The organism is Kocuria rosea subsp. polaris, from assembly GCF_001483755.1.
GTDB lineage: Bacteria > Actinomycetota > Actinomycetes > Actinomycetales > Micrococcaceae > Kocuria > Kocuria cellulosilytica.
Genome location: NZ_LQBK01000033.1, coordinates 1 through 56,953, shown reverse-complemented (window position 1 = coordinate 56,953; position 56,953 = coordinate 1). Strand labels below are relative to the sequence as shown.

Genomic DNA, 56,953 nt, shown 5'->3' with positions numbered 1-56,953 from the left:
TGTTCATGGAGTTCGGCGCCGACTGGCGCTTCGCGGGCTGCTCGATGTGCCTGGGCATGAACCCGGACCAGCTCGCCCCCGGCGAGCGGTGCGCCTCGACGTCGAACCGCAACTTCGAGGGCCGGCAGGGCAAGGGCGGGCGCACCCACCTCGTCTCGCCCGTGGTGGCCGCGGCCACCGCGGTGCGCGGCACGCTGTCCTCCCCGTCCGACCTCGACGCCCCCGGCGACGTCGCCGCCGCGGCCTGACCGCCGCCCGAACCCAGGAAGGCCCTGCCATGGAGAAGTTCACCACCCACCGGGGAGTCGGCGTCCCGCTGCGCCAGTCCAACGTGGACACCGACCAGATCATCCCGGCCGTCTACCTCAAGCGGATCACCAAGACCGGGTTCGAGGACGCCCTGTTCGCCGCCTGGCGGAAGAACGAGGACTTCGTGCTCAACCGGGAGCCCTACCGCCACGGCTCCGTGCTGGTGGCCGGGCCCGACTTCGGCACCGGCTCCTCGCGCGAGCACGCGGTGTGGGCCCTGCGCGACTACGGCTTCCAGGCCGTGATCTCCTCCCGGTTCGCGGACATCTTCCGCGGCAACTCGGGCAAGCAGGGCCTGCTGGCCGCGCAGGTGGACCAGGCCGACGTCGAGCTGCTGTGGAAGCTGATCGAGGAGCACCCCGGCACCGAGATCGAGGTCGACCTCGAGTCCCGGACCGTGACCTGCGACACGGTCACCGTCCCGTTCTCCATCGACGACTACACGCGCTGGCGCCTCATGGAGGGCCTGGACGACATCGGCCTGACCCTCCAGCGCGAGGACGACATCGTCGCGTTCGAGGCCGGGCGCCCCGCGTTCAAGCCGACCACGCTGCCCGCCCGCACCTGAGCGCGCCACGCCCGGCACGGCCCGGCGGAGCCCACCGGGCCCCGCCGGGCCGTCGTGCTGTCCCGGACACGCACGACGGCGGCCCTGGTGCGAGGGCCCGCGCCGGGGAACCTACACTGTACGGGTGCCGCTCCCGCTCGGGGGTGGCCCGGCAACAGCAGATCGGAAGGTCATGAGCAGCGCACTGCACATCACGGGCGGCGTCCCCCTGTCCGGGCAGGTCACCGTGCGAGGTGCCAAGAACCTCGTCCCCAAGGCCATGGTGGCCGCCCTCCTGGGCTCCACGCCGTCCGTCCTGGCGAACGTGCCCGAGATCAAGGACGTCCAGGTCGTCACCAACCTGCTGGCGCTGCACGGGGTCGACGTGGCGCGCGAGGACGGCCGGCTGTCCCTGGACCCGTGCAACGTCACCACGGCGCGGCACGCGGACATCGACGCCCACGCCGGGGACTCCCGGATCCCGATCCTGCTGTGCGGGCCCCTGCTGCACGCCATCGGTGAGGCGTTCATCCCCGACCTCGGCGGGTGCAAGATCGGCGACCGGCCCATCAACTACCACCTCGACGTGCTGCGCCACTTCGGCGCCCGGGTCGAGAAGCTGGAGTCCGGGATCCGGATGAGCGCGCCGCACGGGCTGCACGGCGCCAAGGTCGAGCTGCCCTATCCCTCGGTCGGCGCGACCGAGCAGGTCCTGCTCACCGCCACCCGGGCCGACGGCCACACCGAGCTCCGCGGCGCGGCCACCGAGCCCGAGATCATGGACCTCATCGCGATCCTGCAGAAGATGGGCGCGATCATCACGGTCCAGACCGACCGGGTGATCCGCATCGAGGGCGTCCCCGAGCTCACCGGCTACCGGCACCGGGCCATGCCCGACCGGATCGAGGCGGCGTCCTGGGGCTCCGCGGCGCTCGCCACCGGCGGCGACATCTTCGTGGCCGGCGCCCGGCAGTCCGACATGATGACCTTCCTCAACACCTTCCGCAAGATCGGCGGCGGCCTCGACATCACGGAGGACGGCATCCGCTTCTACCACCCCGGCGGGGACCTCAACCCGCTCATCGTGGAGACCGACGTGCACCCCGGGTTCATGACCGACTGGCAGCAGCCGCTGGTGGTCGCCCTGACCCAGGCCTCGGGCGTGTCCATCGTGCACGAGACCGTGTACGAGAACCGCTTCGGCTTCACCGCCGCCCTCAACCGGATGGGGGCCACGATCCAGCTGCACCGCGAGTGCCTGGGCTCCGTGCCCTGCCGCTTCGGGCAGCGCAACTTCGTGCACTCGGCCGTGATCTCCGGGGCCACCCCGCTGCAGGCCTCGGAGATCAACATCCCCGACCTGCGCGGCGGCTTCTCGCACCTCATCGCCGCGATGGCCGCCGAGGGCACCTCCCACGTCACGGGCGTGGAGCTCATCGAGCGCGGCTACGAGCACTTCACGCACAAGCTGGCGGGGCTCGGGGCGTCCTTCGAGCTCGACGGCGAGTGAGCCGGGCCCGCCGATGAGCCGCACCTCGAAGCGCAGCCTGTTCCGCGTGCTCGCGGGCGTCGTGAAACCGGCCTACGGGCTGGTGGCCCGGCTGAGCTGGACGGGGGAGGAGCACCTGCCCGCCGAGGGCGGGTTTATCGTGGTGCCCAACCACCTCACCGAGCTCGACCCCCTGACGGTCGCCATCACGCTCTACGACAACGGGATCATGCCCCGCTTCCTGGCGAAGGAGTCGCTGTTCCGCGCCCCCGTGGTCGGGGCGGTGCTCCGGGCCACGGGCCAGGTCCCCGTGCTGCGGGGCACGGCCGACGCCGCCGCGGCGCTCACGGCCGCCCGCGCCGAGCTGGCCTCCGGCGGCGCCGTGGTGATCTACCCCGAGGGGACCCTCACCCGCGACCCCGGCCGCTGGCCGATGACCGGGCACACGGGCGCAGCACGGCTCGCCCTCGCCACCGGGGCCCCCGTGGTCCCGGTGGCGCACTGGGGGGACCAGGAGGTCCTCGACCTCGACCGCTCCACCGGCCGGCGCAGGATCAGCATCTTCCCCCGGAAGGACGTGCGCGTGCGGATCGGGCCGCCCGTGGACCTCACGCCGTGGCGGGACGACGTCCCCGAGCTGACCCAGCCGGTGGGCCGCCACGCGGCACGGCTCGAGGAGGCCACCGACGCCGTCATGCGCGCCGTCACCCGGGAGCTCGCCCAGCTGCGGGGGACGGACGCACCGGCCGCGCTCTGGGACCGCCGCCGGGGAGGCCGCCTGTGACGCAGCCCGACCCTGCCACGCCGCGCCCCCGCGGACTGCCCGCCGCCGGGCCGCGGCGGATCGCCGTCCTCGGCGCCGGGTCGTGGGGCACGACCTTCGCCAAGATCCTCGCCGACAGCGCCCGGGAGGCCGCGCACGACCGCCACGAGCCGCCCGGGCGGACCGTGGTGCTGTGGGGGCGCAGCGCCGCCGCGATGGGCCACGCCGCGCGCACCCGCGTCAACGACCGCTACGTCCCCGGCATCCGGCTGCCCGGGCGCCTGGAGATCACCGCCGACCTCCCCGCGGCCGTGCGCGGGGCGGACCTCGTGGTGCTCGCGGTGCCCGCCCAGTCCCTGCGGGCCCAGCTGGCCGCCGCGGCCGGGCACCTCGAGCCGGACGCCGTGGTGCTGTCCCTGGCCAAGGGGCTCGAGCGGGACACGGGCCTGCGGATGAGCGAGGTGGTCGCCGAGGAGCTGGGCCGGGCCACCGGCCTGGGCGCCGAGCACTGGCGGGCGCGCACGTGCGTGCTCTCCGGGCCCAACCTGGCCATGGAGATCGCGGAGGAGCAGCCCACGGCCTCCGTCGTGGCGGCCCCCACCACGGAGCTGGCCAGCTGGGTGGCGCACGCCTGCCGGACCCGCTACTTCCGCCCCTACACGAACACGGACGTGGTGGGCACCGAGATCGGCGGCGTCGTGAAGAACGTCATCGCCCTCGGCGTGGGCATCGCCGACGGCCGCCACTTCGGGGAGAACTCCAAGGCCTCCATCATCACCCGCGGGCTGGCCGAGACCACCCGGCTCGCGCTGGCCCTGGGCGGACGGCTGGAGACCCTCTCCGGGCTCGCCGGCCTGGGGGACCTCGTGGCCACCTGCTCCTCGCCGCTGTCCCGCAACCGCACCGCGGGGCGGCTCCTCGGCCTGGGCCTGACGCCCGAGGAGGTGCAGGAGGAGATGACCCAGACCGCCGAGGGCATCAAGTCCGCCCCCGCCGTGCTCGCCCTCGCCCGCCGCCACGGCGTCGACATGCCCATCACCGACGCCGTCGTGGCCATCCTCCGCGAGGAGATCACCATCGACGACGTAGCTCAGCTGCTGCTGGGCCGAGAGATCAAATCCGAAGGGACCGCCCCATGACCCCCCGCCCCTGCGTCGCCGTGCTGTTCGGCGGGCGCTCCAGCGAGCACTCCATCTCCCTCATCACGGCCCGCGGCGTCCTGCGCGCCATCGACCGCGAGAAGTGGGACGTGGTGACCGTCGGCATCGCCACCTCCGGGGAGTGGTTCCTCTGCCCGCAGGAGCAGCTCGAGGCCCTGCTCGATGCGGACCCGATCGCCGAGCTGCCCGTGGGCGACGAGCTCGTGAGCCTGCCGCTGAAGGTCGGGGAGAGCGAGCTCATCGTCCGTCAGGACGGTCCCGGCGGGCAGACCGTGAGCCGGGACCGGCACATCGACGTGGTCCTGCCCCTGCTGCACGGGCCCTTCGGCGAGGACGGCACCCTGCAGGGCCTGCTCGAGCTCGCCGACCTGCGCTACGTGGGCTGCGGGGTCACGGCCTCCGCGGTGGGGATGGACAAGCACTTCATGAAGCTCGCCTTCGAGGCGGCGGGCCTGGAGGTGGGCCCCTACACGGTGGTGACCGACCGGCAGTGGGCCGTGGACCCCGACGGCGTGCGCGAGCGCATCGCGCAGCTGGGCTTCCCCGTGTTCGTCAAGCCGGCCCGCGCCGGGTCCTCCTTCGGCATCACCAAGGTGGACCGTGCCGAGGAGCTCGACGCGGCGATCGCCGCCGCCCGCGAGCACGACCGCAAGCTGGTGGTCGAGGCGGGGATCGTGGGGCGGGAGATCGAGTGCGCCGTGCTCGAGGGCCGCGGCAACGCGGCCGCCCGGACCTCCATGCCGGGCGAGATCGAGATCGTCGACGAGCACGCGTTCTACGACTTCGAGGCCAAGTACGTCTCGCAGGCCTCCGCGCGGCTCAGCTGCCCGGCGGATCTGCCGGAGGAGGCGATCGAGACGATCCGCCGCCGCGCCGTCACCGCCTTCGAGGCGCTGGACGGGGAGGGCCTGTGCCGCGCCGACTTCTTCTACACCCCGGACGGCCGTGTGGTCATCAACGAGATCAACACGATGCCCGGGTTCACGCCGATCTCGATGTACCCGCGGATGTGGGCCGCCTCGGGGCTCGACTACGCCGAGCTCATCGACGAGCTCCTGGGCCTCGCCCTGGAGCGGCCGGTGGGGCTGCGCTGAGCCCCGCCGCCGCACGGCGCGGGCAGCGGCGTCCACGCCTCACGGTGCCGGCGACGCGGTGACGACGACGTTCTTGCCGACCGCGTCCTGGGTGTAGCAGCTGATCAGGACGATGCGGTTGGGGACGACCCGCCAGATCTCGCTGTCCTTCAGCGTGTCCTTCTCGTAGGTGGTCACCGAGTCCACGACGTAGTCGAGGGTCCCGTCCACGGTCTCGACCTCGAGCTCCTTCCCGACGAGCGCCGGGTCGCTCAGCTTGTTGAAGGGCAGCTCGACCTTCTCGAAGCTGTGCCCGGCGATGTACGTGGTGTTCGCCGACCCCTCGCCGGGCATTCCGTACGGGGTGAGCCGGTAGCCGTTGTAGGTCTGCGGCGGCACGAGCGAGCCGTCCGAGAGGTCCTCGTCCGTCGGGTCGTAGGGGAGCACGTCCGCGTCGAAGCCGACGGCGTCGATGCTCAGGCGCAGCGGGGACGCCGCGGCCGGCACGTGCCCCAGGAAGGTCTGGGCGAGGAACCACTGGTTCATCAGCGCCACCCACAGCACGGCGGCGCACAGCGTCACCACTGCCGCCCGGCGGGCCCGCGGGTCCTTCTCCCGCACCGGGACCGGAGGCGGCGGCGCCGCCGCGGTGCTGGTGGCCATCCTGTTCTGTCCTGTCGTCTCGTGTGCTGTCGCTGTCGCTGTCGGTGTCGCGGGCCGGGCCGGGCCGGGGGTGCCGGCGGCCGGGCGGGGTGCGTGCCGTGCCGGCGCCGCCCCGCGGGCGCCGCCGGCACGGCACGCGCTCAGGCGCCGCTGCGCCCGAGCCGCCGTGCCCGGTACGCGAGCGCACCGGGAAGGGCCACCGCGGCCGCGAGCAGCGCGGTGAGCAGGCCGGCACCGGCCGACTGCTCCAGCGGTGCCGCGGTGAGGCGGGTGTCCACGTTGAGGCCCGGGTTCGCGGCCACGGCCTCCTGGGGCGCGAGCTCCGGGAGGGCGGCCGGCTCGACCGCCGCTGCTGCCGGTGCGGCGGGCGCCGCGTCGGGCAGCGCCGGTGCCGCCGGTGGCGCGTCGGCGAGGACCGGTCCCGGCGCGGGCGCCGCGGGCGCCGCCGGCTCGGCGGCGGCCGGTGCCGGGGCCTCCACCGCTGCGGGCGGGCCCGCCTCGGCGACGGCCGGGACGTCCGCGACCGCGGGGGCCGGGGCGTCCACCGGTGCGGCCGGCGCCGCGGGCTCGGCGGCGGCCGGTGCCGGGGCCTCCGCCGCTGCGGGCGGGCCCGCCTCGGCGACGGCCGGGACGTCCGCGACCGCGGGGGCCGGGACGTCGACCGGTGCGACAGGCGCCGCGGGCGGCAGCTCCACCACGGCCGCGGCGACCTCGGAGGATGTGGCCGCGCCCGGCGGGGCACCGCCGGGCGGGGCGTCGCCCGGTGCGGCGACGGCTGCGGGTGCGCCCAGGAACAGGCCCCCCGCCAGCACGGTCGCCGAGGCACCGGCGACAGCCAGTCTTCTCGTCGTAGTCATGTCGATGTGTCTCCTGTATCCCGTCGTCGGCCCGGGCCCACCCCAGGACCGCCAGCGCACGGCACGATCCCAGCGGCCTCGTTCCCGCGCCCCCGCGCGGACGGCCCCCGTCACGTCGTGCCGCTCGTCGTTCGGCCCGGACGGACCGTTCGCCCGTCCCGCGGAGCCGGAACCCCTGCCGAAGAACTGCTGTGCTGTTAACTATCGTCCAGATCTCCGCATTAGCAAGGGCGAACGGATTCGTGACGGGAGGAGTCCGGGCCGCCGCACGGGAGCGCCGGCCCCGGGCGACCCGCCGCGCCCGGGGCACCGGGGCGTCCTCGCCGGCGGCCCGGAGCCGCACCGGCACCGGACTGCACTAGTGGGGACACGGCTCGGCTCGCCCCCGCCATTAACCTGTGCACATGATGGGGGGCGGGACGTGGTCCCACGGCGGCCGTCCGGGGGGACGGACGCTCCGACAGGGGGGGATCCGATGACGTCCGCGGTGCTCGAGGCCGAGAGCCTGGTCAAGATCTACGGCCGGGGGGACACCCGGTTCGCCGCGCTGCGCGGCGTGGACCTGCGGATCCGGCACGGGGAGTCCGTGGCCGTCGTCGGGAAGTCCGGCTCGGGCAAGTCGACCCTGATGCATCTGCTCGCGCTGCTCGACGCCCCGACCCACGGCACGGTGTCCTTCGACGGCAGGCCGGCGGCGTCGATGACGGCCCGCGAGCTCAACGCGACGCGCAACGCCGCGTTCGGCTTCGTGTTCCAGCAGTTCTACCTCACGGCGGACCAGACGGTCCTGGAGAACGTGGTGCTGCCGCTGCGGATCGCGGGGGTCCGCCCGGGCCTGCGCCGGCGCCGCGCCCTGGAGGTTCTGGAGCGCCTGGACGTGGCGGAGAAGGCCGCCTGCCGCGCCGCCGACCTGTCCGGCGGGCAGAAGCAGCGCGTGGCGCTCGCCCGCGCCCTGGTCAACGAGCCCTCCGTGATCTTCGCCGACGAGCCCACCGGCAACCTCGACTCGGCCACCGGCGCGGTGGTCCAGGACCTCCTGTTCGACCTCCACCGGGAGCAGGGCATCACCCTCGTCGTCGTCACCCACGACGACGACCTCGCGCGGCGCTGCGGCCGTCAGGTGCACCTGCACGACGGTCTCGTCGTGGCCGCCGCCCCGGCAGCCCCGGCCGCCGCGGCGGGCGCCGAGGTCGTCCTCGGAGCGGCGGGGGGCGCCCGGTGAGGTGGCCCGACCTGCTCGGCTCCGCGGTCTCCAACACCCGCCGCGCGCGGATCCGCACGGCCCTGACCGTGCTCGCCGTCTTCATCGGCGCGTTCGCCCTGACCCTCACCTCGGGCATGGGCACCGGGGTGAACCGGTACATCGACGACACCGTGGCCGCGTTCGGCGACGCCGACGCCCTCTACGTGCAGAAGTCGCAGCCGCTGATCGAGCTGTCCTCGACCTCCGGCCCCCGCGAGTACGACCCGGACACCACGCGGATCCGGACGGGGTTCGGCGTCTCCTTCGAGGGACTGACCGCCGAGGACATCGCGGTCATCGAGGGCATCGACGGGGTGCGCTCCGTGAAGCCGATGTACTCCGTGGCGCCCACCTACCTGGAGGCCGCCGACGGGAGCCGGTTCCAGCTCTCCCCGGGGATCCCGGTCGACGCCGTGGGCCTGCAGATGGTGGCCGGCGGGGCCCCCGCCACGGGCCGGGACGAGATCGCGGTCCCGGACAGCTGGGTCGCCGACCTGGGCTTCGCCTCCGCCCGGGACGCCGTGGGCGGGCGCGTCGACGTGGTCATGACGAACATGGCGGAGCAGGACAAGGCGTTCCCGGCCACGATCTCGGGCGTCACCCAGGCCAGCCTCGTCGGGACGTCCCTGAACCCCATCCCGTCGGACTCCTTCAACGAACGGCTCTACGACTACCAGGTCAGCGGCGTCCCGGAGGAGGTGCCGGAGAGCTTCGCGATGGCCACGGTCACGGTCGAGGACATGTCGCGGGCCCCCGGGATCCAGGCGCGGCTGGAGGACCACGACATGCTCGGGCTCACCGTGGAGGACCAGCTCGGGATGTTCCGCGCCGTGATCAACGCCATCGTCTGGATCCTCAACGCCTGCGCCGTCATCGCGCTCGTGGCCGCCGGCCTCGGCATCGTGAACACCCTGCTGATGTCGGTGCAGGAGCGGACCCGCGAGATCGGGCTCATGAAGGCCATGGGGATGAGCGGGGGCCGGGTCTTCGGCCTGTTCTCCCTCGAGGCCGTCGTCATCGGTTTCCTCGGGGCGGTGGTCGGCGCGGTCACGGGGGTCGCCGGCGGCTCCGCGCTGAGCCGCGCGCTGGCCGACGGGTTCCTGTCCGGGCTGCCCGGACTGGCCCTGTTCGCGTTCGAGCCGTGGCGGGTGGCGCTGATCGTGCTCTCCGTCATGGGGATCGCGTTCCTGGCCGGGACGATCCCCGCGGTCCGGGCCGCCCGGAAGGACCCCATCGCCTCCCTGCGCCACGAGTGACCGGTCCGGGCCCGGCCGGGCCCGTCAGCCCTCGCACTCGATGCAGTACCGGGCGCCGTCCTTCTCGCGGGCGAGCTGGCTGCGGTGGCGGACGAGGAAGCAGGACATGCAGGTGAACTCGTCGTCCTGCTCGGGCACCACCTGGATGAGCAGCTCCTCCTGGGACAGGTCCGCCCCCGGCAGGTCGATGCCCTCGGCCGTGTCCGCGTCGTCGACGTCGATCGCCGGGCTCTGCGCGGTGGCGCTGCGCTGCGCCTGGATCACCTCGAGGGACTCGTTGGCGGGCTCGTCCTCGGGCTTGACGCGGGGCTCGTCGTAATCGGTGGCCACGGGTGTGCCTCCTTCTGGGCGTGGTGCGGTCGGGTGCATGTCCACGCCACAACCCGGCGGGGCATGGGCCTATTCCCGGCGGTCCGGCACGCCCGGGGGACGCGGCGGCCGCGGTCGCCGCGTCCGGCCGGTCACAGGCCCTCCACGGTGTCCTGCAGGTCCAGGCACCGGCGCTCCGCGGGGATCTGCTCCACCGCGGAGCCCAGCTCCACGAGCAGGGTGGAGGACGCCACGGCGGTGCTGTCGAAGACGACCTCGACCGCCGGGTCCCGGCCGTAGGTCGTGGCGGTCCACGTGCTCCCGTCCTCGTCCTGGCGGATCAGCCAGTCGACCTCGTTGACGGCGGAGCAGGGGTCCGTGGTGGGCCCGGGCGGGGTCACGCCGCAGCGCACCACCGCGGCCGTGGGCTCGCCGTAGGCCGTGGTGGCCTGGCTCGTGGTCTCGCGCCGGTCGTGCTCGCCGACGGTCTCCGGCATGGCGAGCATCGCCGGGGCGCACCCCGGGTCGGCGGCGTTCTCGGCGGGGTCCACGGTCACGGCGGGGGAGCACCCCGACAGGACCGCCACCAGGGCGCCCGCCCCCAGCACGGCGCGGGCGGATCGGGACAGGGGGAGCGAGGGCATGCCCCCAGCGTAATCCTCGGGGAGCCCCGTTCCCGCGTCCGGGGCCGTCGTTAGGATGAGCGCCATGACCCGACCCCCAGCGGAGCAGCCCCCCGTGCCCCACGCGCCGCCCGGCACCGGGCCGACCGTCGGGGAGCTCTCCGAGGCGGAGCTGCTCGAGCGCGTCCTCCCCCTGCTCCTGCGTCCCGCCGCCCCGCGGCCCGGAGCGGACCGCGTGCTGGTCGGCCCCGGCGACGACTGCGCCGTGGTCGCCGCCCCGGACGGGCGGTACGTGATCACCACGGACACCCAGGTGCAGGACCAGGACTTCCGTCTCGCCTGGGCCGGCGGCGCGGTCACCACCGGCTACGACACCGGGATGAAGTGCGCCGCGCAGAACCTCGCCGACGTCGCCGCGATGGGCGCCGTCCCGTCGGCCGTCGTCGTCTCGCTCACCCTCCCCCCGGAGACGCCCCTGTCCTGGCCCCTGGACTTCGCCCGCGGCCTCGTGGCCGGGCTGGAGACCATGGGCGCGGACCGCTGCGCGGTGGTCGGCGGGGACCTCGGCGCGGGCCGGGAGCTGTCGGTCACGGCCACGGTGACGGGCGACCTCGAGGGCCGGGAGCCGGTGCTCCGGTCCGGGGCGGGGCGGGGCGGCAAAGTGGCGCTCGCCGGGACCACCGGGCGCGCCGCCGCGGGCGTGGCCCTGCTCGAGGACCGCCGCTACCGGCCCGGGCGGGACGAGGCCCTGGACGCGCTCGCCGCGGCGCAGCTGCGCCCGTGCGCCCCCGTGCCCGCCGGCCCCGCCGCCGCCCGCGCCGGGGCCACCGCGATGATCGACCTCTCCGACGGCCTGCTCCGCGACGCCGGCAGGGTCGCGGCCGCCAGCGGCGTCGTCGTGGACCTCGACGCCGCGGCCGTGGAAGGACTGGCCGGGCCCCTGCGCCCGGCCGCCCGGCTGCTCGGGACGGACCCCCGCGACTGGGTGCTGACCGGCGGCGAGGACCACGGGCTGCTCGCGGTCTTCCCGCCGGACGTGCCGCTGCCGGGAATGTTCCGTGCGATAGGCTCGTGTGCGCCCGCGCCCCCCGCGCACGACGACACCCTCCCCCGGGTGCTGCTCGACGGACGAGCGCCGCACCTCGCCCTCGGGCACCCGGTCGGCGAAGGATGGGATCACTTTGAACCATAGGATCGGATCGAACGCGGCCGTCATGCGGCGGTGGCTCGACCTGGCCCACCGTGATCTCGTGCGCCACAGCCCCGTCCTGAACGCCCTCAACGTCTTCCCGGTCGCGGACGCCGACACCGGGACCAACCTCGCGACCACGGTGCGCGCGGCGGCCGAGGCCGCCGCCGTGCTCGAGACCGGCGACGTCGGGGAGCTGCTCTCCCTCGCCGGCCAGGCCGCCCTCGAGGAGGCCCGCGGCAACTCGGGCACCCTGTTCTCCGTGTTCCTCACGGCCGTGGGGCACTCCCTGGAGGGCAGCACGAGGATGACCGCGGAGTCCGTGCGGCTCGCCCTGCACGCCGGCCACGTGCGCGCCTGGAGCGTGCTGACGGACCCCGTGGAGGGGACCATGCTCTCGGTCCTGGAGGCGGCCGCCGCCGTCCCCGTGCCGCAGGAGGTGGAGGACGGGTCCAACCAGCAGCTCAAGGAGCTCCTGGCCGGTGTGAGCACCGCCGCCCGCGCCGCGGTGCTCGTGACCCCGGACCAGCTCCCGGTCCTGCGGGAGACCGGCACGGTCGACGCCGGCGCGCTGGGCATGCTCGTCGTCTTCGACGCCCTCGCCCGCACCGTGGGCGGGGACGACGCCGGTGACGAGAACGCGCTCGACGCCCTGATCGACGCCGCCGCGGCCCGGGCCGCCGGCGCCGGGGGCGCGGGGCACGCCGTGCACGGCGGCGTGGAGGTGATGTGCACCGTGGAGCTGACCCCGCTGGACGCCGCGGAGCTGCGCCACGAGCTCAGCGAGGTGGGCACCAGCGTGATCATGAGCGCGGTGACCGAGACGGGAGACGGCTACCGGTGGCGCGTGCACGTCCACGTGCCGCGGCCGGAGGACGCCCTCACGGTGATCGGCGCCCGCGGCCAGGCCGTGAACCTCACGGTGACCTCCCTGTCGGAGGCGGACGGATGAGGCGTCCCTGAGATGACCCGACCCCACGGCGGCGGGGCGTTCCCCGACCCGGTCCCCGAGCTCGACCAGCCGCTGGCCCGGCTGCTGGGGAAGACCACGGCCGACCAGCTGGCCCGCCAGCTCTCGGTGTCCACGATCGGGCAGCTGCTCGACCACTTCCCCCGCCGGTACATGCCGCGGGGCGAGCTCACGCCGTTCTCGGAGCTGCGCATCGACCAGCAGGTGACCATCGTGGCCGAGGTGGTGCACGCCTCCACCCGCCGGATGCGCTCCCGGCGCGGGTCCATCACGGACGTGGTGATCACGGACCGCGCCTCCACCGACCCGCAGCGGCTGTTCGCGGACGGGGACCCCGGCCCGGGGCGGACGATGCGGCTCAGCTTCTTCAACGCCTGGACCGCGGCCCGGGACCTGCCCCCGGGCACCCACGCCCTGTTCTCCGGGCGGGTCGGGCTGTACAACGGCGCCGTGACCATGACCAACCCGCACTACGCGATCCTCGACCCGGACGCCCCGGAGGCGGGGGAGACCGCCGAGGAGCGCGCGGGCCGGCCCATCCCCATCTACCCGGCCACGGCGAAGCTGACCACGGACAAGATCGCCCGCGCCGTGCACTCGCTGCTGCCGATCGTGGACTTCGGGGCCGTCCCGGAGCCGCTGCCGGACGGGATCCTGGAGCGGGAGGGCCTCATGGGGCTCGAGGAGGCGTACTGGCAGGTCCACCGCCCCCGGGACACCCGGGCCCACGGGGAGGCCCGCCGCCGGTTCCGCTACCAGGAGGCGTTCCTGCTCCAGTGCGCCCTGGCCCGCCGCCGCGCCGAGCTCGCCGCGCACCCCACCACCGCCCGCCCGGGCGTTCCCGGAGGCATCCTCGCCCGGTTCGACGCCGGGCTGCCGTTCGAGCTGACCGCCGGTCAGCGCGCCGTGGGGGAGGACCTCGCGGCGGAGCTCGCCGGCACCCGTCCCATGAACCGGCTGCTCCAGGGGGACGTCGGCTCCGGCAAGACCCTCGTGGCCCTGCGGGCGATGCTGCAGGTCGTCGACTCCGGCGCGCAGGCCGCGCTGCTGGCCCCCACCGAGGTGCTCGCCGCCCAGCACCACGGGTCCGTGGTCCGCTCCCTCGGCCCGCTCGCGCAGGCGGGCCTGCTCGGCGGGGACCCGGACGGCACGCAGGTCGTGCTGCTCACCGGGTCCATGGGCGCCGCGGCGCGCAAGCGGGCCCTGCTGCGGATCGCGTCGGGGGAGGCCGGGATCGTCATCGGCACCCACGCCCTGCTCTCGGAGGTCGTGCAGTTCGCCGACCTCGGGCTGGTCGTGGTGGACGAGCAGCACCGCTTCGGGGTGGAGCAGCGGGACCGGCTGCGGGACAAGGCCGGGCGGCCCCCGCACCTGCTGGTGATGACCGCGACCCCCATCCCCCGCACCGTGGCGATGACCGTCTTCGGGGACCTGGACGTCTCCGTCCTCGACGAGCTCCCGGCCGGCCGGCAGCCGATCGCCACCCACACCGTGGGGCTCGTGGAGCACCCGGGCTGGGAGCGGCGGCTGTGGCGCCGGGCCCGGGAGGAGATCGACGCGGGCCGTCAGGTGTACGTGGTCGCGCCCAAGATCGGCGACGACGAGGAGCCGCCGCCGCACGCCTCCCTCGCGGAGTCGGCGCTCGCGGCGGCCTCGGCGGACGAGGAGTCCGAGGCGGCGCTGGCGTCCGTCACCTGGCTGGCGGAGCTCGTGGCCGCCGAGCCCGTGCTGGCCGGCGTGCGCGCCGAGGTGCTGCACGGCCGGCTCGACCCGGACCGGAAGTCCCGCCTCATGGAGGAGTTCGCGGCGGGGGACGTGCCGCTGCTCGTGTGCACCACCGTGGTCGAGGTCGGCGTGGACGTGCCCAACGCCACGCTGATGATCATCGTGGACGCCGACCGGTTCGGCATCTCCCAGCTGCACCAGCTGCGCGGCCGGATCGGGCGCGGCGGGCACGCCGGGACGTGCCTGCTCGTCACCCGGCGCCCCGCCGAGCACCCGTCGCGGGAGCGGATCGAGGTGGTGGCCGCGTCCACGGACGGCTTCGAGCTCGCGCGCGCGGACCTCGAGCTGCGCCGGGAGGGCGACATCCTGGGCGCCGCCCAGTCCGGGGGCCGCTCGACCCTGCGCCTGCTGCGGGCCCTGGACGACGCCGAGCTCATCGAGCGGGCCCGCCGGGACGCCGTGACCGTCCTGGGCGAGGACCCCCAGCTGCTCGAGCACCCCGAGCTGGCCGAGGCCATCGAGCGCTACCTCGACCCGGACGCCGAGGCGTTCCTGGACCGGGGCTGAGCGCCGTGCCGCAGCACCACGGACCGCAGCGCCACGGACGGCAGCACCAGGGACCGCGCAGGAGAGGAGGGGAGCACGCGTGAGCAGGATCATCGCCGGGGCCGCCGGAGGGCTGCGCCTGCGCTCCGTGCCGGGCCGGGACACCCGGCCCACGACCGACCGGGTCAAGGAGTCGCTCTTCGCCCGGCTCGAGGCCTGGGGCATGCTCCGGGACGCACTGGTCCTGGACCTGTTCGCGGGCTCGGGGGCCCTCGGCTGCGAGGCCGCGAGCCGCGGCGCGGCCGCCGTGACGCTCGTGGAGCGGCACGCGGGGGCGGCGCGGGTCTGCCGCGCCAACGCCGGGACGGTCCACGGGGCCCTCGGGCGCGACGACGTCGTCACGGTCCGGCACGGGGCGGTCGGCGCCTACCTGGCGGATCCCGCCGAGGGGCCGTGGGACCTGGTCCTGGCCGACCCGCCCTACCCCCTCCCGGAGGCCGAGCTCACCGCGGCCCTCGCCCCGCTGGCGGGCCGGCTGCGGGAGGGCGGGGTGGTCGTGGTCGAGCGCTCCTCCCGGTCCCCGGAGCCCGGCTGGCCGCAGGGACTGCGCCGGTTCGAGCAGAAGCGGCACGGGGAGACCACCGTGTGGTTCGCCGAGACGGACGTCACATCGCCGTCCCCGCCCGGCGCGTCGCACTGAGCACCTGCGCCGCTGGGCGCACCCGCTTTGACAAGATTCGACAGGCAGCAACGAGCACGGGCCCCGGCCCGGGAGTAACGGAGGACGTCCATGAGGATCACGGTTCTGGGAACGGGATACCTGGGGGCCACGCACGCCGCGTCGATGGCGGAGATGGGCTTCGAGGTGCTGGGGGTGGACGTCGACCCGGAGAAGGTCGACGCCCTGTCCCGCGGCGAGCTGCCCTTCCACGAGCCGGGCCTGGGCGAGCTGCTGCGCGAGCACGTGGGCACGGGACGGCTGCGCTTCACCACGAGCTACGAGGAGGCCGGCGCCTTCGGCGACGTCCACTTCGTCGGCGTGGGCACCCCGCAGCGGGCGGGCAGCTTCGCGGCGGACATGCGCTACGTCGACGCCGCGGTCGGCTCGATCGCCGCGGCCGCCACGAAGGACTGCGTCATCGCGGGCAAGTCCACGGTCCCGGTCGGCTCCGCCCGCCGCCTGGCCGACCTGGCGAAGGCCTCCGCCCGCGACGGGGTGGACGTGTCCCTGGTGTGGAACCCCGAGTTCCTGCGCGAGGGCTACGCCGTGGAGGACACCCTGACCCCGGACCGGATGGTGCTCGGCGCCGAGGACCCGGCCGCGGAGGCCGTGATGCGCCGGGTCTACGCCCGGCAGCTGGAGGCCGGCGTCCCCCTGATCGTCACCGACTTCGAGACCGCCGAGCTCGTGAAGGTCGCGGCCAACGCCTTCCTGGCCACCAAGATCTCCTTCATCAACGCCCTGTCCGAGCTCACCGAGGTGGTCGGCGGGGACATCCGCACCCTCGCCGACGCGATCGGGCTCGACGAGCGCATCGGGCGGAAGTTCCTCAACGCCGGGGTCGGCTTCGGCGGCGGCTGCCTGCCGAAGGACATCCGGGCGCTGCGGGCCCGTGCCGCGGAGCTCGGGGTGGAGCAGTCGGTGCGCTTCCTCGCCGAGGTGGACGACATCAACGTCCGCCGCCGCGGCCACACGGTGGAGACGGTCACCCAGATGCTGGGCGGCTCCGTGGTGGGCCGGCAGGTCGCCGTGCTCGGGGCGGCCTTCAAGCCGGACTCCGACGACGTGCGCGACTCCCCGGCCCTGGACATCGCGGCCCGGCTGCACTCGATCGGCGCCGAGGTCGCCGTCTACGACCCCGAGGCCAACGCCAACGCCGCCAAGCGCTATCCCCGCCTGGACTACGTGGACTCCCTCGAGGCCGCCGTCACCGGCGCCGAGGTCGTGGTGCTGCTCACCGAGTGGGCCGAGTTCAAGGCGATGACCCCGGAGCAGCTCGACCCGCTGGTCGCCGTCCCGCAGATCCTCGACGGGCGCAACGTGCTCGACCCCGACCGCTGGACCGCGGCCGGCTTCTGCTACCGCTCCCTCGGCCGCCGGGCGGCCGCCGTCTGAGCCCGCCCCGGCGCGCCGGGGCGGGCGCTCAGCCCGCCAGGCGCCGCCCGGCCTGCTCCAGGACGTCCAGGCGCTTGCCGAACGAGAAGCGCATCCACGAGGCGTACAGCCCCCGGTGCTCCGCGGAGGCGAGGGCCGGCACGGGCACGCCCACCACGCCGGCCCGCTCGGCCAGCACCGGGGCCAGGTGCTCGGCGTCCTCGACCCCGTGCCGCTCGCACAGCCCGCGCACGTCCGCCACGACGAAGAACGTGCCCTGCGGCTCGAACGGCTCCGCGCCCGCCGCGGCCAGGCCCCGCACGAGCACGTCCCGGCGGCGCCGGAAGTCCTCGGTGAGCCGGGCGTAGAAGTCGTCGGGCCCGCGCAGGGCGGTGGCCGCCCCGATCTGCAGCGGCGTGGCGGCGCTGTGCGTGAGGTAGGCCTTCGTGGCGCGCACGGGGCCCACGAGGTGCGCGGGCCCGCTGACCCAGCCCACGCGCCACCCCGTGGCCGAGAAGGACTTCCCCACGGAGGAGACGGTGAGGGTCCGCCCGAAGGCCTCCGGCAGCGCGGCGAGCGGGCGGTGCCCGCCCGCGTAGCGCAGGTGCTCGTAGACCTCGTCGGTCACCACCACGCAGTCGTGCTCGGCGGCGAGGCCGGCCAGGCGGGACAGGACGACGTCGTCGAACACGGTCCCCGTGGGGTTGTGCGGGTCGTTGAGGATCACCATGCGGGTGCGGGGCCCGAAGGCCGCGGCGAGGCGCTCGAGGTCCGGGGCGAAGCGCGGCGGCTCGAGGGGGACCGTGACCAGCCGTGCGCCCGCGAACTCCACGACGGCGCCGTAGAGGTCGTAGTGCGGCTCGAACACCACGACCTCGTCCCCGGGCCGCAGGAACGCGAGCAGGCTCGCCGCCAGGCCCTCGGACGCGCCCACGGTGACGACGACGCCGGAGCCCGGGTCCAGGTCGATCCCGTAGAACCGGCGCTGGTGCTCGGCGACGGCCTCCTGCAGCAGCGGCAGCCCCGCCACCGGGGAGTACTGGTTGCCGCCGCCGTGCAGCGCGCCGGCGGCGGCCTCGAGCATCTCCTGCGGCCCGTCGACGTCCGGGAAGCCCTGCCCCAGGTTGATGGCGCCCGTCCGTGCGGCCAGCCGCGACATCTCCTCGAAGACGGTTCCGGAGAGCTCCCCGGTGCTGGTGAGCAGGCCGCCTCCCCGGGCCATGCGCTCCCAGGGGGGACCGGTCGGGGACGGGGCGGCGGCGTCGGTGGCATCCATGGCCGCCAGTCTAGGGTCCCGTGCCGGCTCCCGGGGGCGGGCCGGCGCCGAGCCGCACGAGGGTCTCCGCCAGCCCCTCGACGAACACCGGGAGGTCGGGCACCACGTCGGCGTCGGCCACCACGTCGACGCCCAGGGCGCCCGCGTAGGAGACCACCCCCACCGCGAGGGCCAGGTTGCCCTGCACGGCGCCGAGCTGGAAGAGCTCGCGCACCGGCGCCCCCGCGAAGCGCAGCGGCGCCGAGGGGCCGCGCACGTTGCTGAGCAGGAGGTTGACGAGCCGCTGCCGGTCCATGACGCGGACCGTCCAGCGCTGGGCGAGCCGGCCGCCGGGCCGGTACGGCGGGCGGGTCCTTTGTGCCGCGGTCGTCGCCGCGATCCGCCGCAGCCGCGCGGCGGGGTCGGGCTCGTCCACGGGCACGGCCACCACGCGCACGCCCGTCCGGTTGCCGCCCACGGGGTCTCCCGGAGCGCGCACGGAGGCGACCACCGAGACCTTCAGCTCCGGCACGCCGGCCAGCTCCCCGCGTGCGGCCAGCAGCCGCCGGGCCCCGCCCGCCACGGCGGTGAGCACCACGTCGTTGACCGTCCCGCCGTGCCGGTGGGCCAGCTCCCGGGCCGCCTCGAGGTCCGCGCGCACGAGCGCGGCGCCGCGCCGCGGTCCCACGGGGCGGTTGATGGACAGCGCCGGGGCGCGCCCCTCCGCGAGCGCGCCGCGCAGCTGGGCGGCCCGCCCGCGCAGACGGGCCGCGGCGCGGGCCGGGACCTGTGCCGCACCACCGGCTGGCCGCGCGCCGGCCGGCGCGCCCAGCCCGCCCGGTGCGCCCGGCACGACCGGTCGGCCCGGTGCGCCCGTCCCGCCGCCGGGGACGGCGGCCGGGTCGAACAGGGGTGCGAGCAGGCTCAGCGCCGCCAGACCGTCGGCGAGCACGTGGTGCCACCGGATCAGCAGGCCGAGCCGGCCGTCGGCGAGCCCGGGGAGCAGCCACAGCTCCCACAGGGGCCGGTCCCCGGGGAGGGGGAGTGCGTCGATCCCCGTGCACGCCCGGAGCAGGGCCTCCTCGTCCCCCGGGGGCGGCACCGGGCGGCTGCGCACGTGCCGGGAGACGTCGAAGACGGGGTCGTCGAGCCACACGGGCCGTCCGCCGCCGGGCCGTGCGAGCACCTGGCGGAGCCGCCGGACGTCCCGGGTGCGCCGTTCGACGTGCTCCCGGACGGCTCCGAGCCGCACCTGCCCGCCGGGACCGAGGAGCGGGGCGGCCTCCAGGAGGGCCAGGGCCGCGGCGTGCATGGGCACCCCGTGCCGCTCCACCCGCAGGTTGGCCTCGTCCAGGGCGCTGATCCGCTGCCCGGGCCCCACCCGGCGGCGCTGGTGGCTCATGGCGGTGCTCCGCTCTCGCAGGACGGGTCCTCCGCCCTCCACGGTACGCCGCCGGGGCTCGGCGCGCCCCTAGGATGGCACCCATGCACCGAGTGATCTGCCCCGGCTCCTTCGACCCCCTCCACAACGGCCACGTGGAGGTCGTCGCGCGCGCCGCGGCCCTCTTCGACGAGGTCGTCGTCGCGGTCTCCACCAACCCGCACAAGCGCTACCGCTTCGACGCGGAGCGGCGGCTGGCCCTGGCGCAGGAGAGCTTCGAGGGCGTCGCCGGCGTCGTCGTCGAGCCCATGGGCGCCGGCCTGCTCGCGGAGTACGCGGCGCAGCGCGGGGCGGTGGCCCTGGTCAAGGGGCTGCGCTCGGGGGAGGACTACGAGTACGAGGTGCCGATGGCCACCATGAACCGCCACCTCACGGGGGTGGAGACGGTCTTCCTGCCCGGCGACCCCCGCTTCCTGCACCTGTCCTCGACGCTCGTGAAGGAGGTCCAGGGCCTCGGCGGGGACGTCTCCGGGTTCGTGCCGGCGCCCGTGCTGCGGGCCCTGCAGGGCTGAGCGGGACGGTCTCGTCCCGGCGCGCCGGGAGCCGCCCCGTTTGAGAACGCGCGGCACGGCACGCTAACATGGTCTGTCGGTCAGAATTTCACCAGGAGTCAGTCATCAGTCGCGAGAACAGTTCGCCCCTCACCATCGGTGTCCGGGACCTCGAGCACCGCCCGGGGACGATGCGACGCCTGGAGGAAGTTGTGCCCGCGCCGGAGAACTTCGGCAACGCACTCATCGGCGCCCCGGAGGGCTCGGACATCGACCTTGACCTCCGGCTGGAATCCGTCCACGACGGGATCCTGGTGTCCGGCACCGCCGTCGTGGCCATCCACGGCGAGTGCAGCCGGTGCCTCGACCCGATCGACTACGATCTGGACGTCGACGTGCAGGAGCTCTACGTCTTCGACGCCGCCACCGACGGTGGGGAGGAGTCCGAGGACGACCAGATGTATGAAGTTCAGGACGAGAGCATCGACCTCGAACCCATGCTTCGGGACGCAGTGATCACACAGCTGCCGTTCCAACCGGTGTGCCGGGAGGACTGCCAGGGGTTGTGCGCCCAGTGCGGCGCGCGCCTGGAGGACGACCCGGGTCACCACCACGAGGTGCTCGATCCTCGCTGGAGCGCCCTGTCGGGGCTGCTCGAGCAGGACACCTCGACCCAGACGACCGAACCGAGAGAAGAGAGATAGCCGTGGCTGTTCCCAAGCGGAAAATGTCCCGTGCGAATACCCGTGCACGCCGTTCCCAGTGGAAGGCGACCGCGCCGAAGCTGGTCAAGACCGTCGAGAACGGCAAGGTCAGCTACAGCCTGCCGCACCAGGCCAAGGTCGTGACCGACTCCGCCGGGACCGCGCTGTTCCTGGAGTACAAGGGCCGCAAGGTGGCCGACGCCTGACCACGGTGAACTCCACCGCGACATCTCAGGACCTGCTGGAGCGTCTCGGCGTCGACATCGACGCCGGGACGCTCCGTCTTGCCCTGACCCACCGCTCCTACGCGTACGAGCACGAGGGGCAGGGCCACAACGAGCGGCTCGAGTTCCTCGGCGACTCCGTGCTGGGCCTCGCGGTCACCGACGAGATCTTCCACCGCTATCCCGACGACTCCGAGGGCAACCTCGCGAAGATCCGCTCGGCGGTGGTGAGCACCCGCACGCTGGCCGAGCTCGCCCGGTCCCTGGACGTGGGGCCCCACATCCGCCTGGGCAAGGGAGAGGTGCGGACCAACGGGCACGAGAAGGCCTCGATCCTCGCCGACACCATGGAGGCGCTGATCGGCGCCGTCTACGTGAGCTCCGGGCTCGCGGCGGCCCGGGCGTTCGTGCTGCGGCTCGTGGTGCCCCTGCTGGAGGACGGCTTCGTGATGAGCGAGGGCCGGGACTGGAAGACCGAGATCCAGGAGCTCGCGGCGGCCCGCGGCCTGGGTCCCGTCCGCTACGCCGTGGAGGGCACGGGCCCCGACCACGACCGCCGCTACGAGGCCCACGTGCTCGTCGGCGGCCAGGACCACGGCACGGGGACCGGCACCACCAAGAAGGAGGCCGAGCGCTCCGCCGCGGCGCAGGCCTGCGCGACCCTGGTCGCCCGCCGGGGCGGCTGAGCGCGTGCCCCGGAGCCCCCGTGCCTGAGCTGCCCGAGGTCGAGGTCGTCCGCCGCGGCGTGGAGCGCTGGGTGGTCGGCCGCCGGATCGAGTCCGTGCAGGTCCTGGACGCCCGCTCGGTGCGCCGCCACGAGGCCGGCCCCGTCTCCTTCGGGCACGAGCTGGACGGCGCGGTCGTCGCCGACGCCGTGCGCCGCGGCAAGTTCCTGTGGCTGCCCCTGACCGCTGCGCACGGCGCGCCGCCGCAGGAGGCGCTGCTGGTCCACCTCGGGATGAGCGGGCAGCTGCTGGTCAAGGACGCCGGGCTGCCCGACGAGAAGCACCTGAAGGTGCGGCTGGGCCTGTCCGAGCGCCCCGGCACCCCGGCGGAGCTGCGCTTCGTGGACCAGCGGATCTTCGGCGGCATGCTCCTCGACCGGCTCGTGCCCACCGGCGACGGCGCCCCGGGCGGGCGCTCGGCCACGGGCGCGCCCCTGGTGCCCGCCCGGGCCGCCCACATCGGCCGGGACCCGCTGGACCCCGCCTTCGACGCGGAGCGCTTCCACGACCGGCTCCGCCGGCGCCGGACCGGGCTCAAGCGCGCGCTGCTGGACCAGTCCCTCGTCTCCGGGATCGGCAACATCTACGCGGACGAGGCGCTCTGGCAGGCCCGCCTGCACTGGGCCCGGCCCACGGACACGCTCCGGCGGCCCGAGACGATGCGCGTGCTCGGGGCCGTGCGCGAGGTCATGGACCGCGCCCTGGCGGCGGGCGGGACGAGCTTCGACTCCCTCTACGTCAACGTCAACGGGGAGTCCGGGTACTTCGCCCGCTCCCTCAACGCCTACGGCCGGGCCTCCCTGCCCTGCCCGCGCTGCGCGGACGAGGGACGGAGCGCCCTGATCGTGCGGGAGCAGTTCATGAACCGCTCCTCCTACCGGTGCCCGGTCTGCCAGCGCACGCCCCGCAACGCCCGGTTCTGACCGGGCGCCGCGCCGCGCGGGCTCAGGAGTCCCCGGCGGCCGTGGACCCGGTGGCGGGCATCGGGGCGTCGTGGGCGCCCAGCGGATGGGTCCGGTAGTACGCGCGCAGCCGCTCCATGCCCTCCTCGACCGTCACGGACGGCGTCCAGTCGAGGACCTCGCGGGTGCTCTGCTGCTCGAACCAGTGGGCGGTGGACATCTGCTCGGCCAGGAAGGCCGTCATCGGCGGCTCGTCGGCCCCCGGGCGCAGCGCCCACACCTTCTCGATGACCCGGCCGGCCAGCCGGGCCACGGCGCCCGGGACCCGGCGTGCCGGCGGCTCCACCCCGGCCGCCCGGCAGAAGCCCGCCACGAGCTCGCCCACGGTGCGGGGCTGGCCGTTCGTGACCACCAGCGCCTGCCCGTGCGCCCACTCGATCCGCTCCAGCGCCCGCACGATCGCCTCGGCCGCGTTGTCGATGTAGGTGGTGTCGATCAGCGCCGCGCCGTGGTCGAGCAGCGGCAGCCGCCCCCGCGCCGCGCGGTCGACGATCCGCTCGACGAGCTGGGTGTCGCCGGGGCCCCACACGATGTGCGGGCGCACGGCCGTGACGCGCAGCCCGCGTCCGTCCGCCTCGAGGGCGAGCAGCTCGGCCGCGGCCTTGGACCGGGCGTAGTCGCCGCGGGCGTGCACCGGGTCGGCCGGCCGGGCGGACTCGCCCACGATGGAGCTGCCGGTGTGGGCGACCGACGGGGAGGACACGAACACCACGTTGTCCACGCCCGCCGACCGCGCGGACTCCAGGACCACGCGGGTGCCGGTCACGTTGGTCAGCACGAACTCGTCCCAGTCCCCGGCGAAGGAGACCTTCGCGGCGAGGTGGACGACGTCGTCGACGCCCTCCACGGCCCGCGCGACGGCGTCCGGGTCCGCGACGGAGCCCAGGACCTCCTCGACGTTCGGCTGGTCGGCCAGCGGCGCGTGCCCGCGCTGGAGCAGCCGGACCGTCCACCCGCGGGCCGCGAGCAGCCGCGCCACGTGCTCCCCGAGCATCCCCGAGGCGCCGGTGACGAGCACGGTCCGCCCCTCCCCGGTCAGCTCCTGCCGCCCGCGCTCCACCTCGTGGCTGCCGGTGCCGGCCGGTGGGGCGCCCTCCGCCACGGAGGCGTCGTAGGCGGGGACCTTGTCGTCGTGCGCGCCGTCCTGGCGGTGCTTGCCGTTCACGGGTTCCTGATCCTTCCTCCGGCCAGGGCGGAGTCCGCCCAGCGGGCCAGCAGGGCTCGGTCGATCTTGGAGTTGTGCCGGATGTCGGTGGGGTGCTCCGGGAGCACGAGCACGGCCGCGAGGTCCAGGCCCGTGGCCTCGCGCACCGCGGCGCGCACGGCGCCGGAGAGCAGCGGGTCCGCAGGGCCCGGGCGGGAGGCCGGGGGGACGGTCTCCACGACGGCCACGGGCACCTGGGTGCCCGCCGGCCCGACCCCGACCACGGCGGTGCGGCCGACCCCGGGCACGGTCTGCGCCGCGTGCTCCGCGGCGACCGGCGTGAGCACGCCGCCGGCGGCGACGATCACGTGGGCGAGGCGGCCCTCGACCCACAGCCGGCCGGCGGCGTCGAAGTGCCCGACGTCCCCGGTGCGGTGCCAGCCGGGCAGCTGGGTGCTCAGGTGCTCCGTGTACCACAGCCGGTCGTAGCGGTCCTTGACGTGCGGGGCGCGGGCGACGATCTCGCCGGTGATCCCGGGCTCCGTGGTGATCTCGTCCGCGGGGACGCCGTCCGGACGCAGGGCGGTGACGCCGAGCTCGCCGCCGTGCACGGCGGTGCCCACGCACACGCCGTTGCCGGCGCCGGCCACGGCGGTGCCCCGGCTGTCCCGGTCCGCCTGCCGGATGGTCCCGAGGGTCACGTCCGTGAGGGGCAGCCCCTCGGTCATGCCGTAGGGGGTGTGCAGCGTCGCCGCGGGCACGAGCTCCTGCAGCTGCGCCAGCAGCGGCTCCGGCAGGGGCGCCCCGGCCGAGAGCACGAGCTCCACGAGCTCCAGGGCCCGCCGCTGCCCCTCGTCCAGCTCGTGCCGGGTGGCCAGGACGTTGGCGATCGCCGCGGGGGAGAGGAACACCGCCGTGGCCTGGATGGCCGAGGCGGCGTCGGCCAGGGCGCGGGCCGTGAGGGTCTTCGGCGCGGTCACGTCCATGTCCGGGGTCACCGAGGTGGTCCCCATCGCGGGCCCGAGCAGCGCGAACGGGGCGAAGCCCGCCACGAGCCCCGTGCCGGCGGCGAGCCCGTAGGTGCCCCGGACGGCGTCCCGCATGGCGGAGAGCTGGCGGTGGGTGTAGACGACGCCCTTGGCCGGGCCCGTGGAGCCCGAGGTGAACAGCACCGCGGCGTCCGTGTCCGGGTCCGGGGCGGGCAGCTCCGGCCGCGGGGCGGAGGCCAGCAGCCCGGGGACGTCGTGCGCCACGCCGAGGGCCCGGCGGGACACGGGGTCGAGGGCCTCGAGGGAGATCCGGGTGCCCGGCCAGCCGAGGGCCCGGCCGGCGACGAGCGCCCTGCGGATGCCCACGAGCCAGGCCGGGGCGGCCCCCCGCAGCGCCCGGGTGAGGCCCTTCGGGCCCAGGCCGGAGTCCGCCACGACGACGACGGCACCGATGCGCAGGCACGCGTAGAGCAGCGCGGTGAGGTCCGAGCCCGGCGGCACCATGAGGCTCACGCGGTCCCCGGGGCGCACGCCGATGCCGGTCAGCCCGGCGGCGAGGCGGTCCACGCGATCGGCGAGCTCCGCCCAGCTCAGGCTCGCCCGCACCGGCGGGACGCGGGCCCCCGCGTGCGGGTCGCCCGGGGTGGGCGCCATGTCCACGACGGCGAGGCCGAGGTCGGCCCGCCGCGCGTCGAGCTCCGCCGGGAAGGGGACGTGCTCGGCGCGCGCGGTGGCGCGGCGCCGCAGGTGCAGCTCGCGGCGGCCGGGGCCGGGGCCGAAGCGGTCGGCGAGCCAGGCCATGATCGGGGTCGCGACGTCCCGGTCCTCCGGCAGCAGGTGCAGGGCGCCCTCGAAGCGGTGGACGTCGGCGTGCGGCATGCGGCGCACGAGGTCGTGCAGGTAGCGCTCCTGGAACACGGGGTCCCCGGTGCCCCAGAGCAGCAGGGCGGGGACGTCGCGCTCGGCCACGCCGGCGGCGATCTGCTCGTAGCGGGCGTGGGAGGGGTGGTCCGCGGCGGCGGGGATGTCGGCCACGAAGTTGCGGATCGCCTCGCGCCGGGCCCGCGTGGCGTACGGGGCCCGGTAGGCCGCCCGGACCTCGCGGGACAGCGTGGGCTCCGCGAGTGCGAGGGCCACGTCGAGGAAGCTCGTGGTCCGCTCCGTGAGCAGCCCGTGCGCGGCCGGGGCCAGCGCCAGCCGCAGGGAGGCGGGGATCTGCTCGGCGTTGTCGTGGTGCACGGCGGTGTTGGTGAGGATCGTGGCGCGGTGGACGTCCGGGTGCTCCAGGGCCCAGCCGGAGGAGACGAGCCCGCCCCAGTCGTGGGCGAGGGTCACCAGGGGACCGGGGCCCGCGTCCAGGCCGAGCTCGGCCGTGAGGTCGCCCAGGTCGCGGACCCGGTCGTCGAGGCGGCGGAAGAGCCCGGTGCGCTCGGAGAAGCCCATGTCGAGCTGGTCCACGGCCACGACGCGCCAGGGGTTCGCGGGGTCGGTCCCGGCGGCCAGCACGTCGCGCCACAGGTAGGACCAGGTGGGGTTGCCGTGCACAGCCAGGACCGTGCCCCGCGGGGTGAGTCCCGCGGCCTCGAGGGAGGCCGCGTTGTCGAGGACGTGCCAGCGGCGGCGCCGCCCGGGGACGGGCTCCACGGGGGCGCTCGAGGCGACCGTGACCGTGCGGGACCACGCCGGGTCCACCCCGGGCAGGGGCACCTCCGTCATGGGCAGCCGCGCCGCGTCCGGCTCTCCGGTCTGCGGGGTCGTGGACGGTCGTCTGCGTGCCATGGTCGTGGGGCTCCTCGAAGGGTCTCTCGTGCGGGGGCGTCTCGGGCGGGGCGCCGGCGTCAGTGCCGGCGGGTCACCAGTCGATCTCCATGTAGGTCGCGTTGAGCCCGGAGCCCACGCCGAGCAGCAGCACCCGCTCGTCCGGCCGGAGCCGCTCGGCCTCCAGCGCGAGGGTCATGGGCAGCGCGGCGGCCGCGACGTTGCCCCAGAACGGGAACGTCAGCGGGAACTTCGCCGGGTCGATCCCGACATCCTGGAACAGCTTGTTGGTGTGGGACATGGACACCTGGTGGCCGATGTAGCGGTCCATGTCCGCCCAGTCCCAGCCGTCCTCGTGCGCGTCCCGCCAGGCGTCCGCGAGCAGCCCCACGCCGTGCTTGAGCAGCCCCGTGGCGTCGGTGTACATGCCGTCGAAGCCGCCGATGCACAGCCCGTGGTGCTCGGTCGCGGAACGGGTCACGGAGCCCGCGATGCGGTGGCCCTCCGGGTGCCGGTCGGCGGGACCGACCACGGCGGCCGCCGCGCCGCAGCCCAGGGTCAGGGTCGCGAACTCGCGCACCACGTCCGCCCGGGTCACGTCCGGACCCTGCAGCCGCTCGTACGTCTCGCGGTGCCAGGGGGTCGGGTCCTCGCCGGCGACGACGACGGCGTAGTCGATCGCGCCCGAGTCGATCATCGTGGCGGCGATCGTGAGCCCGTTGACGAAGCCGAGGCAGGCGTTGGTGACGTCGAAGTTCAGGGCGGAGGGGGCCAGGCCGAGCCGGTGGTGAACGGACACCGAGACCGCCGGCTCGTAGCCGTCGCGGGTCACCGAGGCGTTGATGAGCAGCCCCACCTGGTCCGGGCGCACGCCGGCCCGCTCCAGGGCCGCCTCGCCCGCCTCCACGGCGCCGTCGGTGAAGTGCCGCCCGTCGGCCCAGACGCGCCGCTCGTTGACGCCCGCGAGCCGCTCCAGCAGGCCCTTCGGCATCTTCAGCCGCGCGAAGGTGTCCGCCAGGACCTCGTCGGCGTGGGACGAGGGCACGGCCACGTCGGCCTCGACCTTGGTGATGGCCAGGAGGGCGGCGTTGCGGTGACGGATCGAGGAATTACCGGTCAAGGTCTCTGGCTTTCGTTAGGGTCTCGCCGACGCCCCGGCCCGCCCGGGGAGGGGCGCGGTCGCAGGGAGGGCAGGTCGTGCTGGTCGCGGCCAGTCTACCGGCCGGTTCCGCGGCCGCGGCCCGGGCCCGGCCGTTTCTCTGTAGGCTGATCATCCGCCGCGGTCGCCGTCCGCGCGGGCCGGGCCCCGGGCTCCGCGCGCCGGCGCCGGTCGCGTCCGCCGTCCCCTCCGCCGTCCCGGACGCCGCCCTCGTCGCCGCAGCGCCGTCCGGGCGCCCGAGTACAGTGGTGGCGACCCCCGACGCGCCCACCCCAGGAGACCGGACACCCGTGCACCTGAAGACCCTGACCGTGCGGGGGTTCAAGTCCTTCGCCTCGGCCACCACCTTCGAGTTCGAGCCCGGGGTCACCGCCGTCGTCGGCCCCAACGGCTCGGGCAAGTCCAACGTGGTCGACGCCCTGGCGTGGGTGATGGGGGAGCAGGGCGCCAAGTCCCTGCGCGGCGGGAAGATGGAGGACGTCATCTTCGCCGGCACCGCCGGCCGGGCCCCGCTCGGGCGCGCGCACGTGTCGCTGACCATCGACAACGCCGACGGCGCGCTGCCCATCGAGTACGCCGAGGTCACGATCTCGCGCACGCTGTTCCGCTCCGGGGGCTCCGAGTACGCGATCAACGGCCGGCCGTGCCGGCTGCTGGACATCCAGGAGCTCCTCTCCGACTCGGGGCTCGGCCGCGAGATGCACGTCATCGTGGGCCAGGGCCAGCTCGACCGCATCCTGCAGGCCACCCCGGAGGAGCGCCGGGGCTTCGTCGAGGAGGCCTCGGGCATCCTCAAGCACCGCCGCCGCAAGGAGCGGACGCTGCGCAAGCTCGAGGCGATGCAGGCGAACCTCGACCGGCTCGAGGACCTCACCGGCGAGATCCGCCGCCAGCTCACCCCGCTGGGCCGCCAGGCCAGGACGGCCCGCCGCGCCCAGCGGATCCAGCACGACGTCCGCGACGCCCGGGCCCGGCTGCTGGCCGACGACCTCGTGCAGGCCCGCACGAGCCTCGCCGTCGACGAGGACGCCGAGCGCCGGCTGCGCGCCGAGCGCGCCGACGCCGAGCAGGCCCTCGACGCCGGCCGCGCCCGCCAGGCCGACGTCGAGGCCCGCGCCGCCCAGGCGACGCCCGCCCTCAACGCCGCCCGGGACACCTGGTACCAGCTCACCGCCGTGCAGGAGCGCTACCGCTCCCTGGCCTCGCTCGCCGCCGAACGGCGCCGGCTGCTGGGCTCCGCCGCCGAGCCGGCGGAGCCCGGACGGGACCCGGACCGGCTCGACGCCCAGGCGGCCCGCACCCGGGAGGAGCAGCGCCTGCTCCTCGAGCAGGTCGAGGACGCCGTCGACGCCCTCGCCGAGGCCATCCAGGGTCGCGAGGACGCGGAGGCCGCCGCGCGGGACCAGGACGCCGTGGTGACGGGCCTGCTCCGGGCCGCCGCCGACCGGCGGGAGGGCGCGGCCCGGCTCACCGGCGCGGTCGCGGCGGCCCGCTCCCGGGTGGAGGCCGCCGAGAACGAGCTCTCCCGCCTGCACGCCACCCACGCGGACGCCGGACGGCGCCGGGTCCGGGCCGCCGCCGAGGCCGACAGCCTGGCGCTCGCGGCCCAGGACGCGGCCGGCGCCGCCGACAGGGCCCGCGCCCGGCACGAGGAGGACGCCGCGGCCGCCGCCGGGGCCCGCGCCGCAGCGCGGGAGGCCGAGGCCGCCGCCCAGGAGCTGCTGCGCGCCCACGACGCCCAGCGCGCCCGCGCCGAGACCCTGCGCGCCGCCCTGCGCCAGCCCGACGGCTCCGCGGCCGTCCGGGAGCGGCACGCCGACGCCGTGCTCGGCGCCGTCGTGGACCTCGTCGACGTCGAGCCCGGCTGGGAGCGGGCGGTCACCGCCGCCATGGGACCCTTCGCCGAGGCCCTCGCCGTGCGCTCGCACGGCGCGGCCGTCTCCGTCCTCGAGTCCCTGCGCGCCGACGGCGTGGGCCGGGTGCACCTGCTGGTGGCCGGGGCCGCCCCCGAGCGCTCCGGCCCGGCCCCGGCGGTCCCGGACCGCCCGGGGGTCCGACCCGCCGCGGCCGTGCTGCGCGCCGGCACCCCGGCGGGAGCCGGCGACGACACCGGCGACGACACCGACGACGACGCCCGGCGCGGCGCGGCCGCCGTCCGGGCCCTGCTCGCCGCGACCGTGCTCACCGAGGACGCCGCCACGGCGGCCCGGGTCGTGGCCGACGCGCCCGGGCTCACGGCCGTCACCCGGGGCGGGGACGTGTTCACCGGCACCAGCGCCTGGGGCGGGGCCGCGGAGGCGGCCGGCGCGCTCGAGACCCGCGCCGCGGCCGAGGCCGCCGAGGCGGAGCAGGCCGAGCTCGCCACGGCCCTCGAGGAGGCCCGGGCCGCGTCCCGGACGGCGGCCGAGGCCCGGGACACCGCCCGCCGGGCCGCCGAGGAGACCGCGGGGCTCCTGCGCACCGCCGAGCGCACGGCGGACCGGGCGGCGTCCGAGCTCTCCCGGGTCCGGGCCGTGCTGGACTCCGCCGAGGCGGAGACCCGCCGCTTCGACGAGCAGGTCGCCGCCGCGCAGGAGCACCTGGCCCGGGAGCAGGATCGGCTGCGGGAGGCCGCCGAGCGGCTCGAGGCCGCGGAGGAGCACGGCCCGGAGGACACCGAGACCGCCCACCTCGAGGCCGTCGCCCGCCGCGACGAGCTGCACCGGGCCGCCACCGCGGCCCGCACCGCGGAGACGGAGGCCCGGCTGGCCCTGCGCTCCCTGGAGGAGCAGGCCCGCGCCCTCGGCAACCGGGCCGCGTCCCAGGAGCGGGCCGCCGCGTCCGAGCGCCGGGCACGGGAGGAGGCGGAGCGCCGGGCGCGCCGCCGCCGGCTGCAGGCCCGCAACGCCGAGGCGGTGCTCGCCGGGGCCGAGCAGCTGCTCGGGCTCGTGGCGGCGTCCGTGACGGCCGCCGCCGCGGAGCGGGACCGGGCCGAGGCGGTCCGGGCCGGGCTGGACGCGGAGCTCACGGACCTGCGCGCCGCGAACGACCGGCTCGCCGCGCGGCTCGCCGAGCTCACCGACTCCGTGCACCGGGACGAGCTGGCCCGCACCCAGCAGCGCGCCCGGGTCCAGGCGCTCGAGGACCGCTCCCTCGAGGAGCTGGGACTCACCCCGGACACGCTCGTGGAGCACTACGGGCCGCACCTGCCGGTCCCCGGGCCCGAGGCGGCGCAGGAGCCGGCGGCGGCGCAGGACCCCGGGCCCGCGGGCTCCGCGTCCCCGGCGGCCGACGACGGCCAGGAGGCCCTGTTCGGCGCCCTCCACGACACCGGGTCCGGCGCCGTGGAGGGCGCTCCCTACGTGCGCGCCGAGCAGGAGCGGCGGCTGCGCCGGGCCGAGAAGGAGCTCGCCTCCCTGGGGCGGGTGAACCCGCTGGCGCTGGAGGAGTTCGCGGCCCTCGAGGAGCGCCACCGCTTCCTGGCCGAGCAGCTCGAGGACCTCAAACGGTCCCGGCAGGACCTGCGCAGCATCATCCGGGACGTCGACGAGCACGTGGAGCGCGTCTTCACGGAGGCCTACGCCGACACCGCACGGCAGTTCGAGGGCGTCTTCGCCACCCTGTTCCCCGGCGGGGAGGGCCGGCTGCGCCTGACCGACCCCACGGACATGCTCAGCACCGGCATCGACGTCGAGGCCCGCCCGGCCGGGAAGAAGATCAAGCGGCTGTCCCTGCTCTCCGGCGGGGAGCGCTCGCTCACGGCGATCGCGCTGCTCGTGGCGATCTTCAAGGCCCGGCCCTCGCCCTTCTACGTCATGGACGAGGTCGAGGCGGCCCTCGACGACCGCAACCTCGGGCGCCTGCTGAGCATCTTCCGCCAGCTCCAGGAGACCTCGCAGCTGATCATCATCACCCACCAGAAGCGGACCATGGAGATCGCCGACGCCCTCTACGGGGTGGCGATGCGCGGGGACGGCGTGACCACCGTCATCGGCCAGCGGCTCGCCGAGCTGCGCTGAGCCCACTGCGGCACGGCCCCGTGCCGGCGCCCGCTACTGCTCGGCGCCCCGCGCGGACGTCGTGCCGGACCGCTCCATCGTGTCGCGCACCGGCAGCCACGCCCCGGCAGCCAGCAGCATGATCGCCCCGGAGACGCCGAATGCCCAGCCGAAACCGGCGGCGTCGGCCAGCGCCCCGGCCACCACGGGCCCCAGGATCTGCCCGGCGTCGGCGCTCATCTGGAACCGGGCCAGCACCGGCCCGCCGGCCCGGTCCGGTCCGATGACGTCCGCCACGGTCGCCTGCTGGCCCGGGTTCAGGGTTCCGGAGCCCATACCGGCCACGAGCGAGAGCACCACGAACCACGGGACGTCCTGCACCAGGCCCAGCGCCATGGTCGCGGTCCCGTTGAGCACCAGGCCGCTGAGCACGAGCGGCCGGCGCCCGAACCGGTCCGTGAGCCGGCCCGTGACCGGCAGGGCCATCGCGTTGCCCGCCGCGTACACGGCCAGGGCCAGCCCGGCCACGGCCGGGCCGGCCCCGAGCACGGCGACCGCGAACAGGGGCACGAGGGCCACCCGGATCCCGTGGGCGGTCCACCCGTTGGCGAAGCTGGAGACCAGGGCGGAGCGGTAGGCCCCCACCCGGCGGGCCTCCGCCACGGTCATGACCGGCTGGTTCCGGCGGTCCTTGCCGCCGCCGAGGACCTCGTCCCGGAGCCGGAAGTGCACGACGGCCACGGCGACCAGCAGGGCCACCGCGTAGATGAGGAACGGCACCTGCATGCCGAAGCCGGCGAGCAGACCGCCGACCACCGGGCCGAGCACCCCGCCCACCAGGAACGCGGAGGCGTAGTAGCCCGAGACCCGCCCGCGCATCCGCGGCGGGGCCAGCCGCACGATCAGGCCCATCGCCGAGATCGTGAACATCACGGAGCCGATCCCGCCGAGGCCCCGGAACAGCAGCAGCTGCCAGTAGGTCTGGGCGAACGCCGTGGCCGCCGAGGACAGCGCGACGATGAGCACGCCGGTCACATAGGTGGGGCGCTCGCCGATCCGGTTCAGGATCCGCCCGCCGGCCGGGGCGAAGAGGAGGCGGGCCACGGCGAAGACGCTCACCACGGCCGACGCGGCCGCCACGCCGACCCCGAAGGTCGTGGCGAACTGGGGGAGCACCGGGGCCACGATGCCGTAGCCGATCGCGATGACGAAGGCGGCGGCGATGAGCACCGTGATCTGCTGGGGGACGCGGTCGCGGCCGGGGGCGGCGGCTGGGGGCTGAACAGGCACCCGTCGAGTCTAGGACCCCGGGCGGCGCCCCCGGCCCCGCGGCCACCGGCCCGCGACCGGGCGGTGTGAGAAGCTGGGAGGCGTGGATTCGATACCCGTTCTCGCCTACGTCCTCATCGCCGTCGTGGTCCTCGGGCTGCTCGGTCTGGTCCTGCTGCGGGGCCCCAAGGCGCCCCGCGGCGGCTACCCCTCCACCCGGGACCCCGACGACCTCGAGGGCGGTCCGGTCGCCGCCCCGGGGGACCTGGAGCCCGGCACCGCCCCGGTCCCGCCGGAGACCACCCGGCCGGCCCTCGACCGCCCCGAGTCGGCGGCGTCCCGGATGGCGCGGCTGCGCGGGCGGCTGGCCAAGTCCAACAACGTCTTCGGCAAGGGCCTGCTGGCCCTGCTCTCGCGCGACCGCATCGACCAGGACGTCTGGGACGAGATCGAGGAGACGCTGCTGCTGGCCGACCTCGGCACGGACGCGTCCCTGGACCTCGTCGAGGCCCTCCAGCGCCGGGTCAAGGTCGAGGGCACCCACGACCCCGCCCACGTGAAGGCCATGCTCCGGGAGGAGCTCGTCGCCCTGGTCGACCCGTCCATGGACCGGTCCCTGGCCGTGCACCGCAAGGGGCCGATCCCCGCCGTCGTCCTCGTGGTGGGCGTCAACGGCGTCGGCAAGACCACCACCGTGGGCAAGCTCGCCCGCGTGCTCGTCGCCGAGGACAAGGACGTCGTCCTCGGCGCCGCGGACACCTTCCGCGCCGCGGCCGCCGACCAGCTCTCCACCTGGGGCGCCCGGGTGGGCGTGCCCACCGTGCGCTCGCAGGTCGAGGGCGCCGACCCCGCCTCCGTGGCCTACGACGCCGTGACCACCGGCATCGAGCACGAGGTGGACGTCGTGATGATCGACACCGCCGGCCGGCTGCAGAACAAGGCGGGCCTGATGGACCAGCTCGGGAAGATCAAGCGGGTCGTGGAGAAGGCCGCGACCGTCGACGAGGTGCTGCTCGTCATCGACGCCACCACCGGGCAGAACGGGATGACCCAGGCGCGGGTCTTCGCCGAGGTCGTCGACGTCACCGGCATCGTCCTCACCAAGCTGGACGGCACCGCCAAGGGCGGCATCGTGGTGGCGATCCAGAAGAGCCTCGGGGTGCCCGTCAAGCTCATCGGCCTCGGCGAGGGGCCGGACGACCTGGCGCCCTTCGAGCCGGAGAGCTTCGTGGACGCCCTGCTCGACTGATCCGTCCCCCTTTCCCCCCACACGCCCGCCGCAGTTCACGTACGCGTAACCATTGCGGCGGGCGTGAAACATGTCCGCAACGCCGCGCGGCGGCGGACGAAACATCTCTCTCGGAGACTCGACAGGGAACGGTGAGCACCGGACGGCCCCACGGGGCACGGGCCAGTGGCACCGGTGACCTGACAACTTTTCAGAGAGAGGTGCACATCGTGGATATCACCGCTGGACACGTGTGGACGATCGTCGCGGCAGCCATGGTCTTCTTCATGACCCCGGGACTGGCCCTGTTCTACGGAGGGATGACCCGCGCCAAGGGCGTCCTGAACATGATGATGATGAGCTTCATCTCCATCGCGTTCGTCTCCGTGGTGTGGGTGCTGTGGGGCTACTCCATGAGCGGCGGGGACCCGCTGCTGGGCGGGCTCACGGGCAGCCCCGTGCCGTCCTTCGCCCTGGGCGACGTGCTGGGCAGCGAGGACCTCCTCGGCGCCGCCTACGGCGGGACCTTCGCCATCATCACCGTCGCCCTGATCTCCGGGGCGATCGCCGACCGGGCCCGCTTCGGCGCCTGGGCCGTGTTCGTGCCCGTCTGGGCCACGCTCGTCTACGCCCCCCTGGCCTACATGGTGTGGGGCGGCGGGCTGCTCACCGAGGACGGGGCCGTGGGCTCCGTCCTCGGTGAGGCCATCGACTTCGCCGGCGGCCTCGTGGTGCACATCAACGCCGGCGTGGCCGCGCTCGTCCTCATCCTGATCGTCGGCGCCCGCCAGGGCTTCGGCAAGGACCCGAGCCAGCGCCCCCACAACCTGCCGCTCGTGATGCTCGGCGCCGCGATCCTGTGGTTCGGCTGGTTCGGCTTCAACGCCGGCGCCGCCGGCACCGCGGAGCAGGCCGGGCTCATCTGGATCAACACCCTCGTGGCCCCCTCCGCCGCGATGCTGGGCTGGCTGCTCACCGAGCGGATCCGCGACAAGCACGCCACGTCCCTTGGCGCCGCCTCCGGCGCCGTGGCCGGGCTCGTGGCCATCACCCCGGCCTGCGCCAACGTCTCCCCGGTCTGGGCGATCGGGATCGGCTTCGTGGCCGGCATCTGCTCGGCGCTCGCCGTGGGGCTCAAGTACCGGCTGCGCATGGACGACTCCCTGGACGTGATCGGCGTGCACCTGGTCTCCGGCGTGGTCGGCACCGTGGCTCTGGGCTTCGTGGCCCTGCCCTCCGAGGGCACGGCGGGCCTGTTCTACGGCGGCGGCTTCGGCCTGCTGCTCACCCAGGTCGTGGCGGTGCTCGTCTCGGTGCTGTACTGCGCGGTGCTGACCTTCGTCATCGCCTTCGTGATCGACCGGACCATCGGCTTCCGGATCCCCGTGCGGGACGAGATCGACGGCATCGACATCACCCAGCACGCCGAGTCCGGCTACGCGCTGGCCGGCGACGCCACGGGCTCCTTCACCCCGGGCCGGCACACCGCCGGCGGGGACGCCACGTCCTTCGAGCCCGGCCGCTCCGAGCCCGTGCACAGCTGAGCCGTGCGGCGGCCGCCGGCACATCCCCTCCTCACGAAAGGCACTCCTCCCATGAAACTCGTCACCGCGATCGTGCGCCCGGAGAAGTTCAAGGACATCAAGTCCGCGCTCGAGTCCTACGGCGTCCAGGGCATGACCGTCCAGAACGTGCACGGCTACGGGCAGCAGCGCGGGCACACCGAGGTCTACCGGGGCGCGGAGTACACGGTGGACCTGCTCGAGAAGGTCCGGGTGGAGATCCTCGTGGACGACCACCAGGCCACCGACATCGTGGACGTCATCGTCTCCTCCGCCAACACCGGCCGCGCCGGTGACGGCAAGGTCTGGGTCACGGACGTGCACCAGGCCGTGCGCGTGCGCACCGGCGAGCGCGACGAGACGGCGCTCTGAGCCCACCGGGCCCGACGGCCGGTCCCCTCCACCGGGAGGGGACCGGCCGTCGTCGTCGCCGCGGCGAGGGCGGAGGGCCCCGCACCGCCCGGAGTTGCTAACCTTGGACACTGACCCGCCACACCGGGCCGGGCCTCGGCCCGCGGCGCAGACCGCGGCGCACCGGCCGCCTCCCTCGACGAAAGCAGCTTTCGACCCGTGTTCAATTCACTGTCCGACCGGTTGACCGCCACCTTCAAGAACCTCAAAGGCAAGGGCCGCCTGACCGAGGCGGACGTCGACGCCACCGTGCGGGAGATCCGCCGCGCCCTGCTCGACGCCGACGTCGCCGTGCCGGTCGTGCGCGAGTTCACCGCCGCGGTCAAGGAGCGGGCCCTGGGGCTCGAGGTCTCCGAGGCGCTGAACCCCGGCCAGCAGGTCGTGAAGATCGTCAACGAGGAGCTGCAGAACATCCTCGGCGGGCAGACCCGCCGGATCCGGATGGCCAAGACCGGCCCCACGATCATCATGCTCGCCGGCCTCCAGGGCGCCGGCAAGACGACCCTGGCCGGCAAGCTCGGCAAGTGGCTCAAGGGCCAGGGGCACCGGCCCCTGCTCGTGGCCTCCGACCTCCAGCGGCCCAACGCGGTCACCCAGCTGCAGGTCGTGGGCGAGCGCGCCGGGGTGCCGGTCTACGCCCCGCACCCGGGCACCACCTCGGAGTTCGACGACCCGACGGGCGATCCCGTGCAGGTCGCCCGCGACGGCGTGGCCCAGGCCCGCGCGCGCCTGCACGACGTGGTCATCGTGGACACCGCCGGCCGGCTCGGCATCGACGAGGCCCTCATGGAGCAGGCCCGCGACATCCGCGACGCCGTGCGCCCCGACGAGGTGCTCTTCGTCATCGACGCGATGATCGGCCAGGACGCCGTGAACACGGCCCAGGCCTTCAACGAGGGCGTCGACTTCACGGGCGTGGTCCTGTCCAAGCTCGACGGCGACGCCCGCGGCGGCGCCGCGCTGTCGGTGGCCTCCGTGACCGGCAAGCCCATCATGTTCGCCTCCACCGGCGAGAACGTCGACGACTTCGAGCAGTTCCACCCGGACCGCATGGCGTCCCGCATCCTCGACATGGGCGACGTCCTCACGCTGATCGAGCAGGCCGAGAAGCAGTGGGACCGCGACGAGGCCGAGAAGATGGCCCGGAAGTTCACCGACCAGGAGGACTTCACCTTCGAGGACTTCCTCGCCCAGATGCAGCAGCTGCGCAAGATGGGGTCGATGAAGAAGATGCTCATGATGATGCCGGGCGCCGCCGGCATGCGCGAGCAGCTGGAGAACTTCGACGAGCGCGAGATCGACCGCGTGGAGGCCATCGTCCGGTCCATGACCCCGCACGAGCGGGTGGCGCCGAAGATCATCAACGGCTCCCGCCGCGCCCGCATCGCCAAGGGTTCCGGCGTCACCGTCTCCGAGGTGAACCAGCTCATGGAGCGCTTCGCCCAGGCGCAGAAGATGATGAAGCGCCTGGCCCAGGGCAAGAGCGTGCCCGGCATGCCCGGCGGCATCCCCGGGATGCCCGGGGCGGGCGGCGGCCCGAAGAAGGGCAAGGGCAAGGGCTCCGCGAAGAAGGGCGGGTCCCGCTCCGGCAACCCCGCCAAGCGGGCGCAGGAGAACGCGGCCCTCGAGCAACAGCGGAAGCAGAAGGCGCCGGCCGGGTCGGCGTTCGGCGCCGCCCAGGGGCAGCCGGAGCCCGCGGACCTGAACCTGCCCAAGGGCTTCGAGAAGTTCCTGGGGCAGTGATCGCGCCGTGAGCTCCTACCTGTCCGAGAGCGAGCTGAAGCAGTTCGTGGACTCCCTGCCGACCCGCCGCCTCGCCGCGGAGGCCCTCATCCGCGACCCCGCGGGCCGGGTGCTGATCGTCGAGCCCAACTACAAGTCGGACTGGACCGTGCCCGGCGGCACCGTCGAGGCGGGGGAGGACCCCCGGACCGGGTGCTTCCGCGAGGTCGTCGAGGAGGTCGGCCTGCACCTGCCCGAGGGCCGGCTGCTCGTCGTCCACCACGGCGTGGCCATGGGGCTGTGGGGGGACTCGGTCTCCTTCGTCTACGACGGCGGCGTCATCGGCGCCGACACGCCCATCACGGTCCAGGAGGAGGAGCTGCTCAGCCACCGCTGGACCGCCCCCGCGGAGCTGGACCGGTACCTGCGGCCCGGGCTGGCCCGCCGGCTGCGGGCGGGGCTGGCGGCCCTCGAGGACGGGACCACGGCCGAGCTCGTCGACGGGCCCGCCTGAGCGGATCCGCGCCGCCGGGGACGCTCCCCGGACCCGTGGGGCGTCCCCGGCGACGGCGTAGCATGGGGCCATGACCTCACTCCCCGCCGACGACATCGCATCCCCCGCCTCCACGTGGGACCTGGTGCCCGCCACGGTGCTGTGCGCGACGGAGGCCACCGCGTCCGACGGCTCCGGGCTGCGGCCCACCTGCGAGGGGATGCGCAGGATCATCGCCCACCACCGCCTCATCAGCGCCTACGCCGAGGGCCCCCGCGCCACGCAGCTGATGTTCCTCGCCGACGCCGAGGGCCGGCTGGCGCAGGCCGCCGAGGACGGCTCCGTGGCCACCGGGTGCACCCTCGACGAGCTCTCCTCGACGCTCGCGCGGATGACCGGCCAGCAGCTCCGGCCCGAGCACCCCGGGCTGCGCCGGGTGCTGCTCGTGCGCCTGGACGCGCCCGAGCTGCCCGTGCTGGCGGCCCTGTCCGGCACCGGGTTCACCGCGGTGTCCCGGCACGGCTGGTCCGTGGTGGTCTTCGACGCGGAGGTCGACTTCTGGGCCGTGCGCACCGGTCTCGCGGAGACCGCCGTGGCGCTGTCCTCGGACGGGGCCACCCGCTCCTTCGAGGTCCTGCTCGCCGGGGAGGACCCCGCGTCCGTCACCGAGCTGGAGGCCGCCGACGCCGTGTGCGCCCTCGAGTGGGGCCCCGAGTGGCTCCCCGCCGGCGGGGTGTCGGTCGAGGCCGAGGAGACGCCGGCCGCCCGCTTCGAGCGCGATCTCGTCCGGCTGTGCTCCGGCGGCACCTCGGACCTGCAGATCGAGTCCGTGGCCTCGGTCTTCGACCTCGACCCGGCCGAGACCAACCGGCTGCGCAACTACGTGCTGGGGGAGTCCACCGACCTGGTCCTGGAGTCCGTCCTGCAGCTGCTGGGCCTGCCCGTGCTGGCCGCCAAGGTCGTGGAGGGCCGCCGGGAGCTCGCGGGGACCGAGGGCGCCGAGCACTACGAGCCCACGGGCGTGGGCCCGGCCCTGCTGCGGGGGATGACCATCGAGCCCACCGGGGACGGGCTCCTCGCGCGGTACCAGCGGGCCCTCGTCCGCCGGCCGGAGCTCCTGCTGGCCGTCGCGGGCACCGAGACCGCCCTCGGGGTGGGGCTCGCCGGGGCGGCCCGGCGCGGCGGGGCCGGGGCACGCGTGCTCGGCACCCTCTCGGCGGCGCTGCTCGCGGACGCCGCCGCGGAGAGCGCCTACTACGCCGCCCTGCGCGGCGCGCGCCGCCGCCGGAGCGAGGAGCAGCCCCCGGCCGCCGGGACGGCGGAGCGGCTCCCGGAGGCGCCCCCCGCCCCGGGCTCGCGGGCACGGCTGCGCCGCTTCTTCGGCCTGCACCGCGGCTGAGCCCCCGGCGCGGGATCCCCCGCGGGGCGGAGTTCCGCGCCCGCCACCGCGGGCTACCGTGGGTGGCGTGCACACCCCACCCGCCACGGACCCGGACGACGGGCCGGAGACCACTCCGGCCGCCGGCCGGCGCGCCCCGCTCGCGTCCCGCGTCACGGCCTGGCTGAACGACCCCGAGGACCCGTTCTGGTCCCGTCCCGCGCCCACGGCGGCCCAGCGGCGCAACGACGTGCTGGCCGCCCTGGGCTTCCTGCTGGTCGCCCTGCTGGCCTCCGTGCTGGTGCACAGCTACGCGGGGCTCGCGGACGGGGACGAGCCCTGGCGGTTCTACCTCAGCACCGTGCTCATCGTGGTGCCCCTCGCCCTGCGCCGGCGCTTCCCGCTGCCGGTCGTGGTCGCGTCCTCCGCGCTGTTCCTGGGCCTGACCTACGCCAGTCCCACGGCCGCCCTGACGCTGCCCTTCCAGGGCGCCTACTTCGCGGCCCTCTACGCCGCCGTCGCCTGGTCGCGCGACCGCCAGGCCCTGTGGGTCGCGATGTCCGTGGTCGTGGGGACCATGGGCCTGTGGCTGCTCGGGGCCTTCACCGTCACCAACGCCTACGCGGACTTCCTCACCGGCCTGGGCGAGGTCGACGGGCCGCTGCCCCAGCTGCCGTCCTACGCGGTGTTCACGCTGCTCGTGAACGCCGTGTACTTCGGCGGGGCGGTGCTCGCCGGGCGCGCGTCCTGGCGGGCCGCGCTGCAGCAGCACCGCCTCGCCGCGCAGGCGCAGCGGATCCGGGAGCAGTCCCAGGAGATCGCCCGCCGTGCCGTCGTCGACGAGCGGCTGCGCATCGCCCGGGAGCTGCACGACGTCGTCGCCCACCACGTGTCCGTGATCGGCATCCAGGCCGGTGCCGCGCGCAAGGTCCTGAGCCGTGACCCGGCCGCCGCCACCACCGCGCTGCGCACCATCGAGGCGTCCAGCCGGACCGCGGTGGGGGAGCTGCGCCAGCTGCTCGGAGTGCTGCGCGCCGAGGGCGAGGACGGCCCCCCGGGCCCCGGCCGGGGCACGTCCGCCGCGGCGCGGCGGCCCGACCCCGGCCTGGCCGACATCCCCGACCTCGCCCGGCTGCACGCCGACAACGGGCTCGCGGTGGACGTCCGGCTGGTCGAGGACGTCCCCGGTGACCTGGACAGGATCCCGCCGGCCCTCGGCCTGTCGGCCTTCCGGTGCGCCCAGGAGTCCCTGTCCAACGTGATCCGCCACTCGACGGCCACCACGGCGTCCGTCACCCTGCGCACCGGCCGCGGCCCGCAGGGGCCGTGGTTCGAGCTCGAGGTGCTCGACGACGGCTCGGCCCGCCCCGGCACCGCCGGCACCGGCTTCGGCCTCCAGGGGCTGCGCGAGCGCGTCCGCCTGCACGGCGGGGAGGCGGAGATCGGGCCGCGGACGGGCCGGCCCGGCTGGCGGGTGCGCACCCGCTGCCCCCTGCCTCCCGGCGGCACCGGCCCGGGAGCCGCCGAGACCGACGTCCGCGCCCCCGTCCGCGCCGCTGTCCCGGACACCGGCGGGAGTCTGCGAGGATCGGGGGCATGATCCGCGTCCTGCTCGCCGACGACCACGCCCTCGTGCGCTCCGGCTTCGCCATGGTCCTGTCCGTGGAGGACGACATCGAGGTCGTCGCCCAGGCCTCCGACGGCGCGGAGGCCGTCGCCGCCGCCCGCGACGAGGCCGTGGACGTCGCCCTGCTCGACGTGCAGATGCCCGTCATGGACGGGATCGAGGCCACCCGCCGGATCGTCGGAACGGGGTGCGCCAAGGTCGTGATCGTCACCACGTTCGACCGCGAGGACTACCTCTTCGACGCGCTCGCCGCGGGGGCCAGCGGGTTCCTGCTCAAGAACGCGGACCCGGACGACCTGGTGGAGGCCGTGCGCGCCGTCGCGGGAGGCCACGCGCTGCTCGCCCCCGAGGCCACGCTGCGCGTGATCCGGGCCCTGACCACGGACGCGCCGGCCCCGGCACCCGTCCCGGAGGCCGCTCCCGCACCGCCCGGCCCCGGGCAGCGGCGGATCCTCGACTCCCTCACCGAGCGGGAGCACGAGGTGCTGCTGCTCGTCTCGGACGGGCTCTCCAACGCCGAGATCGCCCAGCGGCTGTTCCTCGGGTCCGCCACCGTCAAGACCCACGTGTCCAACATCCTCGCCAAGACCGGCTCCCGGGACCGGGTCCAGGCCGTCGTCTTCGCCCACCGGGCGGGCCTGGTCGGCTGAGCCGGCTCCGCCCCGCGGCGGAGGCCACCGGGCGGAGCCCGGCCCCCCGGGACGCACGCCCTCCGCCCGGGTGGGGATACCCCGGGACCCCGGCGTTCGTAGGCTGGGGGACGAGCCGCCCGCCACCCGCCGGGCGGACGCGCCGGCCGAGAGGACCCCGGGCACATGAGCACCAGCACCGCACCCACGGCGACCACCACCCGCTTCCGGGGCCGCCCCGGGGGACACGTCCTGGAGGCGCGGGGGCTGAGCCGGTCCTTCGGGGGCCGGGCCGTGGTCCAGGACGTCTCCTTCCGGGTGGAGCCCGGCCGGATGACCGGATTCGTCGGCGCGAACGGGGCGGGCAAGACCACGACCCTGCGGATGCTGATGGGCGTGCTGCGGGTCTCCTCGGGGGAGGTCCTGTGGAACGGCCGGCCCGCCACCGCGGCGGACCGGGCCGGCTTCGGCTACATGCCCGAGGAGCGGGGGCTCTACCCCAAGCAGCCCGTCCTCGACCAGCTCGGCTACCTCGGCCGGCTCCACGGGATGGACCGCGGCGACGCCCTCGCGGAGGCCGGGCGGCTGCTGGAGCGCTTCGGCCTGGCCGCGCGCGGGAAGGACAGGCTGGAGTCCCTCTCGCTCGGCAACCAGCAGCGGGTGCAGGTCGCCGCCGCGCTCCTGCACGGACCTACCGCCCTGGTGCTGGACGAGCCGTTCTCCGGCCTGGACCCCGTGGCCGTGGACTCCATGGTCGAGCTGCTGCGCGAGCACACGGCCCAGGGGGTGCCCGTGCTCTTCTCGAGCCACCAGCTCGACCTCGTCGACCGGCTCTGCGACTCCCTGGTCGTGCTCTCCGGCGGCCGGGTCCTGGCCGCCGGCCCGGCCGACGAGCTGCGCCGCACCGGCCCGCGCCGGCACCGGCTGCGCTGCGAGCAGGACGCCGGCTGGGTGCGGGACCTGCGGGGCGTGCGCGTGGTCGACGTCGACGGCCCGGCCGCGGTGCTCGAGCTCGAGGACGCGGCCGCCCGCCGCCGCGTGCTCGAGGCCGCCGTGCCCCGCGGACTCCTGGAGTTCGCCGAGATCGTCCCCTCCCTGACCGACGTCTACCGCGAGGTCACCCGATGAGCCCCCGCCCGCCCGCGGCCCGCCCGTGGTGGATCGTCACGGCCCGCGAGATCTCCGTGAAGCTGCACGACCGGTCCTTCCTGCTCTCCACGGTGGTCACGGTGCTCCTCGTGGCCGGCTCGATCGCCGGCTCCGCCCTGCTCGGCGGCCGCGCCGCCGACCACGTGCTGGCCACCGCGGCCCCCGAGGCCGGGCCCGTCGCGGCACGGGCCGCGCAGGCGCTGGCCGACAGCGGGGACGACACCCTCACGGTGCACTCCGCGCACTCCCGCGACGCGGCCCGCCGGGCGGTGGCCGACGAGTCCTCCGACGCCGCGCTGCTGCGGGGCCTCGACGGGTGGACGGTGGTCGGCAAGGACGACGTCGACCCCGGGCTCGCCCGGGCGCTCGAGCAGGCGGTGGCCGAGGAGACCCTCGCGGCCAACGCCCGGGCGGCCGGGACGACCGCCGAGGAGCTGACCGCGGGCGCCGAGGTGCGCACCGAGCTGCTCTCCGGCAGGCAGGACCGCGGCCCCGTGCGGCTCGTCATGGGCTTCGTCTTCGCCTTCCTGTTCTACCTGGCCGCGATCCTGTTCGGCATGGCCATCGCCAACTCGGTGCTCGAGGAGAAGCAGAACCGGGTCGTCGAGATCCTGGCCACCGCCGTCCCGGTGCGGCAGCTGCTCTACGGCAAGGTGCTCGGCAGCTGCCTGCTCGCCTTCGGGCAGCTCGGGCTCTACGCCGCGGTCGGCCTCGTCGGGGTCAACGTCACGGGGGCCGCCGCGGACGTCGGCTGGGTCCTCGCCGCCTCCGGGTGGTTCGTGGCCTTCTTCGTGGCGGGCTTCGCCGCGCAGGCCTGCGTCTGGGCCGTCCTCGGCTCGCTGGCCTCCCGCTCCGAGGACCTCCAGACGAGCAGCGGGCCGATCCTGACCGTGCTCGTCGGGGCCCTCCTCGTCGGCCTCTACGCCGAGGGGGCGTGGCTCACGGCCGCGTCCTTCGTGCCCGTCGTCTCCTCGGTGGCCATGCCCGTCCGGATGCTGGCCGGCGGCGTGGCCTGGTGGCAGCCCGTGCTGTCCCTCGCGCTCGCCCTCGCCGCGGCCTGGGTGCTGCTGCGCCTGGGGGAGCGGATCTACCGGCGTGCCGTGTTCCAGGGCGGGCGCTCCCTCACGTGGCGGGAGGCCTCGCGGCTCGAGCAGTGAGCGGGTGCGCGCCGTGGTGCCCCGGACTTGACGGCGTCTGGCATACTGGACGGGTACTCGATGCGTGCGGTCCCTCTCGCCGCACGTTTCTCGTGTCCACAGAACCCCTGTGACCGGCCCGCCCCACGGGAGCGAGACCAGGGCGTTCACCTCATCCAAGAACCAGGAGAGTCCACACCAGTGGCTGTTAAGATCCGTCTCAAGCGCATGGGCAAGATGCGCGATCCCCGTTACCGCGTCGTCGTCGTCGACTCCCGCAAGAAGCGCGACGGCCGCGTCATCGAGGAGATCGGCAAGTACCACCCGACCGAGCACCCCTCCTACATCGAGGTCGTCTCGGACCGGGCCCAGTACTGGCTCGGCGTCGGCGCCCAGCCGTCCGAGGCCGTCGCCGCCATCCTGAAGGTGACCGGCGACCTGCAGCGGTTCAAGGGCGAGGAGGGCGCCGAGGGCACCCTCCGGCAGCCCGAGCCCAAGAGCGAGTTCGTGGCCCCGGACAAGGGCTCCGTGATCGTCCCCGAGGCCATCACTCCCAAGGGCGAGAAGGCCGCGCCGGCCGCCCCGGGTGCCGAGTCCGACGACGCCCCCGCGGCTGACGCCGAGAAGGCCGAGTAGTCATGCTCGCCGACGCGTTGGAGCACCTGGTCCGCGGCATCGTGGACAGCCCCGATGACGTCGACGTCCGTGTCAAGAGCGGGCGCCGGTCGGAGACCCTCGAGGTCCGGGTGCACCCGGACGACCTCGGGCGGGTCATCGGCCGCCAGGGCCGCACGGCCAAGGCGCTGCGCACCGTCGTCGGCGCGCTCGCCGAGGACGGCCCGGTCCGGATCGACGTCGTCGACACCGACCGCACCCGCTGAGGCGCGCACCGGGCGCCCCGGCGACCGGTCCCGCCGACCGCACGGTCCCCGCATCCGCACCGGATGCGGGGACCGTCGGCTTTGCGGCCCCCGCCGGCCGCCACCGCACCCCGTTCCCGCGGCCACCCGGCCGCCGACCCCCAGGAGCACCATGAAGGTCCAGGTCGCCCGCGTCGGCAAGCCCCACGGCATCCGGGGGGAGGTCACCGTGCAGCTGTTCACCGACGCCCCGGAGGAGCGCTTCGCCCCCGGCGCCCGGCTGCTGCTCGAGCCGTCCGTCCCCCTCGCCCCCGCGGGCGTGGTCACCGTGCGCGGGGCGCGCTGGAACAAGGCCGTGCTCGTCGTGGCCCTCGAGGAGGTCCCCGACCGCAACGGGGCCGAGACCCTGCGCGGCGCCCGGCTCTTCGCCGAGGCACCGGAGGAGGACCCCGGGTCCGACGAGTGGTACGAGCACGAACTGGTCGACCTCGAGGTGCGCACCGGGCCGGAGGACGGCTCGGGGCCGCGGATCGGCGTGGTCACCGGGCTGCGCACCCTGCCGGTCCAGGACCTGCTGGAGATCGAGCTCGACGAGGACCGGCGCGAGGCCGTGCTCCCCTTCGTCGAGGAGATCGTGCCGGTCGTCGACCCCGAGGGCGGCTTCGTCGTGGTGACCCCGCCGCCGGGGCTGCTCGAGCTCGGCCGCGAAGGGGGACCGGCCGCCGGCGGCGAGCACGACGGGTCCGGGGGCGGGGACTCCGGCTCCGGGGCGCCGGAGGACGGGCGCTGATGCGCATCGACGTCGTCAGCATCTTCCCCGAGTACCTCTCGGCCCTCGACCTCTCGCTCATCGGCAAGGCGCGGCAGCAGGGCCTCCTCGAGCTGACCGTGACGGACCTGCGCGAGCACACGACCGACCGGCACCGCACCGTGGACGACACCCCCTACGGCGGCGGGGCCGGGATGGTCATGAAGCCGGAGCCGTGGGCCGCGGCGCTCGGCGCCGTCCTCGAGCGCAGCCCGGCCCCGGCCGCCGGCCACGAGGTCGGCGGCGAGGCCGGCGGCGAGCGTCCGGTGCTGGTCGTCCCGTCCCCGGCCGGCGCGGTCTTCACCCAGGCCACCGCCCGCGAGCTGGCCCTGCGCGAGCACCTCGTGTTCGCCTGCGGGCGCTACGAGGGCATCGACGAGCGCGTCGTCGACTGGTCCCGCGAGCACTTCGACGTCCGTCCCACGAGCCTCGGCGACTACGTCCTCAACGGCGGCGAGGTCGCCGTGCTGGCCATGGTCGAGGCCATCGGGCGGCTCGTGCCCGGCGTGGTCGGCAACCCCGAGTCCCTCGTGGAGGAGTCCCACGCCGACGGCCTGCTCGAGTACCCGGTCTACACCAAGCCCGCCCTGTGGCGGGACCGGCCGGTCCCCGAGGTCCTGCTCTCGGGCCACCACGGCCGGATCGCGCGCTGGCGGCGGGACCGCCAGCTGCAGCGGACCGCCGCCCGCCGCCCCGACCTCCTCGCCTCCCTCGACCCCGCCGGCCTGGACCGCGCGGACCGCGCCGTCCTCGCCGAGGCCGGCTGGACCGTCTCGGGTGCTCGCCTGGTGCGCGCCGGGGACGACGCCCCCGGGAAACCTGTGGCATAATGTTCAGCTGTGTGTCTGCTGGGCACGCCCCTGCCGCAGGGGGATGAGCGACCAACAGCCGGACACCCGGGAACCCCGCACGGGGGCCCCGTCACCACGTCTTGCGGATCCCGCACCCGGACCGGGCACCTGCCCGCCGCCACCACGGATCCGTGCCGACCCACGTGAGCGACCTGCGGCGTTCACCAGGAGAGCCACCATGAACCTTCTCGACCAGCTCGACGCCAAGTCCATGCGCAGCGACGTCCCCGACTTCCGGCCGGGCGACACCCTCAACGTGCACGTCAACATCGTCGAGGGCAACCGCTCCCGTGTGCAGGTCTTCAAGGGCTTCGTCCTCGGTCGCCAGGGCGCCGGCGTGCACGAGACCTTCACCGTCCGCAAGGTCTCCTTCGGCGTGGGCGTGGAGCGCACCTTCCCGGTGCACTCCCCGGTCATCGACAAGATCGAGGTCGTCACCCGCGGCGACGTCCGGCGCGCGAAGCTCTACTACATGCGCGACCGCCACGGCAAGGCCGCCCGCATCCGCGAGAAGCGCGACAACACCACGGCCAAGTCCTCGAAGTCGGGCAAGGCCGTCAAGTCCGGCAGGTCCGGCAAGTAGGACGCCGCGCGTCCGTGCCCACCGGAACCCGCGCACGGGACCCCCGCACCACCGGGTCCCACGCCGTGCGGCGAGAACGCCAGCCCCGAGCTCGGGGCTGGCGTTCCGTCGTCCTCGCCCTCCTGGCGGCCGTGCTGGTCACCGGGCTGCTGCGCGCCGTGGTCGTGGACGTCTACTGGATCGGCTCGGACTCGATGCAGCCCACCGTCGAACCGGGGGACCGGGTGCTCGTCGGCAAGCTCGTCGACACGACGGAGCTCGAACGGGGCGACCTCGTGGTCTTCGACGGGCGGGGCAGCTTCGCCCCGCTGCGCAGCGACGACCCGTGGCCCGTGCAGGCCCTGCAGACCCTCGGGCGGTGGAGCGGGCTCACCGGCTCGGACAGCGTGTACCTCAAGCGGGTCGTCGGCGCCCCCGGGGACACCGTGGCCTGCTGCGGTCCCGGCGGTCGTCTCGAGGTCGACGGCGAGGAGATCACCGAGGACTACGTCCTGGACGGCGACCGCCCCAGCGAGGTCGAGTTCTCCGTGGTGGTCCCCGAGGGCCGTCTCTGGCTGATGGGCGACCACCGTTCGGTCTCCGTGGACTCGCGCCATCTGCTCGGCGCGCCCGGTGGCGGACTGGTCCGAGCGGATAAGGTCATCGGAGAACCCCTTGCTGTTCTGTGGCCCTGGGACCGGGCCGGGCAGCTCTGACGCGATCCGCACGGATCCGGATCCGGACGCCCACCGGCGTCCGCCCAGGAAGGACGAAGCCAGTGGCCGACAGGACCCAGCCCGCCGGCGACGGCGTGCCCCAGGAGAACCCCGGCGACGCCGCCGTTCCCGTCCCGGCGGCGTCCACGGCCGGCGCGGAGCGCTCCGCGGCGCCCGCCGACGGCCCCGGGGACGGCCCCGAGGACGCACCGGAGCCCGTGTCCCGGCGCGGCGGCCGCCGCGCGGGGGGCAGGCGCGCCCGCAAGCAGCGCCCCGACACGTTGTGGGGCTCGGTGCGGGAGATCCTCCTCGTGCTGGTCTGGGCCGTGCTGATCGCCTTCGTCGTGAAGACCCTGCTGGTGCGGGGCTTCTACATCCCCTCCGGCTCGATGGAGAACACGCTCCAGCTCAACGACCGCATCTTCGTGAACGTGGTCGAGCCCACGTTCGGGCCCCTCGAGCGCGGCGACATCGTCGTGTTCGAGGACGCGAAGGGCTGGCTGCCCCCCCAGCCCGACAGCGGCGGCGGGCCCACCGACGCCGTCTACGACGCCCTGGCCTTCGTGGGCGTGCTGCCCGACCGCACGGACCAGCACCTGATCAAGCGGGTCATCGGGGTCGGGGGCGACACCGTCGCCTGCTGCGACGCCTCGGGCCGGGTCACGGTCAACGGGGAGCCCCTCGAGGAGCGGGACGCCTACCTCTACCCCGGGTCCGCGCCCTCGGAGCTCGAGTTCGAGGTCCAGGTCCCCGAGAACCACTACTTCGTCCTGGGCGACCACCGGGACGCGTCCGCCGACGCCCGCGTCCACCTGGCGGAGATCGCGGAGAACGGCGCCTTCATCAGCCACGACGACGTCGTGGGCACCGCGTTCGTCATCGCCTGGCCGCTCGACCGGTTCCAGCTGCTGCAGAACCCGGGCGAGGTCTTCGCGGACGTCCCGGACCGGTCCGCCGGTGGCTCCTGAGCCCCGGCGGGTCCGGCGCACGCCGCCGCCGCGGGGCCGTGCTCCCGGGCTCGACGTCGAACGGTCCCTGGCGGGGCCGGACGGGCGCCTCGTGGGCGGGATGGACGAGGTGGGCCGCGGGGCCCTCGCCGGACCGGTCACCGCCGGAGTGGTCGTCCTGCGCCCGGGCACCGAGCGCGGCGTGCCCGGGCTGCGGGACAGCAAGCTGCTCAGCCCCGCCCGGCGCGAGGCGCTCGTGCCGCGCATCCTCGAGTGGTGCGCGGCCGGCGGGGTCGGCCACGCCTCGCCGCAGGAGATCGACGGGCTCGGCCTGACGGCCGCGCTGCGCCTCGCCGGGCGCCGGGCGATCGCGGCGGCCGCGCAGCGGGGCGCGCTGCCCGACGTCGTGCTCCTGGACGGCGGCCACGACTGGCTCTCCGGACCCGGTGCGGGCACGCTGTTCGACGGCTTGGACGGCTTGGACGGCTTGGACGGCTTGGACGGCTTGGACGGCTTCGACATCGACGCCGGCCCCGGTTCCCGCCCCGACCCTGACCCCGCCCCCGGTCCCGCGGGGGAGGGGCCCCGGGCGCCCGAGTGGACGGGGACGGTCGTGACCCGCGTCAAGGCGGATCTGGCGTGCGCGTCCGTCGCCGCGGCGAGCGTGCTGGCGAAGGTGGAGCGGGACCGGATCATGGGCGAGCTCTCGAGCGGATGGCCGCAGTACGGTTGGGAGAGCAACAAGGGCTACGGCGCCGACCGGCACCGCCGGGCCCTCGCGGAGCACGGGGCCACGCCCCACCACCGGCTGAGCTGGCGCCTGACGCCGGCCGCGGCCGGCCCGAGCAGGACCGGAGAGGGGACGACATGAGCGCCGAAGAGCTCGAGAACTTCGAGACGGACCTCGAGCTGCAGCTGTACCGCGAGTACCGGGACGTCGCCGGGCTCTTCCAGTTCGTGGTGGAGACGGACCGGCGCTTCTACCTGGCCAACTCCGTCCGGATCGAGCCGGTCGAGACGAAGAACGGGCTCTACTTCGACGTCGAGCTCAAGGACGCGTGGGTGTGGGACGTCTACCGCTCCGCACGGTTCGTCAAGCACGTCCACGTGATGAGCTTCAAGGACGTCAACGTCGAGGAGCTCGCGCACACGGATCCGTTCCCGGTGCCCGGCGCCCCCGGACCCGCGGACCCCGCGGCCTCCTGACCCGTCCGGTGCCCGCCGCCGGATCCGCGGAACCCGCCGCCTCCTGATCCGCCCTGCACACGGCGCCGCTGCTGCCGCGGCCGGCCGCCGGCGCGGCCCACCATGGGAGCCCGGCCCGGCTCCCGCCGGGGCCCGTCGGGAAGGAGGCGGCCCGTGTCCGAGGAGCTGGGAGCGCGCGGCGAGCGGCTGGCGGCGGCGCACCTCGAGGCACGGGGCTACCGCGTGCTGGCGCGCAACTGGCGCGCCCTCCCGTCCCGGGACGGCCTCCGCGGCGAGGCCGACCTCGTCGCGGAGCACGACGGGCGGGTGGTCGTCGTCGAGGTGAAGACCCGGTCGAGCCTGCGTTACGGGCATCCGCTGGAGTCCATTACGCGGCAGAAGATCGTGCGCCTGCACCGCCTGGCGGCCGCCTGGGCCCGGGCTCACGGCCGCGACCCCCGGGTGATCAGGGTCGATGCTGTTGCAATTACTTTCGCACACGACGGGGTGCCGGAGATCGAGGTCCTGCGGCAGATCCAATGAGACGCGCCGCGCCGCGCCCCGCGTGACATGCCTCGTGGGACGTGCCAATGTTGGACCGTCGATGACCGGGAGAACGACGGAGGTGTGCTGTGGTCGCTGCGGGACCGCTCGCCGCTCCACGACGCGCCGCGGCTCTCGCGGCAGCTGTCTCGCTGACCGCCACGGGGTGCGGTGTGCTGAAGGCCTCCGAGCCCGAGGCGATCGCGCAGCCGGGCACCGTCACCACCGCGCCGAGCGGTCTCAGCCCGGGTCCCTACGCCCTCACCACCGAGGAGGGCGCCGTCATCACCTTCGACCTGCCCACGGTGCCGGCCCCGGACGACGAGGTCGAGCAGCTGCGGCAGGACCTGCACGTGGAGCCGGTGACGTACGTGGAGCTGCACATCGACAACACCGAGGGCACGCGCACCGTGCAGATCGACGACCTCAAGGTGATCAGCCACGAGGGCGGCCAGTTCCCGTTCGAGCCGGCCGCCGAGGTGCTGTCCGACTGGGACCCGAACCGCTCCGGGGAGGGCGGCTTCTGGACGGCCGACGGCTCGCTCCTGGAGCCCGAGGAAGGTGCCCGGCTCGATGTCCGCACGCACGAGCTGATCGCCCAGTACACCGGTGCCGTCCCCGCCGGCAGCACCGGCCGGGAGCTCATGATCGGCGACTTCGAGAGCCTGCCGCGCAGCTTCGACGACGTCGAGCTGTCCCCGTACCCGAACGACCGGGCCCTGGATCCCGCCCCCGTGGGGCACGGTCCGGCACAGCGCCAGTTCCGGGCCGGCGTGCCGAGCCCCGCACCCCGGGAACGGCTCGAGGCGGAACCGGCCCCGGCAGCCCCGGCGGCCCCGGCGGCCCCGGAACCCGCCCGGCCGGCCGCTCAGCAGCCGGCGGCACCCGCCACGGCGGAGCCCGCACCGGCACCCGCCGCCGAGCCCGGCTACGTACCGGACTGCACGGACCCGTCCCAGCCGTCCGGGCCCGCCCAGCAGGCGGCCTGGACCACGGCCTGCGCCCCCGTGGCCGAGCCGACGGCGGGCCCGGCACCGCCGCCCGCACAGCAGCCCACGGCCGAGCCGACGCCCACGCCGTCCCCCGCCCCCACGACCGCCCAGCCGCCGGTGGACACGATCCCGCCCGCCGGGAACAACGACACCGGCGGGGTCGCGACCCCGGAGCCGGACGGGGACGGTGCCACCGCCGGCGCGACGGCCTCGCCCTCGCCGAGCCCCACCGGACGCCGGAACTGGCCGCCGAGCCCGTCCCCGACGCCCACACCGGCACCCACGGCCGCGACCGTGGCGCCGACGACCGCTCCGTCGACCACCGCTCCGTCGACCACCGCCACGGCGGAACCCTCGCTCCCCAGCGGGACCGAGCAGGTCTGATCCGGCGCTGCTGTCCACTGCCGGGCATGCAGGGCTGACGCTCGGCGCCCGGCCCGCCCAGCATGGGGACCAGGAGGTTCCCATGCACCGTCGCCGTGACGTCCCGCCCACCGCCCCAGCCCGCCGCCCACCGGGCCCGTCCGCACGCACCGCGGAGGTGCGCTGATGGGCTTCGCGCGCACGTGGGCCGTGGCCCTGGTCGGGCTCGACGGGTCGATGGTGGAGGTCGAGGCGGACATCGGCCAGACCCTCCCGGCGTTCTCCATCGTGGGCCTGCCGGACGCGGCGCTCAACGAGGCCAGGGAGCGGCTGCGGGCAGCGGCGCGCAACAGCGGGATGCCGCTGAGCCCCCGCAAGCTCACGGTCAACCTGACCCCGGCGACCCTGCCCAAGCGCGGGTCCCTCTTCGACCTCGCCATCGTGATGAGCGCCCTGCAGGCCGCCGGGGGCGTGCCCCCGACCGGGCGGACCGTCTTCCTCGCGGAACTGGGGCTCGACGGGGCGCTGCGCCCCGTGCGCGGGATCCTGCCGGCCGTCATGGCGGCCGTGCGCGCGGGGCACGAGGGGATCGTCGTGCCGGCGGCGAACGCCGCGGAGGCGGGACTGGTCCCCGGCGCCCGGGTGCAGGGGTTCGGCTGCCTCGCCGAGGTGCTCGCCGCCGCGGGAGCCGATCCTGCGGGACTGCGCCGGCCGGCACCGTCCGGCTCCGGTCGGGGCGCGCCGGGCGCTGCGGGGGCCGACGGGGCCGGGGCGGATCGTGCCGGGACGGACCCCGTCCCGCACGCCGCGCCCGACCTCGCCGACGTCGCCGGACAGGCCGACGGCCGGCTGGCCCTGGAGATCGCCGCCGCGGGAGGGCACCACCTGCTCATGGTCGGCCCGCCCGGATCCGGCAAGACGATGCTCGCCGAGCGACTCCCCGGGCTGCTGCCGGACCTCGAGGACGACGCCGCGATGGAGGTCACGGCCGTCCACTCGCTCGACGGGGCCGCAGGGCGGTGCACCGCCCTGATCCGCCGGCCGCCGTTCGAGGCCCCGCACCACACGGCCTCGGCGGCCGCCCTGTTCGGGGGCGGGGCCGGCATCCCGCGGCCGGGTGCGGCCTCCCGGGCGCACCGCGGCGTCCTGTTCCTCGACGAGGCCCCCGAGTTCGACCGCGGGGTGATCGACGCCCTGCGCCAGCCCCTCGAGAACGGCCGGGTCACGATCGACCGGTCCGCGGCCTCGGCCGTCTACCCGGCCCGCTTCCAGCTGGTGCTCGCCGCGAACCCCTGTCCGTGCGGTCGGTCCGGGGGACACGGCGCCGACTGCACGTGCACCCCGCGGGTCCGCCGCGGCTACTTCGGCAAGCTGAGCGGCCCGCTGCTGGACCGGGTGGACCTGCAGATCTCCGTCCCCAAGGTGTCCTACGGCGAGCTCGCCGCCGGGGCCGGGCAGGGGGAGACCACCGCGGAGGTCGCCGTGCGCGTCACCCGCGCGCGGGCCGCGCAGGCGGAGCGCCTCCGCGGCCTGGGCCTGCGCACCAACGCCGAGCTCGGGGGCAGTCTCCTGCACGGTGCCCTGCGGCCGCCGCGCGCGGTCACCGCGCCGCTGGAGCGGGCGATGGACCGCGGCTCCCTGACCGCCCGCGGTCATCAGCGGGTGCTCCGGGTCGCCTGGACGCTGGCCGACCTCGAGGGCCGCGGCGCGCCCGTCCTCGACGACGTCGACACCGCGCTGTACTTCCGCTCCCTCGTGCCGGCCTGAGCGCCGCCGCGTCCCCCGCCCGCGACAGGAGGATCCCGCCGTGCACCCCACCCCGCCCGCTCCGCGCCCCGACCACGACCCGCTGCTGCTGGCCCGGGCCGGCCTGTCCCGGCTCGTGGAGCCCACGGACCCCACCGCGATGCTGCTCCTCGCGGCGCTCGGACCGGTCGCCGCGCTCGAGATCGCCACCGGAGCACGCCCCATCGGCGCCGCGGAGCACCCGGTGTTCGTCCGGGCCGCGGCGGAGGCCGGCTACGGTCCCCGGCAGGTCGACCTCCGGCGCGCCCTGGCCCGCTGGGGACCCCGGGCGGCGGAGCTCGACCCCGCCGAGGACCTGGCGGCTGCCACGCGGGCCGGGGCGTGGTTCGCGGTCCCCGAGGACCCCGACTGGCCCGCGGCGCTCACCGACCTGGGCCTGTACCGGCCGGTCGGCCTGTGGGGCCGCGGCGACCGACGGCTCCTCGGGTTCCCCGCCGCCCGCGCCGTCGCCGTCGTCGGCTCCCGCGACTGCTCGACCTACGGCCGGCACGTGGCCCTGGACCTCGCCGGCGCCCTGGCCGCCCGCGGCTGGACGGTCGTCTCCGGCGGCGCCCACGGCATCGACGAGGCCGCGCACTCCGCCGCGCTGGCCACCGGCACCGCGCACCCCGCCACGGTCTCGGTCATGGCGTGCGGGATCGACCGCCTCTACCCGCCGGGCAACCGGGAGCTGCTCCGCCGGGTCGAGGCCGCCGGCCTGCTCCTGGCCGAGGTCGCCCCCGGCTGCACACCCAGCCGGTACCGCTTCCTCCAGCGCAACCGGATCATCGCGGCCCTTTCGGCCGGCACGGTGGTGGTCGAAGCACGGTGGCGCTCGGGCGCCCAGAACACCGCGCACCACGCCGACGGGCTGAGCCGGCCCGTGGGCGCGGTGCCCGGCAGCGTCCACGCCGACACCTCCGCAGGCTGTCACCGGCTGCTGCGGGAGGGCACCGCCGTCCTGGTGACGGATATCGACGAGGTGCTCGAGCTGATCCAGCCCATCGGCACCGCAGCGGTCCCGGAGCGCCCCGGCCCCGTCTCCGTCGTCGACGGGCTCCCGGACCGCGACCGGGTGCTCCTCGACGCCCTGCCCCTGAGGTCGCCCAGCCGCCCGGACCACCTGTCCCGCGTCGCCGGGCTGTCCGTCCGCGAGGTGCTGGGCGGACTGCGGCGGCTCGAGGAGCGCGGCCTGGCGGAGGGGTCGGGGCAGGGCTGGCGCCGCCGTGGCTAGACTCGCCCCATGACGTCCGACGCCGCCCCGCTGCCCACGGCCGTGGTCCGCGCCCTGGAGCGGTACGCGGACCACCTGGTGCACGAGCTGGCCCGCAGCCCCAGCACCGTGCACGCCTACACGGGCGACCTCCGAGCACTCTTCGGCTGGCTGCACGCCCGGTACGGGGTGGCGACGCCGGCCGCCGTGGACCTGGACATGCTCCGCGCGTGGTTGGCCGCCCGGCACGCCGAGGGGGCGGGCCGGGCGTCCATGGCCCGCTGGACCGCGTCCGTCCGCGGGTTCTTCGGCTGGGCCGCCGCCACGGGCCTCGTGGGCACCGATCCCAGCCTGCGCCTCGTGGCCCCCCGGCGCCGGCGCCACCTCCCGGACGTCGTGCCCGCCGACGGGCTGCGGGAGCTGCTCGACGACCTCGGGGCGCGCTCCACCGCGCCCGGGACGGGCGGGCCGGAGGCCGCGCTCGCCGCCCGGGACCGCGCCCTCCTCGAGCTGCTCTACGCCACCGGGGCCCGGGTGGGGGAGCTCACCGGCGCCGACGTCGACGACGTCGACCGTTCCCGGCGCGTGCTCAGGGTGCTCGGCAAGGGCGACAAGGAGCGCACCGTGCCCTTCGGCGGACCCGCCGACGAGGCGCTGGGGCTCTGGCTGGCCCGGCGGCCGGTCCTCGCGGCCCCGGGCAGCGGGCCGGCGCTGTTCCTCGGCTCCCGGGGCGGGCGCATCGACGCCCGGCAGGTCCGGCGGGTGGTGGAGCGCGAGCTCGGCACCGTCGCCGACACCGCCGCGCGGGGTCCCCACGCCCTGCGGCATTCGGCGGCCACGCACCTCGTGGACGGCGGCGCGGACCTGCGCACGGTGCAGGAGCTGCTGGGCCACGCCTCCGTCGCGACCACCCAGATCTACACGCACGTGTCCGTGGACCGCCTCGGCTCCGTCTACCGCCAGGCCCATCCCCGGGCCTGACGTGCGCTCGGGCGCGGATCCCGGGGACAGCACGGGACCCCCGGGTTGACGCCCGTGGAATGTTTGCAGTTGAATGAGTGGCGTATTGTACTCGACGTCCCGGACACGGCAACGGGCACGGCACCGGGCGGGACGACGGGTGCGGCACCGGTGCGACCGGACGCCGTGCGGGCCTCGAATCCCCGCGGCGGCACGGGAGACCGGACAACAGCATCGTCCGGGTGCGGCACGCCCGCCGCGACCCGGTGGGTGGGACCGCTTCCGTGCAGGGCGTTGGGGAAGACGTACCTACACGACGGAGGAACAGGTCATGTCTTCACCCACCACGCGCGGAGTGCTCTACGTGCACTCGGCTCCGCGAGCCCTGTGCCCGCACATCCAGTGGGCGCTGGAGTCGGTCGCGCGTCAGCGCACCGAGCTCGAGTGGACCCAGCAGAACGCCGAGCCCGGCTCGGTGCGCGCCGAGCTGGAGTGGTCGGGGCCCGCCGGGACCGGCGCCCTGCTCGCCTCGGCGCTGCGCACGATGGGCCGCCTCCGGTTCGAGGTCACCGAGAACCCGTGCCGCGGCCACGACGGCGCCCGCTGGTCCTTCACCCCGGAACTCGGGATCTTCCACGCGACCACCGACGCCGCCGGCAACATCATGGTCTCCGAGGACCGGATCCGCTACGCCTACGAGACGGCGGCCGGCAATCCGCTGCTCGTCGTCAACGAGCTGTCCCTGGCCCTGGGCGAGGCCTGGGACGAGGAGCTCGAGCCGTTCCGGCACGCCGCGGAGGGCGCCCCGGTGCGCTGGCTGCACCGCGTCGGCTGAGCCGCCCCGGTCCCGCCCCGCCTCCGGGGGAGGGGGCCGCCGCGCGCGAAGGGCCGTCCCGCGAGCAGCGGGACGGCCCTTCG

Annotated in this window: 54 protein-coding genes (1 of these 54 cut by a window edge); 44 read left to right on the top strand and 10 right to left on the bottom strand. The window is 75.4% G+C overall.

Annotation, left to right across the window (positions count from 1 at the left end):
- The 6 genes from leuC to AVL61_RS12435 all read left to right on the top strand — a co-directional run.
- A protein-coding gene (gene leuC, locus AVL61_RS12460) for a 3-isopropylmalate dehydratase large subunit (RefSeq protein ID WP_082697137.1) crosses the window boundary here: on the top strand, positions 1 to 248 show its end. The gene continues 1,243 nt to the left of window position 1, outside the view; 248 of the gene's 1,491 nt are visible here — the last part of the coding sequence; the start codon falls outside the window, past its left edge; it ends in the stop codon at positions 246 to 248.
- Between the two features lie 29 nt (positions 249 to 277).
- Positions 278 to 877, top strand: a complete 600-nt coding sequence (gene leuD, locus AVL61_RS12455; RefSeq protein WP_058874648.1) for a 3-isopropylmalate dehydratase small subunit — start codon at positions 278 to 280, stop codon at positions 875 to 877.
- 172 nt (positions 878 to 1,049) lie between these two features.
- Entirely contained in the window at positions 1,050 to 2,366 is a 1,317-nt protein-coding gene (gene murA / locus AVL61_RS12450) for a UDP-N-acetylglucosamine 1-carboxyvinyltransferase (RefSeq protein ID WP_058874647.1), read from the top strand.
- Between the two features lie 13 nt (positions 2,367 to 2,379).
- The gene (locus tag AVL61_RS12445; RefSeq protein ID WP_058874646.1) at positions 2,380 to 3,129 is read left to right on the top strand and encodes a lysophospholipid acyltransferase family protein; all 750 of its coding nucleotides are present in this window, start codon (positions 2,380 to 2,382) and stop codon (positions 3,127 to 3,129) included.
- Entirely contained in the window at positions 3,126 to 4,247 is a 1,122-nt protein-coding gene (locus tag AVL61_RS12440) for an NAD(P)H-dependent glycerol-3-phosphate dehydrogenase (protein WP_058874645.1), read from the top strand. The genes AVL61_RS12445 and AVL61_RS12440 overlap by 4 nt, the downstream gene beginning before the upstream one ends.
- Entirely contained in the window at positions 4,244 to 5,362 is a 1,119-nt protein-coding gene (locus AVL61_RS12435; RefSeq protein ID WP_058874644.1) for a D-alanine--D-alanine ligase family protein, read from the top strand. Before AVL61_RS12440 ends, AVL61_RS12435 begins: the two co-directional genes overlap by 4 nt.
- Before the next feature lie 39 nt (positions 5,363 to 5,401).
- On the opposite strand, the gene AVL61_RS12430 is transcribed toward AVL61_RS12435, so the two are convergent.
- Complete coding sequence (locus tag AVL61_RS12430; protein ID WP_058874643.1) at positions 5,402 to 6,004, bottom strand: class F sortase; 603 nt, start codon at positions 6,002 to 6,004, stop codon at positions 5,402 to 5,404.
- 140 nt (positions 6,005 to 6,144) lie between these two features.
- Positions 6,145 to 6,861, bottom strand: coding sequence for a hypothetical protein (locus tag AVL61_RS12425; protein ID WP_157571417.1), 717 nt, complete (start codon positions 6,859 to 6,861; stop codon positions 6,145 to 6,147).
- Positions 6,862 to 7,336: 475 nt separating this feature from the next.
- On the opposite strand from AVL61_RS12425, the gene AVL61_RS12420 reads away from it, so the two are divergent.
- Positions 7,337 to 8,083 carry an ABC transporter ATP-binding protein gene (locus AVL61_RS12420; RefSeq protein WP_058874641.1) on the top strand — a complete coding sequence of 249 codons (747 nt, stop codon included), beginning with the start codon at positions 7,337 to 7,339 and terminating at the stop codon, positions 8,081 to 8,083.
- The gene (locus tag AVL61_RS12415) at positions 8,080 to 9,360 is read left to right on the top strand and encodes an ABC transporter permease (RefSeq protein ID WP_058874640.1); all 1,281 of its coding nucleotides are present in this window, start codon (positions 8,080 to 8,082) and stop codon (positions 9,358 to 9,360) included. Before AVL61_RS12420 ends, AVL61_RS12415 begins: the two co-directional genes overlap by 4 nt.
- Before the next feature lie 24 nt (positions 9,361 to 9,384).
- Here AVL61_RS12415 and AVL61_RS12410 read toward each other — a convergent pair whose 3' ends face one another.
- Both AVL61_RS12410 and AVL61_RS12405 read right to left on the bottom strand, forming a co-directional pair.
- A complete protein-coding gene (locus AVL61_RS12410; protein WP_058874639.1) occupies positions 9,385 to 9,690 on the bottom strand; it encodes a DUF4193 domain-containing protein in 306 nt (101 codons plus the stop codon).
- A 131-nt stretch (positions 9,691 to 9,821) separates the two neighbouring features.
- Positions 9,822 to 10,313, bottom strand: coding sequence for a DUF3515 domain-containing protein (locus AVL61_RS12405; protein ID WP_058874638.1), 492 nt, complete (start codon positions 10,311 to 10,313; stop codon positions 9,822 to 9,824).
- Between the two features lie 64 nt (positions 10,314 to 10,377).
- Between AVL61_RS12405 and thiL the strand changes: the two genes are divergently transcribed.
- The 5 genes from thiL to AVL61_RS12380 all read left to right on the top strand — a co-directional run bounded on the left by thiL (position 10,378) and on the right by AVL61_RS12380 (position 16,838).
- Positions 10,378 to 11,484 carry a thiamine-phosphate kinase gene (gene thiL, locus AVL61_RS12400; protein ID WP_058874637.1) on the top strand — a complete coding sequence of 369 codons (1,107 nt, stop codon included), beginning with the start codon at positions 10,378 to 10,380 and terminating at the stop codon, positions 11,482 to 11,484.
- A gap of 22 nt (positions 11,485 to 11,506) precedes the next feature.
- Positions 11,507 to 12,433, top strand: a complete 927-nt coding sequence (locus tag AVL61_RS12395) for a DAK2 domain-containing protein (RefSeq protein ID WP_058874636.1) — start codon at positions 11,507 to 11,509, stop codon at positions 12,431 to 12,433.
- 12 nt (positions 12,434 to 12,445) lie between these two features.
- Positions 12,446 to 14,743, top strand: a complete 2,298-nt coding sequence (locus tag AVL61_RS12390; RefSeq protein ID WP_058874635.1) for an ATP-dependent DNA helicase RecG — start codon at positions 12,446 to 12,448, stop codon at positions 14,741 to 14,743.
- Between the two features lie 79 nt (positions 14,744 to 14,822).
- Complete coding sequence (gene rsmD / locus AVL61_RS12385; protein ID WP_058874634.1) at positions 14,823 to 15,422, top strand: 16S rRNA (guanine(966)-N(2))-methyltransferase RsmD; 600 nt, start codon at positions 14,823 to 14,825, stop codon at positions 15,420 to 15,422.
- 90 nt (positions 15,423 to 15,512) lie between these two features.
- Positions 15,513 to 16,838, top strand: a complete 1,326-nt coding sequence (locus AVL61_RS12380; protein ID WP_058874633.1) for a UDP-glucose dehydrogenase family protein — start codon at positions 15,513 to 15,515, stop codon at positions 16,836 to 16,838.
- A 28-nt stretch (positions 16,839 to 16,866) separates the two neighbouring features.
- Here AVL61_RS12380 and AVL61_RS12375 read toward each other — a convergent pair whose 3' ends face one another.
- Both AVL61_RS12375 and AVL61_RS12370 read right to left on the bottom strand, forming a co-directional pair.
- Positions 16,867 to 18,093, bottom strand: a complete 1,227-nt coding sequence (locus tag AVL61_RS12375; protein ID WP_058874632.1) for an aminotransferase class I/II-fold pyridoxal phosphate-dependent enzyme — start codon at positions 18,091 to 18,093, stop codon at positions 16,867 to 16,869.
- A gap of 10 nt (positions 18,094 to 18,103) precedes the next feature.
- Positions 18,104 to 19,474, bottom strand: coding sequence for a wax ester/triacylglycerol synthase domain-containing protein (locus tag AVL61_RS12370; RefSeq protein WP_058874631.1), 1,371 nt, complete (start codon positions 19,472 to 19,474; stop codon positions 18,104 to 18,106).
- An 83-nt stretch (positions 19,475 to 19,557) separates the two neighbouring features.
- Between AVL61_RS12370 and coaD the strand changes: the two genes are divergently transcribed.
- The 5 genes from coaD to mutM all read left to right on the top strand — a co-directional run bounded on the left by coaD (position 19,558) and on the right by mutM (position 22,580).
- Entirely contained in the window at positions 19,558 to 20,025 is a 468-nt protein-coding gene (coaD, locus tag AVL61_RS12365; RefSeq protein ID WP_058874630.1) for a pantetheine-phosphate adenylyltransferase, read from the top strand.
- A gap of 170 nt (positions 20,026 to 20,195) precedes the next feature.
- Entirely contained in the window at positions 20,196 to 20,708 is a 513-nt protein-coding gene (locus AVL61_RS12360) for a YceD family protein (RefSeq protein ID WP_331457121.1), read from the top strand.
- A 2-nt stretch (positions 20,709 to 20,710) separates the two neighbouring features.
- Positions 20,711 to 20,914, top strand: a complete 204-nt coding sequence (gene rpmF / locus AVL61_RS12355; protein WP_058874629.1) for a 50S ribosomal protein L32 — start codon at positions 20,711 to 20,713, stop codon at positions 20,912 to 20,914.
- Between the two features lie 5 nt (positions 20,915 to 20,919).
- A complete protein-coding gene (rnc, locus tag AVL61_RS12350) occupies positions 20,920 to 21,618 on the top strand; it encodes a ribonuclease III (protein ID WP_058874628.1) in 699 nt (232 codons plus the stop codon).
- Between the two features lie 20 nt (positions 21,619 to 21,638).
- A complete protein-coding gene (gene mutM / locus AVL61_RS12345; protein ID WP_058874627.1) occupies positions 21,639 to 22,580 on the top strand; it encodes a bifunctional DNA-formamidopyrimidine glycosylase/DNA-(apurinic or apyrimidinic site) lyase in 942 nt (313 codons plus the stop codon).
- A gap of 22 nt (positions 22,581 to 22,602) precedes the next feature.
- On the opposite strand, the gene AVL61_RS12340 is transcribed toward mutM, so the two are convergent.
- From AVL61_RS12340 to AVL61_RS12330, 3 genes are all read right to left on the bottom strand, one after another.
- Positions 22,603 to 23,784, bottom strand: a complete 1,182-nt coding sequence (locus AVL61_RS12340; protein WP_082697135.1) for an NAD-dependent epimerase/dehydratase family protein — start codon at positions 23,782 to 23,784, stop codon at positions 22,603 to 22,605.
- Positions 23,781 to 26,468, bottom strand: a complete 2,688-nt coding sequence (locus AVL61_RS12335) for an alpha/beta fold hydrolase (protein ID WP_058874626.1) — start codon at positions 26,466 to 26,468, stop codon at positions 23,781 to 23,783. Before AVL61_RS12335 ends, AVL61_RS12340 begins: the two co-directional genes overlap by 4 nt.
- 136 nt (positions 26,469 to 26,604) lie before the next feature.
- Positions 26,605 to 27,630 (bottom strand): 3-oxoacyl-ACP synthase III, encoded by a 1,026-nt coding sequence (locus AVL61_RS12330; protein ID WP_058874625.1) that lies wholly within the window; start codon positions 27,628 to 27,630, stop codon positions 26,605 to 26,607.
- A gap of 329 nt (positions 27,631 to 27,959) precedes the next feature.
- Between AVL61_RS12330 and smc the strand changes: the two genes are divergently transcribed.
- Positions 27,960 to 31,667: a chromosome segregation protein SMC gene (gene smc / locus AVL61_RS12325; protein ID WP_058874624.1), complete on the top strand. Its 3,708-nt coding sequence runs from the start codon at positions 27,960 to 27,962 to the stop codon at positions 31,665 to 31,667.
- 33 nt (positions 31,668 to 31,700) lie between these two features.
- Here smc and AVL61_RS12320 read toward each other — a convergent pair whose 3' ends face one another.
- Positions 31,701 to 32,936, bottom strand: coding sequence for an MFS transporter (locus AVL61_RS12320; protein ID WP_058874623.1), 1,236 nt, complete (start codon positions 32,934 to 32,936; stop codon positions 31,701 to 31,703).
- 82 nt (positions 32,937 to 33,018) lie between these two features.
- Here AVL61_RS12320 and ftsY point away from each other — a divergent pair, with 82 nt between their 5' ends.
- The 25 genes from ftsY (at position 33,019) to AVL61_RS12195 (ending at position 56,870) form a co-directional block, all read left to right on the top strand.
- Complete coding sequence (gene ftsY / locus AVL61_RS12315; RefSeq protein WP_058874622.1) at positions 33,019 to 34,164, top strand: signal recognition particle-docking protein FtsY; 1,146 nt, start codon at positions 33,019 to 33,021, stop codon at positions 34,162 to 34,164.
- Between the two features lie 209 nt (positions 34,165 to 34,373).
- Positions 34,374 to 35,687, top strand: coding sequence for an ammonium transporter (locus AVL61_RS12310; protein WP_231738406.1), 1,314 nt, complete (start codon positions 34,374 to 34,376; stop codon positions 35,685 to 35,687).
- Between the two features lie 51 nt (positions 35,688 to 35,738).
- A complete protein-coding gene (locus AVL61_RS12305; RefSeq protein ID WP_058874620.1) occupies positions 35,739 to 36,077 on the top strand; it encodes a P-II family nitrogen regulator in 339 nt (112 codons plus the stop codon).
- Between the two features lie 198 nt (positions 36,078 to 36,275).
- Entirely contained in the window at positions 36,276 to 37,859 is a 1,584-nt protein-coding gene (gene ffh / locus AVL61_RS12300; protein WP_058874619.1) for a signal recognition particle protein, read from the top strand.
- 7 nt (positions 37,860 to 37,866) lie between these two features.
- Entirely contained in the window at positions 37,867 to 38,352 is a 486-nt protein-coding gene (locus AVL61_RS12295) for an NUDIX domain-containing protein (protein ID WP_058874618.1), read from the top strand.
- 70 nt (positions 38,353 to 38,422) lie between these two features.
- Complete coding sequence (locus tag AVL61_RS12290; RefSeq protein ID WP_058874617.1) at positions 38,423 to 39,730, top strand: hypothetical protein; 1,308 nt, start codon at positions 38,423 to 38,425, stop codon at positions 39,728 to 39,730.
- 67 nt (positions 39,731 to 39,797) lie between these two features.
- Entirely contained in the window at positions 39,798 to 41,309 is a 1,512-nt protein-coding gene (locus tag AVL61_RS12285; RefSeq protein WP_157571416.1) for a sensor histidine kinase, read from the top strand.
- Entirely contained in the window at positions 41,306 to 41,986 is a 681-nt protein-coding gene (locus tag AVL61_RS12280) for a response regulator (protein WP_058874615.1), read from the top strand. The genes AVL61_RS12285 and AVL61_RS12280 overlap by 4 nt, the downstream gene beginning before the upstream one ends.
- Before the next feature lie 165 nt (positions 41,987 to 42,151).
- Complete coding sequence (locus AVL61_RS12275) at positions 42,152 to 43,093, top strand: ABC transporter ATP-binding protein (RefSeq protein WP_082697134.1); 942 nt, start codon at positions 42,152 to 42,154, stop codon at positions 43,091 to 43,093.
- The gene (locus tag AVL61_RS12270) at positions 43,090 to 44,271 is read left to right on the top strand and encodes an ABC transporter permease (RefSeq protein ID WP_058874614.1); all 1,182 of its coding nucleotides are present in this window, start codon (positions 43,090 to 43,092) and stop codon (positions 44,269 to 44,271) included. Before AVL61_RS12275 ends, AVL61_RS12270 begins: the two co-directional genes overlap by 4 nt.
- 180 nt (positions 44,272 to 44,451) lie before the next feature.
- Complete coding sequence (rpsP, locus tag AVL61_RS12265; protein ID WP_058874613.1) at positions 44,452 to 44,886, top strand: 30S ribosomal protein S16; 435 nt, start codon at positions 44,452 to 44,454, stop codon at positions 44,884 to 44,886.
- Between the two features lie 2 nt (positions 44,887 to 44,888).
- On the top strand, positions 44,889 to 45,131 hold the full coding sequence (locus tag AVL61_RS12260; RefSeq protein WP_017833757.1) for an RNA-binding protein: 243 nt from the start codon (positions 44,889 to 44,891) through the stop codon (positions 45,129 to 45,131).
- A gap of 151 nt (positions 45,132 to 45,282) precedes the next feature.
- Positions 45,283 to 45,900, top strand: coding sequence for a ribosome maturation factor RimM (rimM, locus tag AVL61_RS12255; protein ID WP_058874612.1), 618 nt, complete (start codon positions 45,283 to 45,285; stop codon positions 45,898 to 45,900).
- On the top strand, positions 45,900 to 46,748 hold the full coding sequence (gene trmD, locus AVL61_RS12250) for a tRNA (guanosine(37)-N1)-methyltransferase TrmD (RefSeq protein WP_058874611.1): 849 nt from the start codon (positions 45,900 to 45,902) through the stop codon (positions 46,746 to 46,748). The genes rimM and trmD overlap by 1 nt, the downstream gene beginning before the upstream one ends.
- 199 nt (positions 46,749 to 46,947) lie before the next feature.
- Positions 46,948 to 47,352 carry a 50S ribosomal protein L19 gene (rplS, locus tag AVL61_RS12245; protein WP_058874610.1) on the top strand — a complete coding sequence of 135 codons (405 nt, stop codon included), beginning with the start codon at positions 46,948 to 46,950 and terminating at the stop codon, positions 47,350 to 47,352.
- 14 nt (positions 47,353 to 47,366) lie between these two features.
- Positions 47,367 to 48,047 carry a signal peptidase I gene (gene lepB, locus AVL61_RS12240; protein WP_082697133.1) on the top strand — a complete coding sequence of 227 codons (681 nt, stop codon included), beginning with the start codon at positions 47,367 to 47,369 and terminating at the stop codon, positions 48,045 to 48,047.
- Between the two features lie 62 nt (positions 48,048 to 48,109).
- A complete protein-coding gene (lepB, locus tag AVL61_RS12235) occupies positions 48,110 to 49,015 on the top strand; it encodes a signal peptidase I (RefSeq protein ID WP_231738405.1) in 906 nt (301 codons plus the stop codon).
- On the top strand, positions 49,005 to 49,865 hold the full coding sequence (locus AVL61_RS12230) for a ribonuclease HII (protein ID WP_058874609.1): 861 nt from the start codon (positions 49,005 to 49,007) through the stop codon (positions 49,863 to 49,865). The genes lepB (AVL61_RS12235) and AVL61_RS12230 overlap by 11 nt, the downstream gene beginning before the upstream one ends.
- Complete coding sequence (locus AVL61_RS12225) at positions 49,862 to 50,200, top strand: DUF2469 domain-containing protein (RefSeq protein ID WP_058874608.1); 339 nt, start codon at positions 49,862 to 49,864, stop codon at positions 50,198 to 50,200. The genes AVL61_RS12230 and AVL61_RS12225 overlap by 4 nt, the downstream gene beginning before the upstream one ends.
- Before the next feature lie 153 nt (positions 50,201 to 50,353).
- On the top strand, positions 50,354 to 50,722 hold the full coding sequence (locus AVL61_RS12220; RefSeq protein WP_082697132.1) for a YraN family protein: 369 nt from the start codon (positions 50,354 to 50,356) through the stop codon (positions 50,720 to 50,722).
- A gap of 89 nt (positions 50,723 to 50,811) precedes the next feature.
- Positions 50,812 to 52,098, top strand: coding sequence for a hypothetical protein (locus AVL61_RS12215; RefSeq protein WP_157571415.1), 1,287 nt, complete (start codon positions 50,812 to 50,814; stop codon positions 52,096 to 52,098).
- A 165-nt stretch (positions 52,099 to 52,263) separates the two neighbouring features.
- On the top strand, positions 52,264 to 53,844 hold the full coding sequence (locus AVL61_RS12210; RefSeq protein ID WP_058874605.1) for a YifB family Mg chelatase-like AAA ATPase: 1,581 nt from the start codon (positions 52,264 to 52,266) through the stop codon (positions 53,842 to 53,844).
- Positions 53,845 to 53,884: 40 nt separating this feature from the next.
- Positions 53,885 to 55,096 carry a DNA-processing protein DprA gene (gene dprA / locus AVL61_RS12205; RefSeq protein WP_058874604.1) on the top strand — a complete coding sequence of 404 codons (1,212 nt, stop codon included), beginning with the start codon at positions 53,885 to 53,887 and terminating at the stop codon, positions 55,094 to 55,096.
- A gap of 9 nt (positions 55,097 to 55,105) precedes the next feature.
- On the top strand, positions 55,106 to 56,056 hold the full coding sequence (locus tag AVL61_RS12200; RefSeq protein WP_058874603.1) for a tyrosine recombinase XerC: 951 nt from the start codon (positions 55,106 to 55,108) through the stop codon (positions 56,054 to 56,056).
- 310 nt (positions 56,057 to 56,366) lie between these two features.
- Positions 56,367 to 56,870, top strand: coding sequence for a DUF3145 domain-containing protein (locus AVL61_RS12195; RefSeq protein ID WP_058874602.1), 504 nt, complete (start codon positions 56,367 to 56,369; stop codon positions 56,868 to 56,870).
- Positions 56,871 to 56,953: the final 83 nt, after the last annotated feature.

Excerpts from the sequence above, each read along its gene's own strand:
- murA (WP_058874647.1), top strand. The coding sequence starts at position 1,050 with ATGAGCAGCGCACTGCACATCACGGGCGGCGTCCCCCTGTCCGGGCAG.
- AVL61_RS12445 (WP_058874646.1), top strand. The coding sequence starts at position 2,380 with ATGAGCCGCACCTCGAAGCGCAGCCTGTTCCGCGTGCTCGCGGGCGTC.
- rplS (WP_058874610.1), top strand. The coding sequence starts at position 46,948 with ATGAACCTTCTCGACCAGCTCGACGCCAAGTCCATGCGCAGCGACGTC.
- AVL61_RS12370 (WP_058874631.1), bottom strand. The coding sequence starts at position 19,474 with ATGAGCCACCAGCGCCGCCGGGTGGGGCCCGGGCAGCGGATCAGCGCC.
- AVL61_RS12335 (WP_058874626.1), bottom strand. The coding sequence starts at position 26,468 with ATGACGGAGGTGCCCCTGCCCGGGGTGGACCCGGCGTGGTCCCGCACG.
- AVL61_RS12390 (WP_058874635.1), top strand. The coding sequence starts at position 12,446 with ATGACCCGACCCCACGGCGGCGGGGCGTTCCCCGACCCGGTCCCCGAG.
- AVL61_RS12420 (WP_058874641.1), top strand. The coding sequence starts at position 7,337 with ATGACGTCCGCGGTGCTCGAGGCCGAGAGCCTGGTCAAGATCTACGGC.
- AVL61_RS12375 (WP_058874632.1), bottom strand. The coding sequence starts at position 18,093 with ATGGATGCCACCGACGCCGCCGCCCCGTCCCCGACCGGTCCCCCCTGG.
- AVL61_RS12435 (WP_058874644.1), top strand. The coding sequence starts at position 4,244 with ATGACCCCCCGCCCCTGCGTCGCCGTGCTGTTCGGCGGGCGCTCCAGC.
- coaD (WP_058874630.1), top strand. The coding sequence starts at position 19,558 with ATGCACCGAGTGATCTGCCCCGGCTCCTTCGACCCCCTCCACAACGGC.
- thiL (WP_058874637.1), top strand. The coding sequence starts at position 10,378 with ATGACCCGACCCCCAGCGGAGCAGCCCCCCGTGCCCCACGCGCCGCCC.
- AVL61_RS12305 (WP_058874620.1), top strand. The coding sequence starts at position 35,739 with ATGAAACTCGTCACCGCGATCGTGCGCCCGGAGAAGTTCAAGGACATC.
- AVL61_RS12275 (WP_082697134.1), top strand. The coding sequence starts at position 42,152 with ATGAGCACCAGCACCGCACCCACGGCGACCACCACCCGCTTCCGGGGC.
- AVL61_RS12405 (WP_058874638.1), bottom strand. The coding sequence starts at position 10,313 with ATGCCCTCGCTCCCCCTGTCCCGATCCGCCCGCGCCGTGCTGGGGGCG.
- AVL61_RS12225 (WP_058874608.1), top strand. The coding sequence starts at position 49,862 with ATGAGCGCCGAAGAGCTCGAGAACTTCGAGACGGACCTCGAGCTGCAG.
- AVL61_RS12195 (WP_058874602.1), top strand. The coding sequence starts at position 56,367 with ATGTCTTCACCCACCACGCGCGGAGTGCTCTACGTGCACTCGGCTCCG.
- AVL61_RS12380 (WP_058874633.1), top strand. The coding sequence starts at position 15,513 with ATGAGGATCACGGTTCTGGGAACGGGATACCTGGGGGCCACGCACGCC.
- leuD (WP_058874648.1), top strand. The coding sequence starts at position 278 with ATGGAGAAGTTCACCACCCACCGGGGAGTCGGCGTCCCGCTGCGCCAG.
- AVL61_RS12395 (WP_058874636.1), top strand. The coding sequence starts at position 11,507 with ATGCGGCGGTGGCTCGACCTGGCCCACCGTGATCTCGTGCGCCACAGC.
- AVL61_RS12270 (WP_058874614.1), top strand. The coding sequence starts at position 43,090 with ATGAGCCCCCGCCCGCCCGCGGCCCGCCCGTGGTGGATCGTCACGGCC.
- AVL61_RS12280 (WP_058874615.1), top strand. The coding sequence starts at position 41,306 with ATGATCCGCGTCCTGCTCGCCGACGACCACGCCCTCGTGCGCTCCGGC.
- AVL61_RS12210 (WP_058874605.1), top strand. The coding sequence starts at position 52,264 with ATGGGCTTCGCGCGCACGTGGGCCGTGGCCCTGGTCGGGCTCGACGGG.
- AVL61_RS12260 (WP_017833757.1), top strand. The coding sequence starts at position 44,889 with ATGCTCGCCGACGCGTTGGAGCACCTGGTCCGCGGCATCGTGGACAGC.
- trmD (WP_058874611.1), top strand. The coding sequence starts at position 45,900 with ATGCGCATCGACGTCGTCAGCATCTTCCCCGAGTACCTCTCGGCCCTC.
- AVL61_RS12430 (WP_058874643.1), bottom strand. The coding sequence starts at position 6,004 with ATGGCCACCAGCACCGCGGCGGCGCCGCCGCCTCCGGTCCCGGTGCGG.
- rimM (WP_058874612.1), top strand. The coding sequence starts at position 45,283 with ATGAAGGTCCAGGTCGCCCGCGTCGGCAAGCCCCACGGCATCCGGGGG.
- AVL61_RS12425 (WP_157571417.1), bottom strand. The coding sequence starts at position 6,861 with ATGACTACGACGAGAAGACTGGCTGTCGCCGGTGCCTCGGCGACCGTG.
- AVL61_RS12200 (WP_058874603.1), top strand. The coding sequence starts at position 55,106 with ATGACGTCCGACGCCGCCCCGCTGCCCACGGCCGTGGTCCGCGCCCTG.
- AVL61_RS12360 (WP_331457121.1), top strand. The coding sequence starts at position 20,196 with ATGCGACGCCTGGAGGAAGTTGTGCCCGCGCCGGAGAACTTCGGCAAC.
- AVL61_RS12290 (WP_058874617.1), top strand. The coding sequence starts at position 38,423 with ATGACCTCACTCCCCGCCGACGACATCGCATCCCCCGCCTCCACGTGG.